Origin of the sequence: Bradyrhizobium sp. JYMT SZCCT0428 (genome assembly GCF_018131075.1) — a bacterium.
In the GTDB taxonomy this organism is placed as follows: Bacteria; Pseudomonadota; Alphaproteobacteria; order Rhizobiales; family Xanthobacteraceae; genus Bradyrhizobium.
This window is the reverse complement of the sequence record NZ_JAFCLS010000003.1, coordinates 1-57,671: the sequence shown is the minus strand read 5'-3', so window position 1 is coordinate 57,671 and position 57,671 is coordinate 1. Positions and strand designations below refer to the sequence as shown.

The window sequence follows — 57,671 nt, the reverse complement described above, 5'->3', positions numbered from 1 at the left end:
CTATTCTGATGATCGGGATCGTTATTCTGGTCGTGGTCAAGCCGTTCTAGACGGCCTTTTCGGCGCGAGGAGTACTTCAGGCCTGCTTGCGAAGCGCCGGGCGATTTTCTATATTAGCCAAATCCCACCCCACGCAGGCGGATGTGGTTGTGTTCCGGTCTCCTCGTTGAGCCGGCCACCGCATCAGGTTTGAAGCCTTACCGGCACTTTCCTCGCTTAGACCTGCGGACCTTCCGTTTTTCGTGTCCGCTTTTCGTTCAAAGCCCCTCGCACCCCTCCTCCAGTTATTCTCCACAGGACCACCCCAATGCGGGAAATGAAACTCCAAGACCTCAAAGCAAAAACGCCGGCCGAGCTCGTCTCGTTCGCGGAAGAGAACGGGGTCGAAAATGCCAGCACCATGCGCAAGCAGGAGCTGATGTTCGCCATCCTCAAGCAGCTCGCGATCCAGGAAACCGACATTATCGGCGAGGGTGTCGTTGAGGTTCTCTCCGACGGCTTCGGCTTCCTGCGCTCGCCGGATGCCAATTACTTGCCTGGCCCGGACGATATCTACGTTTCGCCGTCGCAGATCCGGCGCTTCGGGCTGCGCACCGGCGACACCATCGAAGGCCACATCCGCAGCCCGAAAGAAGGCGAACGCTATTTCGCGCTGCTCAAGGTCAACACGCTCAATTTCGAAGACCCGGAAAAGTCCAAGCACAAGGTCAATTTCGACAATCTGACGCCGCTGTTTCCGGATCAACGCTTCCGCCTCGAACTCGAAGACCCGACGCGAAAAGACCTTTCTGCAAGGGTTATCGACATCGTGGCCCCGATCGGCAAAGGCCAGCGCGCCCTGATCGTGGCGCCGCCCCGCACCGGCAAGACGGTGCTGATGCAGAACATCGCGCATTCGATCACCGCCAATCATCCCGAATGCTATCTGATCGTGCTTCTGATCGACGAACGTCCGGAAGAAGTCACGGACATGCAGCGTTCAGTGAAGGGCGAGGTCGTCTCGTCGACCTTCGACGAACCCGCGGTGCGTCACGTCCAGGTCGCCGAGATGGTGATCGAGAAAGCAAAACGGCTGGTCGAACACGGCCGCGACGTCGTGATCCTGCTCGACTCGATCACGCGTCTGGGCCGCGCCTACAACACCGTGGTGCCGTCATCCGGCAAGGTGCTGACCGGCGGTGTCGACGCCAACGCGCTTCAGCGGCCGAAGCGCTTCTTCGGTGCCGCCCGTAACATCGAGGAGGGCGGTTCGCTGACGATCATCGCGACCGCGCTGGTCGATACCGGCAGCCGAATGGACGAAGTCATCTTCGAAGAGTTCAAGGGCACCGGTAACTCCGAACTGATCCTCGACCGCAAGGTCTCGGACAAGCGGACCTTCCCGGCGATCGACATCTCGCGCTCCGGCACCCGCAAGGAGGAGCTCATCACCGATCCGCAGCTGCTCAAGAAAATGTACGTGCTGCGCCGGATCCTCAATCCGATGGGCACCATGGACGCGATCGACTTCCTGCTCGACAAGCTCCGGAACACCAAGAACAACTCGGAATTCTTCGATTCCATGAACACCTGATCCATCAGGCCAGGTTTTGGGGAAGGGCGCGCCTTGTGCAGACGGGGCGCTTTTCGTTGGCCGTCATGTTGCAGTAATTGCTGCAGCAAAGGTGCAGCATGCGGATCGGAGCCGGCTCTCAATTAAGTATTTGATATTGTTTAGTTTAAATTCGGGCAGTCTACGAAACCTAGCCAAGCTCTCGTTTTTCGCAGCAAAATTGCTGCACAAATGCTGCAGCAAATTGGCTCTCGGGGGCGCCGTTTCCCCTCTGATTATGACGGCGATCCGCAGCTCAAATTGCGTTGCCTTTTCAAGTACTCCTGCACAAATAGGCGATGCATCCGCGGGATCAGACCATTTTTGCGCTGTCGTCGGGCCGCGCGCCCAGTGCAATCGCGATTGTGCGGGTGTCGGGGCCGGCGGCCGGTCCGGCCTTAACGGCGCTGGGGGGAGGAAAAATCCCGCCGGCCCGGGCGGCGACCCGGGTGCTGCTCCGCGACGACAGCGGTCAGCCATTGGACGATGCGGTCGTGCTCTGGTTCCCGGGGCCGGCCAGCGCCACCGGCGAGGACGTCGCCGAATTTCATGTCCATGGCGGACGGGCCGTGCTGGCCTCGATCTTTACGGCGCTGGCTGCCCAAGAAAATATGCGGGCTGCGGAGCCTGGGGAATTCACCCGCCGGGCATTCGAGAACGGCAAGCTCGATCTGACCGAGGCCGAGGGCCTCGACGACCTGATTCACGCTGACACCGACCGGCAACGCCGCCAGGCGCTGCGCCAGCTGAAGGGTCTGCTCGGCGACAGAGCGCGCGACTGGCGCACGCGGATCATCGAAGCATCAGCGCTGATCGAAGCCGGCATCGATTTTTCGGACGAGGGCGATGTGCCCGCGGAATTGATCGCGCCGGCGCTGGTGAAAATCAAAACGCTTCTGGGTGAGATCGAAGAAGTCCTTGCGGCACAGGGTCAAAGTGAACGCCTGCGCGATGGCCTCGTGGTTGCGATCGCCGGACCGCCGAATGTCGGCAAGTCGACCTTGATGAATCAGCTGGCGCGGCGCGAGGTGGCGATCGTATCGCCGCACGCCGGCACCACGCGCGACGTCATCGAGGTGCAGCTCGATCTCGATGGTTATCCGGTGACGGTCATCGACACCGCCGGCATTCGCGAAACCGACGATCCGGTGGAGCAGGAGGGTGTGCGTCGCGCGCGGGCTCGTGCCGCGGAAGCCGATCTGGTGCTGTGGCTTGCCGACCGGACGGACGTGAAAATCGATCACGCTGGCACCGCGCCGGTCTGGCTCGTCCGCAACAAGATCGACCTGGATTCGGCCGGTCGGCCGTTGGCCGAGGTGCCGGGCCGGTCGGCTTTTGCGATTTCGGCCAGGAGCGGGGACGGGCTCCCGGCACTGATCGCGGCCCTGGTCCTGTTCGCGCAGGATTATTTTGGCACCAGCGAGGGCGGGTTGATCAGCCGGACCCGGCAGCGTCAGTTGCTGCAGCAGACGGCGGTTTCGTTGCGACGCAGCATTGAGGTGGTCGGGGAGGGCGAGGAACTGGCGGCCGAGGAACTTCGCGTCGCCGCGCATTCGCTTGGGCGGCTGCTGGGACGGGTTGATGTCGAGGACATACTCGACGTGATCTTTCGAGAGTTCTGTGTAGGAAAGTAATATTTCTTTATATTAGTATTTGGTTCATTTCATGGCTAATGTGTTTCACGTGAAACGCTTCCCGACGGGCTGATGGAACCCGCTGTTTCACGTGAAACAAATCCTTCCTTCAATTTCCCGTAACTTCCCGCTTCCGCGATTTCTGACTCCGCGATAGAAGTCCGCCATGATTTCGCGCTCAGATTCCTTCGACGTTATTGTCATCGGCGGCGGCCATGCCGGCTGCGAGGCTGCGAGCGCGGCCGCCCGGATGGGCGCCAAGACAGCGCTCGTCACCCACAGCTTTGCGACCGTAGGCGCGATGTCCTGCAATCCTGCGATTGGTGGTTTGGGCAAGGGACATTTGGTCCGTGAGGTCGATGCCCTCGATGGTTTGATGGGCAGGGTCGCCGATACCGGTGGGATCCAGTTTCGGATGCTGAACCGTCGCAAGGGTCCCGCCGTTCGCGGGCCGCGAGTCCAGGCGGACCGCAAACTCTATGCGGCGGCGATGCAGGCGGCGATTATCGAGACGGCCAATCTGAGCGTGATCGAAGGCGAGGCGGATGAGCTGGTTGTTTCGAATGGCCGTGTCACCGGCATTCGTCTCGGCGATGGCCGCGAACTTAGCTGTGGTGCCGTCGTCATCACCACCGGGACCTTCCTCCGTGGTCTGATCCATCTCGGCGAAAAGAACTGGCCTGCGGGGCGGGTCGGCGAGGCTCCGGCGATGGGTCTTTCGGCTTCCTTCGAGCGTGCCGGCTTTAAGCTCGGCCGTCTCAAGACCGGTACGCCGCCGCGGCTGGACGGCACGACCATCGACTGGTCCGCGGTCGAAATGCAGCCCGGCGACGATCCGCCGGAGCCGTTCTCGGTCATGACCGACCGCATTACGACCCCACAGATCCAGTGTGGGATCACCCGCACCACGCCGGCGACCCATGAGGTGATCCGGGCCAACGTTCATCGCTCTCCGATGTACTCCGGCCAGATCAAGAGCAGCGGCCCGCGCTATTGCCCTTCGATCGAAGACAAGATCGTCCGCTTTGGCGACCGCGACGGCCATCAGATCTTCCTGGAGCCGGAAGGCCTGGACGACTCCACCGTCTATCCCAACGGCATCTCGACCTCGCTTCCGGAAGAGGTGCAGCTTGCGATCCTCGCGACCATTCCCGGTCTCGAGCAGGTCAAGATGGTCCGCCCGGGCTATGCGATCGAGTATGACCATGTCGATCCGCGGGAGCTGGATCCGACATTGCAGGCCAAGCGGCTGCCGGGACTTTTCCTGGCCGGGCAGATCAACGGCACCACTGGCTATGAAGAGGCCGCTGCACAGGGAATTGTTGCGGGGCTGAATGCGGCACTGTCCGCCAGCGGCGGCGAGGCGATCGTTTTCGACCGGGCCGACGGCTATCTCGGCGTGATGATCGATGATCTCGTGACCCGCGGGATATCAGAACCGTATCGCATGTTCACTTCGCGGGCGGAGTATCGCCTGACGCTGCGGGCGGACAATGCCGACCAGCGGCTGACCGACAAGGGGATCGCACTGGGCTGTGTGGGGCAGGCGCGTTCGCAGCGCCACGGCGCCAAGATGACGGCACTCGAGGCCGCGAAGTCGCTGGCGAAGTCGCTGACGATCACCCCCAACGAAGCCGGCAAGCACGGCCTGGCGCTGAACCGCGACGGCCATCGGCGTTCGGCGTTTGAACTCCTCGCCTATCCGGAGATCGAATGGTCCGCGCTGCAGGGTATCTGGCCGGAGCTATCGGTCATTGACCCAGCGATCGCCGTCCACCTCGAGATCGATGCCAAATACGACGTCTATCTGAAGCGCCAGACCGCCGATGTCGACGCCTTCCGGCGCGATGAGGGCCTGGTTCTGACCGACATCGATTATTCCGACGTGCCGGGCCTTTCCAATGAGGCGCGCTCAAAGCTTGAGGCGGCGCGGCCGCGGACCGTAGGGCAGGCGGGGCGGCTGGATGGTTTGACGCCAGCCGCGCTCGGTATCCTGGCGGCATATCTGCGACGTGAAGCCCGGCGGAAGACTTCGAGGGCGACGGCGTAAAACGTTTCACGTGAAACGCGACCTCGCGGGTCGTCATTGCGAGGAGCGTAGCGACGAAGCAATCCACCCATCCGTTTTGCTGCGCGATGGATTGCTTCGCTTCGCTCGCAATGACAGCCTCTGCACGATCGGCACTACGAATCGTAAAGCGACCCAACAAGCACCATTCATGAGCTCCACCTCCGACAAAACCGCCGCCCTCGCCCTCACCCCTGTTTCACGTGAAACAGAGGCGCGGCTGGATCGCTATGTCGATCTGCTCCGGGAGTGGCAGGCCAAAACAAACCTGGTGGCGCCGTCGACTCTTCCACATCTCTGGACCCGCCATATCGCCGACTCGTTGCAGCTGCTGAGCTTGGCCCCCACTGCAACGAGGTGGGTCGATCTCGGCAGCGGCGGCGGCTTTCCCGGCGTGGTGCTCGCCTGCGCTTTGGCGGAGACGCCGGGCGCCAATATTCAACTGGTCGAACGCAACGCCAAGAAAGCCGCGTTCCTGCGCGAAGCAATTCGTGTGACTTCGGCGGCAGGGACCGTGCATCTCGCTGACATCGGGGATATCGTGGATAGAATCGCCGGTCCTGTCGATTGCGTCACTGCGCGGGCGCTGGCTCCGTTACATCAGCTCATCGGTTTCGCGGAACCGCTGATAGGAAAGGGCGCGAAAGCGTTATTTCTCAAGGGCCAAGATGTAGAGGCTGAATTGACCGAAGCCACTAAATATTGGAATATTAAGCCGCAACTTCACTCCAGCCGCACGGGCGGACAAGGCTGGATCGTCGAACTCGACCGCATCGAGCGACGTAAAATTTCCGCGATGGGCACCGGGTATGACCGTGATTGATCAAATATATCAAGAAGATAAAGCGCCTACTCCGGCGGGCCATCCGCGCATCTTGTCGCTTGCCAACCAGAAGGGCGGCGTCGGAAAAACTACCACCGCGATCAATCTTGGCACCGCACTCGCTGCGATTGGCGAGCGCGTGCTGATCGTCGATCTCGATCCCCAGGGCAACGCCTCCACCGGCCTCGGCATCGACCGCCGCAACCGCAACTGCTCGACCTACGACGTGCTGATCGGCGAAGCCCCGCTGCGCGAAGCTGTCGTTGTGACCGCGGTGCCGCGCCTGCATATCGCGGCTTCCACCATGGACTTGTCGGGTCTCGAATTGGAGCTGGGCACGACGCCCGGTCGGGCCTTCCGCCTGCGCGATGCCATCGCCGCGCTGAACAACGATGCAGCGCCCGGCGCCGATTACACCTATGTGCTGATCGACTGCCCGCCGTCGCTCAACCTTCTCACCGTCAATGCGATGGCGGCTTCCGACGCGATCCTGGTGCCGCTGCAGTGCGAGTTCTTCGCGCTCGAAGGTCTGTCGCAATTGCTGCAGACCGTGGAGCAGGTGCGCTCGACGTTGAATCCGAACCTGTCGATCCACGGCATCGTGCTGACCATGTTCGACTCGCGCAACAATTTGTCGAACCAGGTCGTCGCCGACGTCCGGCAGTTCATGGGCGCCAAGGTCTACAACACCATGATCCCGCGCAACGTGCGCATTTCAGAGGCGCCGTCCTACGGCAAACCGGTCTTGGTTTACGATCTCAAATGCGTCGGCAGCGATGCGTATCTGAAACTCGCAACCGAAGTGATCCAGCGCGAGCGCGAGCTGCGAACGCATTAGCGCCGAATCGTAGGATGGGTAGAGCGCAGCGAAACCCATCGCACCACGACGAGCTTGATGGGTTTCGCTACGCTCTACCCATCCTACAAGAAAAACAGTTTCTAATTCCGGAGTAAGTTGCGTGAATCCAAGGGAGCTGGCGATGGCCGACGAAGCGCGTTCGCGATTGGGCCGCGGTCTTGCAAGTCTGATCGGCGATGTCGGCGGCGAGGCCGCGCACGTCGAACGCCCGCGCAATCAGCGCAAGGTGCCGATCGAATTTCTAAAGGCAAATCCGCGCAACCCGCGCCGGACGTTTGCCGATGCCGAACTCGGTGAACTCGCTGCGTCCGTCAAGCAGCATGGCGTGATCCAGCCGATCGTGGTGCGACCGGTGAAGGGCGTTGCCGATCGCTACGAGATCATCGCCGGCGAACGCCGCTGGCGCGCCTCGCAGCTGGCCGGGCTGCATGAAGTGCCGATCGTGCCGATCGAGGTCAGCGACAGCGACGCGCTCGAGATCATGATCATCGAGAACGTGCAGCGCGAAGACCTCAACGCGATGGAAGAGGCGCAGGGTTATCACGCGCTCGCGGAAGAATTCAAACGCAGCCAGGAAGAGATCGCCAAGGAAGTCGGCAAGAGCCGCAGCCATGTCGCCAACATGATGCGGCTGACGAAGCTGCCGGCGGAAGTGCAGGCCCTCATCTCCACGGGCGAGTTGTCGGCCGGGCACGCGCGTGCGCTGATCGGTGTGCCCGATCCGCTTGCCTCCGCAAAGCGTATCGTTGCCGAAGGTCTCAACGTCCGTCAGGCCGAAGCGCTGGCGCATGAAGAAGGCGTGCCGGAACGCAAGCCGCAGAAAGCCCGCAGCAGCGGCGGCAAGACCAAGGACCCCGATACGATAGCGTTGGAGAAACGCGTCAGCGACGCGCTCGGGCTGGCCGTCACCGTGAACCACCGCGATCCCGGCGGCAGCGTGCAGATCAGCTACCGCAACCTCGAACAGCTCGACGAAGTGATGCGGCGGCTGGCGAATGGCGGTTGATGTTTCTTAACCTCGCCCCGCTTGCGGGGAGAGGTCGGCGCGTAGCGCCGGGTGAGGGGGTACCGGTCTTTCAGCGATCATCAGCGTTCGCGGATAGAAGTGCCCCTCACCCCAACCCTCTAAGAGCGAGCATAGCTCGTCTCGACCCCGCAAGAGCGGGGCGAGGGAGCGAGAGACCACCTGCGATTATCCCCGCCGCTTCGCATTCACCGCGATCGACAGCAGCGTGCGTTGCGCGATCGCTGCCGCCAGCGTGGCCTGTTTGCGCATGTCGAATGCGGCGGTCGCGAGCTGGTCGATAATCGCGACCAGACGCGCGGCGCTGAAATTCCGCAATGCTACTTCAACCGCGCCCTTGCGCGAAAAATGCAGCCGCGGATACCCGCTCTCCAGCAATGTCGAGACCGGCGTGCCCTCGGCCACCGCAAGCGCCGATTTGTGCAGCCATGCGGCCTGGCGCTGTGCGGCCGAAATGATCACGCCGGGATAGGTGCCGGCGATCATGGCTTTGGCGAATTCGCTTTCGACCAGATCAGGCTTCCCCGCAAACGCGCCGTCGACGATCGGATCGAGCTTCAGCTCGGATGCGTCGGCGACAACAGCCATCACGTCGTCGATCGACACCTCGCCCTGGCCGTGGGCATAGAGCGCCAGCTTGCGCAATTCGTTGCGCGAGGCCTGCCGGTCGCCGCCGAGCAGTGCGGTCAGCACCGCGCGGGCATCGGGCGCGATGCGCAGGTTGGACGGCCGCAATTCGTCATCGATCAGCTTGGCGAGGTCGCGTTCGGTATCGGGATAGCAGGCGATCGCGACCGCGGTCTTGGCGCGCTCGCAGGCCTTGCGCAGCGGCGATTCCGGCCGGAGCTCGCCAGCCTCGATCACGATGCGGCAATCCTTGAGCGGCATCTCCGCCAGCGTGTCGATACCGGCAGCAAAACTGCGTGAGCCGGCACGCACGCGGATGGCGCGGCGGCCGCCGAACAGCGGCACCGTCATCGCTTCATCGACCAGCCGCGACGGCTCGGCCGACAGCTCGTCGCCGTCCAGCCGCACCATTGAGAACGGATCGTTGGGATCGTCGACGGCGGACGCCAGCAATGCGTCGGCGCGTTCACGCACCATGCCGGCGTCAGGGCCGTACAGCAGAATGATGGGACGGCCGGAATCAGGCCGGGCGAGAAAAGCGTCGATTTCTTTTCCGCGAAGCGCGACCAATTTCGGGATCAGCTTCCAGCGACGAAGAACGACGCCAGCCGTGTCTGGATGTTCTCGGCGATCTCGTTGGCGGAGCGATCCTCGGCGTCGCGGAAGGCGCGGGCGCGGGCGAAACGCTGCAGCTGGCCCGGGATGTCGTAGGACACGCGGGAGAAGGTCGTGCCGGTCATGACAGATTTGTTCGTCGCCAGATCGATCAGATTGTACTGCGCATCGATGCCGTAATTCTCGCTCGACGGCAGCGCGGTGGTCGGATCGAGCATCAGCGACGAGCGGCTGGTGGAGAACCGCAGCACCAGCCGGTGGGTCGGCGGCATGCCGGTCGCATTGCCATAAAGCTTGAACGCCAGCTGGTTGCGGATTTCGACCTGAATGCGGGCCTCACGGGAGGCGTTGTTCTTGTCGACGGGCGGGATTTCAACGCCCATCAGCTTTTCGCGCAGGCCGGGCAAGCCGTCGGCGCGTTCGGCATACATCGGCTGAAAACAGCCGGCCGTCAGCGCCGCCAGAGCGACAACGGCCAGCAGCCGAGCGGCGATCCGGGTCCTAGCCAACGACATTCACGATCCTCATGGGAACAACAATCACCTTGCGGACGGCCTTGCCGTCCAAGGCCAGTTTTACCGCATCAAGGGCCAGAACGGCAGCCTCAATTTCCGGATTTTGGGCGCCCCGTGGCACGGTTACATCACCCCGTTTTTTGCCATTGACCTGAACCACCAGCGTCACCGTGTCTTCAACCAGCAAATCGCGTTCGATTTGGGGCCAATTGGCCTCCGAAATCAGCCCGGATTGCCCCAATACCGTCCAGCACTCCTCGGCCAGATGGGGCATCATGGGCGCGAACAGTTGAACAAGGATGACCGCGGCCTCCCGGACTGACCAGGCCAGGTCCGGCGCCGGCTGCCCCTCGCGCGCCAGCACCTCGGCCAGCGCATTGGTGAATTCGCGGATATGGGCGAGGCAGACGTTGAAATGCAGCCGCTCGATGCCGTTCGAGACCTTGTCAAGCGCGCCATGGGCCGCCTTGCGCAAGCCCAGCGCGTCGTCGCCGAACGAGGCCGGCCGGGCGGCCGGGGCCGCCTTGGCGATCTCGGCTGATTCGTTGACCAACCGCCACAGCCGCTGAACGAAGCGCGAGGCGCCCTGCACGCGCTCGTCGCTCCAGATCACGTCGCGATCGGGCGGTGAGTCCGACAGCATGAACCAGCGCGCGACGTCGGCGCCATAGGTCGCGATGATGTCGTCGGGGTCGACGGTGTTCTTCTTCGACTTCGACATCTTCTCGATCGCGCCGATGGCGACCTCTTCACCCGTCGTCAGCAGCAGGGCGCGCTTGCCATTGCCGCCGGTCTCAACTTTCACTTCGGCGGGCGTGACGTAGGAGCCATCGGCCTTCTGGTAAGTCTCGTGCACCACCATGCCCTGCGTGAACATGCCGGCGAACGGCTCGTCCATGGCGATGTGGCCGGTCGCCTTCATCGCGCGGGTGAAGAAGCGGCTATACAGCAGATGCAGGATCGCGTGCTCGACACCGCCGATATACTGGTCGATCGGCAACATCCGGTTCACGACATCAGGCGTGGTCGGCGCGTTCTCGTTCCAGGGATCGGTGAAGCGCGCGAAATACCAGGACGAATCCACGAAGGTGTCCATGGTGTCGGTTTCGCGCTGGGCCTTGCCACCGCATTTCGGGCAGGCGACGTGCTTCCAGGTCGGATGATGGTCGAGCGCGTTGCCGGGCTTGTCGAAGGTGACATCTTCCGGCAGCACCACCGGCAGGTCCGCGTCCGGCACCGGCACCACGTCGCATTTCGGGCAGTGGATCACCGGGATCGGACAACCCCAATAGCGCTGGCGCGAAATGCCCCAGTCGCGCAGGCGGAAATTGACCTGCCGCTCACCGACCGGCATGTTGCCGCGCAGTTCGCTTTCCAGCCGCTTTGCGACCTCTTCCTTGGCCTGCTCGATGGTCATGCCGTCGAGGAAGCGCGAATTGATCATGCGGCCGTCACCGTCATAGGCGGTGTCGGTGATCACGAACGTCTTCGGGTCCTGGCCTTCCGGACACACGACGGGCGTGACGCCGAGCGCATATTTATTGACGAAATCGAGGTCGCGCTGGTCGTGCCCGGGGCAGCCGAAGATCGCGCCGGTGCCGTATTCCATCAGCACGAAGTTGGCGACATAGACCGGCAGCTTCCAGTTCGGGTCGAACGGATGCGCCGCGCGGATGCCGGTGTCGAAACCCTGCTTCTCCGCGGTGTCGATGATTTCCTGGGCGGTGCCGATGCGTTTGACCTCGGCGATGAATTCCGCGAGCTTCGGATTCTTCGCTGCCGCCGCGATCGCCAGCGGATGGTCGGCCGCGATCGCCATGAATTTGGCGCCGAACAGCGTGTCGGGCCGCGTCGTGAAAATCTTCAGCTCGCTCTCGCCGGCCGGCGTCGTTGCCGGATCCAGCGCGAAACGCACCAGGAGGCCCTCGGAGCGGCCGATCCAGTTGCGCTGCATCAGCCGCACCTTGTCGGGCCAGCGGTCCAGCCCGTCCAGGGCGTCCAGCAGTTCCTGCGAGTATTTCGTGATCTTGAAGACCCACTGGCTCATCTCGCGCTGTTCGACCACGGCGCCGGAACGCCAGCCGCGGCCGTCGATCACCTGCTCGTTGGCAAGCACGGTCATGTCGACCGGGTCCCAGTTGAGCTTGCGCTTCTCGCGCTCGGCGAGACCGGCGCGCAGCATGTCGAGAAACATCTTCTGCTGATGCTTGTAATAGCTGGGGTCGCAGGTCGCGAACTCCCGGCTCCAGTCGAGCGACAGTCCGATCGACTGGAGCTGCTTCTTCATCGCGGCGATGTTGTCGTAGGTCCAGGCCTTGGGCGCGACCTTGCGCTCGATCGCGGCGTTTTCGGCCGGCAGCCCGAACGCGTCCCAGCCCATCGGGTGCAGCACGTTGAACCCCTTGGCGCGCATGAACCGCGCCAGCACGTCGCCCAGCGTGTAGTTGCGGACATGCCCGATATGGATGCGCCCGGACGGGTAGGGGAACATCTCGAGGACGTAATATTTCGGCCGGGAATCATCGTTTTTGGAGGCGAAGATCGCCTTCTGGTCCCACTGGCGTTGCCAGCGCGGCTCGGAGTCACGGGCGTTATAGCGTTCGGAGGTCATGGAATCGCTGGACTTTTATGGATTCGGGGCCGTCTAAAAGACGGCGGACTAGGCCACAAAAGCGGTTGCGGGGTCAACGGGTTGGCGCAGATCGGCAGGCCCCCTTGGGGCTTCTGGAGCCGCATTCCGGCGGGCCGGTTGAGGGGCATTTAACGAATTCATGGGAACCTGCCTATGAAAAGAGCACCAATTCACCGGTAGGAAGCCATCAAAGCCGTGACCGCGGGATTCGACGAGCTCGATTTCGAGTACGCGACGTCGGTCGCTGAAACGGCCATGCGCTCGATGGCCGAGCATCGCGTGCCGCCGACGCCGAACAATTTCCATGTCTGGTTCAATTATACGCTCGGCACGCCGCCGGTGCTGAAGCGGGCGATCGATATCCTGATCGGCAACAAGCGCAAGTTCGACGCCCAGACCAATCGCGAGATCCATGAGAGCTATATCGGGTCGAAAGCCACCGACGAGGCAGTGGCCTATGAAGTTTCCCAGCAATTGCATTCGGTGATGGCGTCGGCCAAGCAGTTCCTGACCACGGCGATTGCCGACAACCGCACGCAAATGGCTGCCATCAACGATGTCACCGAGCGCACCGAGGCCGGCGTCGATCCCAAGCTGCTGATCGAGAGCCTGATGAGCGAACTCGCCAAGGCGACGACGCGCGCCACCAAGCTCGAAGTCAGCTTCGTCGAGAAATCACGCGAACTGGCCACGATCCGCGATTCCCTGATCAAGTCCGAGGAGCGGGCCAAGACCGACACGCTGACCGGCCTGCCGAACCGCCGGGCGCTGGAGGAGTTCTTCCGCAAGGCTCAGCTCGCGGCGATGGAACAGGACGATCCGGTGAGTGCGCTTCTGATCGATATCGATCACTTCAAGCGCTTCAACGACGAGTTCGGCCATGGGGTCGGCGACCAGGTGCTGCGCCTGATGGCGAAGGTGTTGCGCGAGGCCGTGCGGGACATCGATTTGCCGGCGCGCTACGGCGGCGAGGAGCTGATCGTCATCCTGCCGAACGCCGGCCTGACGACGGCTGCCACGATCGCGGAACGCATCCGGCGCCTGGTTGCCGAATGCCACATCTCCCGCCGTTCGACCGGCGAAGCGCTGCCCGGTATCACCATCTCGATCGGCGTGGCGCAGTTTCAGGCCGGCGAATCGATGTCCGACCTGATCGAGCGCTGCGACCGCGCGCTCTATCAGGCCAAGAAGACCGGCCGCAACCGGGTCGTCACCGAGGCCGAACTCGTGCCTGAGCAGCGGGCAACGGCCTAACCCGCCAGTGCCATCCCGGCCTGATCTACCATCCGCGCAAAGCCATGCTCGACCACGGTGTTGCGGCCGCGGTGTTTGGCGGCGTAGAGGGCGGCATCGGCGGCCTCGATCAGGTCGCCCGGGCGCTGCGCGTCGTTCGGCAGCGTGCTGGCTACACCGATGCTCACGGTGACGGTGTGATGGCTGCTGGTGTGGTGCGGTATTTTCAGGCCCAGCACCGCGGTGCGCACCCTCTCGCCGATCGCCAGTGCTTTGAGCGAATCGGTGTTCGGCAGCAGCAGGCAGAATTCCTCGCCGCCATAGCGGCCGGCGAAGCCCATGGTGTCGGCGGCGATACCGGCCAGCGTTTCGCCGAGCCTGGTCAGGCAGGCGTCGCCCTCGGGGTGGCCATAGGTGTCGTTGTAGAGCTTGAAGTGATCGACATCGATCATCAGCAGCGACAATTGGCTATTGTATTGCTGCGCCTTCATCCACTCGAAATCCAGACGGCTCTGAAAGCCGCGGCGGTTGGCAAGGCCCGACAGCATGTCGATCGATGCGATCACGGTGAGGCGGTCGTTGTTGGCGAGGAGTTCGCGCTCGCGCTGGCTGAGCTGGGCGGCCATCGCGTTGAAGGCCCGCGCCAGCGGCATGAATTCAGCAGGCAGTCTGTTGCGCGCGACGCGCGCCGACCGGTCGCCTTCGCCGAATCGCTTGGCCATGCCGGTCATCACCTCGATCGGGTTGATGATCAGCTTTTCCGCGCCGATCAGCGCGCCCAGCAGCACGAACAGGCAGACAAACCCCAATTGAAGATAGGCGTTGCGGATCTCGCGATTGATCGCTTCGGTCACCCTGGTTTCGTCGATGCTGACGATCAGGCGGGATTGCGTTCCGGAAATGCGGGAGAAACTGATCGTGCGATTTGAGCCGTCGGATGCAGTGAACGAAAGCGAGCCGGTCGGTGCGTCCGAGCTCAAGGCCTTCTCCGCCGCGGCGGACATCAGCGGCACCGAATCCAGCGGCCGGCCGATCATGCTGGTCTGATCGGTGGGCGCGGCGAGGACGACGCCGGCGCTGTCGACCAGCAACGACGAAATTCCGGGCCGTCCGCCGAGATTGGTCATGATCTTCGACAGCCAGTCGATATTGATGCCGGCAACGACGACGGCATCTTCCTCCGGATTGATGGCAGACACCGGATAGGCCGCCATCATCATCGGCCGGCCATTTGTTTTGCCGAACAGGTAGTCGCTGAAAACGAAGTCGCGGCTTGCCTGCGCCTTCCTGAAATATTCGCGGTCGCCGATTTGCAGTCCCACCTGAATGTTCAAGGTCGAGCACTGCACGAGGCCGTCCTTGGACGCGATCATGATGCTGCGGATCCAGGGCAGGTTGCTCGGCAGGCTGGCGCGCAGGATTTCGCAACTGCGACCGATGCCGCTGGAGGCGCGGATATAGGCCGCCGATTTCAGCATCGTCTCGACGGAGGAGACGACTTCGCGCTGGGTATCGGCGCTGTGCTGGGCGATGTTGAGGAATTCTTCGGTGGCAAGGGCGATTTGCTTGGAACGGGCATGCTCGAGCGAACGGACGCGTTCCAGCATCAAGGGCGCCACCAGGATCAACGCCAGCAGCACCAGCCGCGTCCGGATCCCCAGAAGCTTCTTGAGTTTCACTCGGTTGCGGTTGAAAATAACGCTAGACATATTGGCCCCTACCCCGCGTGGCAGGGTAAAGCGAAGGATTCAAAAAGCCCTTCCCGAACTTGGTAAAATCCAAGGAAATCCCGTAAATGTACGAGCCACAATTCAGATGACGCCTCCGACGACCAGCTCGCTAACAGAACCTTTACCTAGCGGTCTTGCTACCGTGGAGCGGGACATCGCGCGCGCTTGCAAGGAAGCGCGCCGCGATCGGGCGACGGTACAATTGATCGCGGTGTCCAAGACGTTCGACGCGTCGGCGATTTCGCCCATTATCGACGCCGGACAGCGCGTATTCGGCGAGAATCGCGTGCAGGAAGCCAAAGCGAAATGGCCTGGGTTAATGTCCGCTTACCAGGGGCTGGCGCTGCATCTGATCGGGCCGCTGCAATCCAACAAGGCGAAAGAGGCCGTGGCGTTGTTCGACGCCATTCATTCTGTCGACCGCCCGAGCATTTGCGAAGCGTTAGCCAAGGAAATCAATTCCCAGAAAAAGCAGCCGGAATTGTTCGTCCAGCTCAACACCGGCGAGGAGCCGCAAAAGGCCGGCGTCGCGCCTGGCGAGGCCGATGCGTTCATTGCGAGCTGCCGGGAGAAATATGGCCTGCCGATTTCCGGATTGATGTGCATTCCACCGGTCGACCAGGCGCCGGCACCGCATTTCGCACTGACCGCAAAGATCGCCGCGCGCAACGGCTTGAAGAGTCTGTCGATGGGCATGAGCGCCGACTTTGCGATCGCGATCCAGTTCGGCGCCACGCATATCCGCGTCGGCTCGGCGATTTTCGGGCATCGCTGAGGCCGGGTGCACCGCTTGCGTCATTGCGAGCGAAGCGAAGCAATCCATAGCGCGGCATAGCGGATAGATGGATTGCTTCGTCGCTTACGCTCCTCGCAATGACGTGGAGAGCCTACTCGAACCCTACCGACACTTTTCCCAGCACACCGAAATCGACCGCGCAGAAATCGCCCGCCTGGATCGGCAGCGGTGGATGGCAGGTGCCTGTGGTGACGACCCGGCCCGCCTTCAGCGTCACGCCGAGCTGGCGCAATTCGTTGGCGAGCCAGGTCAGCGCCAGCCGGGGATCGCCGAGTACATTCTTGCCATGACCGATGAATTGCTGGCCGCGCAGCGTGGTGACAGGTCGTTCCTCGACCAGATCGCGCGTACGCCAGTCCGCCGTTGTGGCCGGGCCGAGCACGAACAGATGCGCGCAGGCGTTGTCGGCGATGATCTGGGCGTCGCCGGCGCTGACGAAATCCGAAAAGCGCGAATCCGGAATCTCGATCGCCGGATGCAGCGTGTCCACGGCATCGAGCACCTGGCTCACCGTGTAGGGCGTCGATCGCGACGGCAGGTCCGCGCGCATGCGAAACGCGAATTCCGGCTCGGCAACGCGCATTTCGTTGCCGGCCATCGACGCCGTGCCGCCGTCAGGGATCACGGTCTCAGCGAGAATACGTCCGGCCATCGGACCGTCGACATTGATGTGTTTCTGCCCGGCCTCGCTGGTGGCCGCGATCTTCCAGCCGAACAGATGGGCCGTCGAAAATCTCTCGATCGCGGCCTGGATCGCATACGCCTCGAAGCGGTCCTGGGGACGCAGCCAGGCCTCGAGTGCGTCAAGCTTGGTGCCGGCGCGCCAATGGTCGCGCAACGTCTGCGATGCCGACGCAATCTGATGTCTGTCCTGCATAATCCCCGCATCCTGAAATGAAGTTCATCCAATAACAATTTTGGTTTGCGGCCCCATCCGCCGCAGCAACCGCAGCATCGCAGATTTTGTCATCGAAACGCAGCCTGCGGTCGCCGAAAAATTCGTGCGCGCCAGATGCAGGAACACCGCGCTGCCGCGGCCGGCAATACGCGGCGCGCTGTTGTGATCGATCTCGACGATGAAGTCGTAGAGGTGATCGTCGCGTGTGAGACGGTCGCCGGCCTGGTCGCGCATGAGCCGTATCGGCTGGTTGTAGTGGCGGTCCTTCGGGTCTTCGCACCAGCCGTCCTCGGGCCGGATTGGCCGGACCGGCAGAAAGGTTGGGGGGCGCGAGTGGCGGTCGGCGCGCCACCATAATTGCAGTGGCCGGTAGGTGCCCCGCGGGGTGCCGCCATCGCCTTCGCGCTTGTTGGCGAGGATGCCGCCGCGGCCAAGTGCCACCGGGACGGTCCACCCGTCCGCCGTCAGCCAGCCCCGGCGCGGGTCCCCGGCGGCGCGGTGAACCCTGATCGCCGAGAGCGGCCGATCACGCGCTTCTGTCTCATAAGTGATTGAAAAATTGGTGTTTCCCATGCCAAACGTCCAAATCCTGGGGTTGCGTCCCCGGCCGCAATTGCTCTATTTGACGCCCATTACAGGACATTCATCCAACAGCCCCTCGAATCTGGGATACACTGCGGTTCGCCTTGTGAAATTGTAACAATCTCCTACCTGATTCCGTACCCGATGACCGAGGTTCGCCCGCGAACCAGTTTCGTCATCGACCAACCGACCAAGACCGGCTTGAGACGCTCCCACTTGTGTCCGCCGCCTGCCTCTAGAGGATCGTACCTATGGCCAATGCCCGCAAGATCCTGATCGTGGATGACGATACCGATCTGCGCGACACGCTGGTCGAGCAATTATCACTGCATGAGGAGTTCGAAGCCTCCGCGGTCGATACCGGCGCCAAGGGCGCCAGCGCCGCCAAGGCCAATTCGCCCGATCTGGTGCTGATGGATGTCGGCCTGCCCGATACCGACGGCCGCGAAGTGGTCCGCTCCCTGCGCAAGGGGGGCTTCAAGGCGCCGATCATCATGCTGACCGGCCACGACACCGATTCGGATACCATTCTGGGCCTCGAATCCGGCGCCAATGACTACGTGGCAAAACCGTTCCGGTTCGCCGTGCTGCTGGCCCGGATCCGGGCGCAGCTGCGCCAGCACGAGGCCAGCGAGGACGCGGTGTTCTCCGTCGGCCCCTACAGCTTCCGCCCCGGCTCCAAGATGCTGACCGGCGCCAACGCCCGGAAGGTGCGGCTGACCGAGAAGGAAACCGCGATCCTGCGCTTCCTGTACCGGGCCGGCCAGATGCCGGTGTCGCGCGAGACGCTGCTGCAGGAAGTCTGGGGCTATAATTCGGGTGTCACCACCCACACCCTGGAAACCCACATCTACCGGCTGCGGCAGAAGATCGAGAAGGATGCCGCCAATCCGGAGATCCTGGTCACGGAAGCCGGTGGCTACAAGCTGGTGCCGTGATACGATTCGCCCCACGAATCGTACCTCCCTGGGCATCACCGGTTCCGTATGTCGATCGAAGATGATGTAGCTCTGCTCGAGCGCGTCCCGACACTGCGCCTGTTGGGAACGACGGCGCTGCGCATGCTGGCGATCGGCTCCGAGCAGCGCGAATTCGGCCGCGGCGACCAGTTGTTCAACACCGGCGACCAGGCGGACGCGGGCTATATCGTGCAGCGCGGCGCGTTCCGGGTCGAGGACGGCGGCGCTGAAGTCCTCGCAGGCCCCGGTGCCCTGATCGGTGAGCTGGCGCTGATCGTGGCGATGAAGCGGCCGTCGAGCGCGATCGCGATCGAAAACTCCACCGTGATCCGGGTGTCGCGCAGTCTGTTTCAGCGCGTGCTCGAGAGCGACCCTGCCGCGGCGCGGGCGCTGCGCGACGAACTCGCCACCCGCACCAGCCAGCTTGCCAGCGATATTCTGATGGCCGGCGCCAAGCTCAGCACCTAGTCGCAATCACACCTCCAGTGTCACCGTAACCGGCACGTGATCCGACGGCCGCTCCCAGCCGCGGGCATCGCGGGTGATGCGGAAATCGCTGATGCCATCCTTCAGCGCGCGCGAAACCCAGATGTGGTCGAGCCTGCGGCCGCGGTCGCCGACGGTCCAGTCGGCGGCGCGGTAGCTCCACCACGTGTAGACCTTCTCCGACATCGGGATGCGCTCGCGCGCGACGTCGAACCATTCGCCATGGGCCTGCGCCGCCAGCAGCTTTTCGCATTCGATCGGGGTGTGCGAGACGACCTTTAGCAGCTGCTTGTGCGACCACACGTCGTTCTCATGCGGCGCCACGTTGAGGTCGCCGACCAGGATATGCCGGTCGTCGCCGCGCGGATGCAGCGGTTCGCAGGCTTTCATCTCGTCGAGAAATTTCAGCTTGTGATCGAATTTCGGATTGAGCGCGGGGTCGGGGATGTCGCCGCCGGCGGGGACGTAGAAATTATGCAGCACCAGCGGCTTTGCGAGCTGGGCCTTTTCGCCGAACGCCACCGAGATGTGCCGCGAATCGATGTTGTCGCAGAAGGTGCGGATATCCTTGGTCTCGAACGGCAGTTTCGAGACGATGGCGACGCCGTGATAGCCCTTCTGCCCGTTCAGCGCGACGTGCTCATAGCCGAGGCGCTTGAAGCGCTTCAGCGGGAAGGCATCGTCGATGCATTTGGTCTCCTGCAGGCAGAGCACATCAGGCCGTACCGATTTGAGGAATTTGGCGACGATGTCGATGCGCAGGCGAACCGAGTTGATATTCCACGTTGTCAGGGAAAAACGCATGCGGGCCCGAAATGAAAAAGACGTGCGGTTGATGACGCATGTCCTTCGCGCCTAATCAAGAATGTTTAGCCTGGCGGCACCGAATAGTTGGTGAAATCGATCTTGAACAGGCCGGGATCGACCTTCTTCGACGTATCCAGATTATAGACCGCGACCGTGGTGTCGTAGCCCTGCGGGTCGGTTACGGTCCATTGCTTGAGCTGGCCGTCCTTGGTGCCGACCATCAGCATCAGCCGGCTGGTGCCGATCAGCGCCTGCTTCTCCTCGATGGTGACGCTGATGAAGACGTCATCGGCGGTGACGCTGACGACGTTGGTATCCTTGAGCAGATCGATACGGTCCGACAGCAGGAACCGGAGCGGCGTCTGCGACAACGGATAGATGTCCTGGGTCGCGAGCTTCTTGTCGCGCACGGCGAGCGAGGATCCGTCGGCAACGATCGCGATCTGGCTCGGCGCGTCATACTCGAAGCGCACCTTGCCCGGCTTCTGGATCACGAAGTCGCCCTTGGTCTTGCTGCCGTCCGGCCCGACCTGGACGAAATTTCCGACCAGCGTCTGCAGCGACGACAGATACGAACTCACCTTGGCGGCCTGCGCCTTCTGGTTGGCATCGAAGGTCGCGAAAATATTGGCGGGCACATTGCGATTTGGATCGGGGATGACCGGGTTCGGCGGCGCTTGCATCGCCCCCGCCTTCGGCGGCGCCTGGGTCGCACCTGTCGTCGCCGGACCCTTTTGCGAATCCTGCGCGCTCAGCTGCACGCCGCCGTCGCGGGCCTTGGGTGCGGGCTTTGGGACCGGAACGTTCTGCGAAAAGCCTGATGTCGCTGCGCCGGCAACGGACATGGCGATCACAAGCGCCAGTCCGTAACGGACGCCGCGATGGGTAGAGTAGTGTGTCATCAGATATTTCGAATCTCTATTCAACGGATCGTCCCACTGCCGGTGGTTTTATCGCGCTTTCGACCAAAGGAGATATCGTTTTTCCGTGAGAATTATTACGCCAAATTCAATTCGTTAGTGGGCCTACTCGATTGAAATCGCTCTAGAAACCGCTCTCTTCTTCCTCGACCAGAATTTCGCGTTTGCCGGCGTGGTTGGCCTGGCCGACGATGCCTTCGAGTTCCATCCGCTCCATCAATGACGCCGCGCGGTTGTAGCCTATTTGCAGCCGGCGTTGAATGTAGGATGTCGAGGCCTTGCGGTCGCGCTTGACGATCGCCACGGCCTGCTGGAACAGGTCGCCGCCGCCGTCACCGCCCATGCCGGTGGAATCGAACACAGCGCCGTCTTCACCCTCGGCAGGTTCTTCCGCCGTAACGGCTTCGAGATATTCCGGCTGGCCCTGCGTCTTGAGATGGCGCACTACCTTTTCGACTTCCTCGTCGGAGGCGAACGGGCCGTGCACGCGGCTGATGCGGCCGCCGCCGGCCATATAGAGCATATCGCCCTGGCCGAGCAGTTGCTCGGCGCCCATCTCGCCGAGAATGGTGCGGCTGTCGATTTTCGACGTGACCTGAAACGCGATGCGGGTCGGGAAGTTCGCCTTGATGGTACCGGTGATGACGTCGACCGAGGGACGCTGCGTGGCGAGGATCACGTGGAGGCCCGCGGCGCGCGCCATCTGCGCCAGCCGCTGCACCGCGCCTTCGATGTCCTTGCCGGCGACCATCATCAGGTCGGCCATTTCGTCGACGATGATGACGATGTAGGGCAGCGGTTCGAGATCGAGCTTTTCGTCCTCGTAGATCGCCTTGCCGGTTTCCTTGTCGAAGCCGGTGTGCACCGTGCGCGTCAGCTCCTCGCCCTTGCCCTTGGCTTCGACGAGACGCTGGTTGTAGCCATCGATGTTGCGGACGCCGAGCTTGGACATCTTCTTGTAGCGCTCTTCCATCTCGCGCACCGCCCATTTCAGCGCGACCACGGCCTTCTTCGGGTCGGTCACGACGGGCGTCAGCAGATGCGGGATGCCGTCATAGACGGAGAGTTCGAGCATTTTGGGATCGACCATGATCAGCCGGCACTGATCCGGCCGCAGCCGGTAGACCAGGCTGAGGATCATGGTGTTGATGGCGACCGATTTGCCGGAGCCGGTGGTGCCGGCGATCAGCATATGCGGCGTGCGCGCCAGGTCGATGATGATGGATTCGCCGCCGATATTCTTGCCGAGGCAGAGCGGCAGCTTGGCGTGCGACTCGTCCTTCAGCGACAGCAGCTCGCGCAGATAGACCTTTTCGCGGTGCGCGTTCGGCAATTCGATGCCGATGGCGTTGCGGCCGGCCACCACGGCGACGCGTGCCGACAGCGCGCTCATCGAGCGGGCGATGTCGTCGGCGAGGCCGATGACGCGCGAGGATTTGATGCCGGGCGCGGGCTCGAGTTCGTACAGCGTCACGACAGGGCCGGGATTGGCCTTGACGATCTCGCCGCGGACGCCGAAGTCGCCGAGCACGCCTTCCAGCGCGCGCGAATTGGCTTCCAGTTCGCTCTTGCTGAGCGGCTGGCGATCGGATGCCTTTGGTGCCGTGAGCATCGAGACCGCGGGCAGTTCGAACTTGTCTTTGCGTGTCGATGCTTTTGGCGCTGCTGCCTTCTTGCGCGGGGCGCGGGCGACCGGGGCTTCCTCTTCCTCGTCTTCTTCCTCTTCCTCGTGCTCGTCTTCTTCCTCTGCTTGCGGGGCAATCGACGGCGCCGTCCGGCCTCCGAGACTGGGCTCCTGCCGTTCGAACGAGGCGGTACGGGGCTGCGGCGCGCTTGCGACCAGTGAACGGTAGGCCGTCGACATCAGCCAGCCGAGCCGGGCCTTGGCGCTCATCAGGGCATGATAGACCCAGCCGAGCGAGACCGAGCTGCGATCGCGCTCTTCCTCGAACGGCGCGTCATCGTCCTCGATCGGTGTCAGCTCTTCGTCGTCGCGCGGACGCGAACCCCAGCCGCTTGCAAACAGGAAGGTGGCGCACATCGCCGCGAACAGGATGATGCCGAGCACCAGCCGGTAGATGAAGCCGGCGGGCCCGAAGATTATGGCCGGCGCGCGCACCAGCGCGTCGCCGACGACGCCGCCAAGCCCGGTCGGCAGCGGCCATGCGCCGCCATGCGGCCAGCAGCTGGCAACGCCTGCCGCAATGATGGTGCAGAGGATCCAGCAGGCGAGCCGCAACGCCTCGCGGTCGAAGGTGCGATGGGTCAGCATTCGCCAGCCCCACACCGCGACGGGCAGGATCAGCATGATCGCGCCAAGGCCGAGAATCTGCATCAACAGATCGGCGCCGATCGCGCCGGGATATCCGAGGACGTTGCGGATCGCCCGCGAGGTCGCGTGGCTCAAACTTGGATCCTGCACCGACCACGTCATCAGCGCGGCGGCGGCGACGCCGGAGATCGCGATCAGGCACAGGCCTGCGACCTCCCGCAGGCGCCGCGCCAGCGCGTCGCGGATCGAGGCCGGCAGATGGCCGACCAGGGGAATGACACGTTCGATCGCTGGCATGCTCATGGGGCCCTGCGATTAAGCCAAAGTTTCGACCAGGCGGTGCAACGCCTCGGCCGTTGATTCACTGTCCGATACCAGCGCCAGGCGGATATAGCCGGCGCCGGGATTGCTGCCGTCGTTTTGCGGGCGTGACAAATAGGTTCCGGGGATCACGCGCACGCCGGCATCGCGATAGAGCTGCACCGTTGCAGCCTCGTCGCCGCCACGGTCCGACACATCGAGCCAGACGCAGAAGCCGCCGGCAGGCCTGGCATAGCCGTAGCGATTGCCGAGGATCTGATCCGCGAGATCGAACTTGATGCGATAGAGCCGGCGGTTTTCCTCGACATGCGCCTCGTCGCTATAGGCGGCGACCGCGACGTGCTGCAGCGGCACCGGCACCTGCGGGGCGGCGACGTTGCGCAGCTCGTGAAACACGCTGAGAAATTTCTTGTCGCCGGCCGCGAAGCCGACGCGCATGCCCGGCAGGTTCGAGCGCTTCGACAGCGATTGAAACGCCACGACGTTGCTGAAATCGGATCCTGCGCATTCGAGCACGCTGCCCGGCGCCTGTTTGGTGTAGATTTCCGAATAGCACTCGTCGCTCAGGATCATGAAGCCGTAGCGATCGGCGAGTTGCACCAGACGGGTGAAGTAGTCGCGCGAGGCGACGGACCCTTGCGGATTGGCCGGCGAGGCGATGAACATCGCAACCGTGCGCGCCAGCGTTGCCTCATCGAGCGCATCGAGATCCGGCAGGAAGCCGTTGGCGAGTGTGGTCGGCAGATAGATCGGTTCGCAATTGGCGGCACGCGCGCCGGCGCCATAGGCCGGATAGAACGGGTTCGGCATCAGGATCGCCGGCCGGCCCTTGCGGGGGCCGACATAGCGCGCGGCCGTGATCGCGGCGAAGAACAGCCCTTCGCGGCTGCCGTTCAGCACCAGAATTTCGCTCTCGGGATCCATCGCCCGGGGCAGTTGGAACCGGGCCGAGAGCCAGTTCGCGACCGCCCGGCGGAACGGCTCGATCCCCTTGGCGATGGGGTAGCGGCCGAAATCGGCGATGTGCTTGGCCAGCACCGGCCCGACGAAGTTCGGGACAGGATGCTGCGGCTCGCCTAATGACAACGCGATCAATGGCTTACCGGGTTGGTAGGGCGCCAGAAGCTCAGCGGTCCGCAGAAACGGCGAACGTTCGGCCTGACCGGCAGCGGGGACACTGCCGGCGCCCTGCGCCACGCCGGAAGAGGCGGTCATTGCCATGTCTAAAACGCCAGCACTTTCAATAGCGGTCGGGGGACGGGTGGAGCGACCGGTAACGGATCAGACCACCATAGATACGGCGAGGTTAAGACGCGATTAACCATCGGCGCCAGCGTCGATTTTGGTTGGGTTTTGGATATACATACGGCTCCCGCTCATCCCAAATCCGTCATCCTGAGGTGCGAGCCCTTGCTCGCGCCTCAGGATGACGGGTAGACACATATGTCCGCGTTCTCGCGACGCATTGCGCCCGAGGTTTGCCAGAAACTTCCCGCCCTCTCGTAAGAGGGCGCAGGGAAGACCGGGTGCGCGCTGCACCCGCGGTCCCGTGTGCGATTTGCACTAAAAAGCTGCACACGAGCATACAGGGCAGCGGAGAACACCCGGCCTTCCCTGCGCAATGGCTTTACGGCTTATGCCGTGATCTCCCCGGAGACGAGTTCTTGGTTGACTCCGTCGCTGCCGTTCAGCTCTCGCCTACCCGACAGCTTGACACCTGCAACGGGTGCCAGGACCACACGGTTTTGCCGTACGCTTATCCACGCCGTCGTCTCAGCGTAAACCAGCGTCCACCGCAACCCGTCCAACGTCCGTGACGACGGCCGACGCCCTTCTGAGGAGGACGGGATGGGCGAATATATGCCCCTGATTTGTGTTCTGGTAAACAGAAATATTTTTTATTTTGTGGCTTGACACGAATTGCGAAAAACAGAACTGATTTGCCCGTCGTGTTGTTTTTGTCACAGCTAAGCGTCATTGCGAGGAGCGAAGCGACGAAGCAATCCACAATCGCTATGACGCGCTATGGATTGCTTCGCTTCGCTCGCAATGACGATGCTGGAACACCTACCGCTGCGGCAACCGCTCGAAACTCGGCATGCCCTCGGGAATGTGGTGGAAGGGCTGCTTGTCGACTGTGTAGATGGCGATCTGCGGCGTGATCAAAGCGGGGTTATCGAGGGTTCCGACCTTCACCACCACGACCGGCCGCTGCGGCCGCGTCACCATATGCGTGCCGCATTCGGCGCAGAATTCGCGTGTCACCGGCTTCTCAAGGTCCTTGCGTGAAAATTGCTTCGGCCCACCTTTAGTGTACTTGAAGCCGTCGGGCGGCATCACAACGAACATATTGGGCGAGCCGCCGGTAACGTACTGGCATTCGCGGCAATGACATTGCGCCTGCATCATCGGCTCGCCTTCGGCCACATAGCGCACAGCGCCGCAATAGCATCCGCCTTCGAGTTTCATGACGTCCTCCCGGTTATCGTTGCGGTCAATTCTGCGCTGCGTGCCGAATTTGGCAATGCTTTTTTAGCTCTGGTTTCTGTTCCATCGTGATTTCTGCCATTCCCGGATTAGTTTGTGCACGACGACGAAGGCGAGTCTGCTGGCAGGAGCATGGGATGGACGAGAACGGTTTCTGGAAAATCGTGCAGCGTGCGCACGATAGTTCAGGTGGCGACATGGATCAGAAATGCGACGCGCTGCGTCAGCAAATCGCCGCTCTTCCACGGGACGAAGCGCTCGAGTTTGCGCGGTTGTTCAATGAAAAGATGGACCAGGCTTATGACTGGCCGCTGTGGGGCGCGGCTTACGTCATCAATGGCGGCTGCAGCGACGATACCTTCTCCGATTTTCGCGCCGCATTGATTTCCCGGGGACGTCAGGCGTTCAAGCGCGCGCTGTCGGATCCGGACTCACTGGCGGACGACGGCTTTGATGAATTGGACTGGTTCTACGAAGGCTATCAATACGCCGTCACCGATGGCGTCGAAGCGGTTGCCGGCAATCTACCGCAGCGGAGTGCGCCGGCTCAGCCTTCCGGAACCGAGTGGCAGGAGGACAAGGTATACGACCTGTTTCCGAAACTCAGCGCGAAGTTTGGATGAAGCGCGTTTGTACGAATCGTGCGCGATTGCCCCCCGCCGCACTCTGGCGGCCGCGACAAACGCCTATCGCGTCCGCGCCAACCTCACTTGGCCGAGGTGCATTTCATCGCGGCTGCGCTTCTCAAGAATTTCGAGCTGACCGCGCTCCACGAGCAGCATCAGGCGTTGTTTCATCCACTCAAAATCAATGCTGACGATTTCGTCGTTAAGTTCGGAAGCCATGGCCATCCCGATGATCCTCGATACGCGCTGCCAATCGTCGGTTGCCAACTCCATCAGCTGGGAATCAAAATAAGAAGCTTCCGCCGATACTAGCATGCCATTTTCGATCACGCGGAGCGGCGCATTCTCAGAGATCAGTTGCCGCCACACGTCGAGGTATTGCTCGCGCCTGTTGGTGGGCAATGGCGCGGCGAGCTCCCAAAGTTTGTTAAGGCGAATGTTGTCGTCGCGCAGGTGGGCCAAGCAGGGGGCCAAGACGGGCAGTCGCGGTGGGCCACGCTCCGGGGAGGTAGAGATCAATACTTCGCTTAAATCAATGATGTCGAATGGGGCATCACCCGACTGCCATAGCCAATTCAGAAAGCCGCAATACTCATGTGCAGACCGTCGGCTCAACCACACGATCTTTCGATGGTCAGGAAACAGAGCATCGTCCCAATCTCGTTCAGAAGAGACCCGACTTTCGGGTTCGGTCCGACCGAGTTCTTTTTCGAGCCATATCGCGCGCGCTGAGGGATCAAACGGATCGATCGGACCAAGGTTCAGATCATGCCACGTCGTAACGACCTGATCTTTCCGGCCCGATTCCCTCAGTGCCCGGACGAGGTTGCTCTTGCCTGAGAGCGTGAAAACGAAATGAACGATGGTTTGCGTCATCATCGATCCTCAACGGAGGGACCGTGATGGCATCTTCAAAATCCCGCGTCCAGCCCGGCACGCATCGCGACGAAACAAAAAGAAAGGGGCTCCAACTTGCGCTGGAGCCCCTCAACGGTCAGGGCATTGCCGGGTATGTGCCCGAACCGGAGTTGTGGGTGCGACCCCTTGGGGATCGCACCCCGGGAGAACTCACATATTGTAAGCGCGCTCGGTGTGCTCGGTGACATCGAGGCCTTCACGTTCGGTCTCGACGTTAACGCGCAGGCCGACGATGACATCGACGACCTTGAAGAGGATGGCAGAACCGATGCCCGACCACACCAGCGTGGTGCAGACGCCCCAGAGCTGCGAGACCATCTGGGCTGCGAAGTCGTATTCCGCGATCTTGCCGATGGTGTAGTCCATGACGCCGGTACCGCCGAGCGCCGGGTTCACCAGGATGCCGGTGCCGAGCGCGCCGACGATGCCGCCGACGCAGTGGACGCCGAACACGTCGAGCGAGTCGTCATAGCCGAGCGCATTCTTCACCACGGTGCAGAAGAACAGGCAGACTACGCCGACCACGAGGCCGAGCACGATCGCGCCCATCGGACCGGCGTAACCGGCCGCGGGCGTGACTGCCACCAGGCCCGCCACCGCACCCGACAACGCGCCGAGCACCGAGGGGTGACCCTTGACGATCCACTCCGCGAACATCCAGGCCATCGCCGCCGCTGCGGTTGCAACGAAGGAGTTGGTCATGGCGAGCGCGGCGCCGCCGGAGGCTTCGAGGTTCGATCCGGCGTTGAAGCCGAACCAGCCGACCCAGAGCAGCGAAGCGCCGATCATGGTCATGGTCAGCGAGTGCGGGGCCATCAGCTCCTTGCCGTAACCGACGCGCTTGCCGATCAGGAGCGCACCAACGAGACCGGCGATGCCGGCGTTGATGTGCACCACGGTGCCGCCCGCGAAGTCGATCGCGCCCTTCTTGAAGATCCAGCCCTGGTCATCCCCGAACGCGGTCTTCGCCGCATCGAAGGCGGCCTGCGCAGCGGCCTTGTCGGTCGCGGCTTCGAAGGTCTTGAGCGCGGCAGAGATCGCGTCCGGTCCAGCCCAGTACCAGACCATGTGCGCGATCGGCAGATAGATCAGGGTTACCCAGAGCGGGACGAACAGCGCGACAGCCGAGAACTTCATGCGTTCGGCGAAGGCGCCGACGATGAGTGCGGGGGTGATGCACGCGAAGGTCATCTGGAAGCAGATGTAAATCAGCTCCGTGATGTTGACGTCGGCCGAGAAGGTCGCTGCCTGAGCGTCGAGTATAGTCTTGCCTTCCGGCGCGATCTTCAGGAACGCCTTGGAGAAGCCGCCGATGAAGTCCGATCCGCCGGTGAAGGCGAGGCTGTAGCCGTAGACCGCCCAGATCAGGGTGACGATGCAGACCGTGTAGAAAACCTGCATCAGGACCGAGAGCATGTTCTTGGAGCGGACCAGGCCACCATAGAACAGTGCAAGGCCGGGGATCGTCATCAACAGCACCAGCACCGTCGATGTGAGCATCCAGGCGTTGTCGCCCTTGTTGACTGTGGCTTCCGCGTAAGCGGAGGTTGCGGCGAACATGCCGACGGCCAGGGCCGTCAGTCCCGCGCTATAGGGACGTTTGAACGTCATTTGTTGTACTCCTGAGTGTCTGGGTTGAGCGCGAGATCAGAGTGCCGCGGCATCCGCCTCACCGGTGCGGATGCGAACCGCATGGTCGAGGTTGATGACGAAGATCTTGCCGTCGCCGATTTGTCCGGTTTTTGCTGCCGAGGTGATGGCGTCGATGGTCTTGTCGACCTGGTCCGAGGCCACAGCGACCTCGATCTTGATCTTGGGCAGGAAGCTCACCGCGTATTCAGCGCCGCGATAGATTTCCGTGTGGCCTTTCTGCCGACCATAGCCTTTGACTTCCGTCACCGTGAGACCGTGAACGCCAATGGCGGTCAGGGCGTCCCGGACTTCTTCGAGTTTGAATGGCTTGATGATCGCCATAACAATTTTCATGGGTCCTATCCCCGCTTGGCCCGGTTCAGACAGACCGGGCGTTCTCGACTGAGGTTCACCACGCGGAGAAGTTCACTTCGCGGGCACAGCCATGACCCTTAGAATCAAATGCCGTGCCAGAACGGCGGATTTCCCTAACGGTTTATGAATCCGGGGCTTTTCGGGGTTTCGGGGAGGGGAACCAAACTGCGCTATTCCGTCGCGCCTAAAAAATAGGCGCGTCTGGTCAAGGCGCGGGCACGCCAGACTCCGGACATAATCCTGCCCAGTGCGAGGGCAAGGAAGGCGGTATCTAGATGGGTAGTTCTACTGAAGCGCCTCGCCATGCTGCGAAATATCTAGGCCTTCCAGCTCCTGCTGCAGTGACACCCGCAGCGGCACGAACGCGCTCACCAGTTTGAGCAGCACAAAGGTGACGCCGCCCGACCACACCAGAGTGACGCCGATGCCGTAGAGCTGGATCAGCACCTGCTGCGGGTGGCCTTCGATCAGGCCGCCGGTGCCGCCGATGGCGGCGGTGGCAAACACGCCGGCGAGCAGGGTGCCGGTCATGCCGCCGATGCCGTGGACGCCGAACACGTCGAGCGAATCGTCATACTTGAAGCGGTGCTTGAGCCAGGTGCAGGCCCAGAAGCACACCAGACCCGCCACCAGACCGATGATTATTCCGTGCCACGGTGCGACGTAACCGGAGGCCGGCGTAATCGTGCCGAGGCCGGCGATCGCGCCGGAGATCATGCCGAGCACGGAGGGTTTGCGCCGCGTCGCCCATTCGATCGCGCCCCAGGTCAGCGTGCCGGCGCAGGCTGCCAGATGCGTTGCGGTGATGGCCATGACGGCGCGCGAATTCGCCGCCAGCGCCGAGCCGCCGTTGAATCCGAACCAGCCGACCCACAGCAATCCGGTGCCGATGACGGCGAGCGACAGGTCGAACGGGGAAAGATTGTCGCTGCCATAGCCGTGACGCTGTCCCATCACCTTGGCGGCAACCAGACCGCCGATGCCGGCGGACAGATGCACGACGAGACCGCCGGCAAAATCCAGCACGCCCATGCTGGCGAGGAAGCCGCCGCCCCACACCCAATGCGCCAGCGGCACATAGACGAACATGAACCAGCCGATCGAGAACAATAGATAGGCCGAGAACCGCATCCGGTCGGCCACCGCGCCCGCCACCAGCGCTACCGTGATGATCGCAAACGTCATCTGGTACAGCATGAACAGTATTTCCGGAATCGTCTTCGCCGCCGGGTTGACGCTGTCCATGGTGATGCCGATCAGGAACCAGCGGTCCAGCGTGCCGATCCAGGGACCTTCGCCGACGAACGCCAGCGAATAGCCGAAACACACCCAGAGGATAGAGATGATCGAGACCGCAGCGAGGCTCTGCGCCATCGTCGCCAGCACGTTCTTCTTGCGCACCATGCCGGAATAGAACAGCGCCAGGCCCGGTATCGTCATCATCAGGACGAGCGCGGTGGCGACGATCATCCACGCGGTGTCGGCGGCGTTGATGGTCGATGTCTGCGCAAAGGCCGGCGTCGCCGGCCAGACGTTGATCGCAGGAATGCTGAGCGCAGCGAGCTTCGCTGCACGAATCGAGAGTGCCCCCATGGAATTTCCCCGGCCTGTTGTCGTTCTGTTGTCGTTTTTTGCTCGCGCGTCAGGCTGATTTGCCCGCGCGCGTTGAACTGAAATGAAAACGTTAGAGCGCGTCGCTGTCGGTCTCCCCGGTGCGAATGCGAAGTGCATGATCGATCGGCGTCACGAAGATCTTGCCGTCGCCGATCTGGCCGGTGCGCGCATGCGCGGTGATGACCTCGACCGCCTTGTCCGCGACGTCGGAGGCGACCGCGATTTCGATGCGCAGCTTGGGCAGGAAGTTCACGACATATTCGGCGCCGCGATAGATTTCGGTGTGGCCCTTCTGGCGGCCGTACCCCTTGACCTCGGTGACGGTCATGCCGTGCACGCCGATGGCCGTCAGCGCCTGGCGCACCTCGTCAAGCTTGAATGGTTTGATGATCGCGACGACGAGTTTCATGGTCAGGCCTTCATGTCTCTTGGGATGCACTCTTGGGAATTTCGCTTGGGAATTTCGCTTGAAAGGTCTCTTGAAAGTTCCTTGGACGGTCTTTTTAGGCGTTGTTTTTGACGGTCTTTTTGACGTTCTTTCGGCGTGTTCGGCAGGATGGCCGCCGCGGGGGTTCGCTACCGAAATCCAAATCTGGCATTTTTCTATGCAAATGGCACAAAAAACTTGCAGGTTTAAGGGGAAAACATTTGCAGCCGGTGACCTCAGTCCCTGTACAGGGAATATGATCCTCCGACAGAATGGGCTTTTCGCCAGCCGCCCCGCCGGGTTCCCCCGTTTCCACGACCAAAGGGATTAAAAATGTCGAACCGATCGTGGTTTTATGCAGCGAATGGCCAGCAACAGGGGCCCTTTCCGGAAGCCCAGCTGCGCGATCTCATCACAAGGGGGACGGTCAGGGCCGACACGCTGGTCTGGTCCGAGGGAATGTCCGGCTGGCAGCGCGCGGGCGAAATTCCCGGCCTGATGCCGGCAGGCGGCGCCCCGCCGCCGGTTGCGCAACCGGGCGGCCCGCCGCCGATGAGCGCGGGCGGTGGCTATGGGGGCGGTGGCGGTTACGCCGGCGGCCCGCTCTCGATCGATTTCGGCATCCTGGAGTTTGTCTGGCGCAGCCTCGTGCTCATAATCGGTTGCGTGTTCATCATTCCGACCCCATGGGTCATGGTCTGGTATCTCAACTGGCTCGTGCCGTGCGTGCAGGTGCCGGGACGGCCGAATCTCAGCTTTACCGGCAACGCGATGACGATCGCGCTGTGGTTTTTTGGAGCGATCGCAGCGCTTATCGTGCTCTCAGTTGTCGCCAGTCTCATCGGCCTTGATTGGCTCAACGGTCTGATCAACATCGCTCAGTTTGTTCTCTATTGGCTTTTCCTGAAATGGTTCGTCGCGAACCTTGCGTCCAACGGGCAGCCGCTCGGGCTCAGCTTCTCCGGTTCGATCTGGGCCTTTCTCGGATATTCCATTCTCGCCGTGCTCGCCGTCTTCACGATCATCGGCTGGGCGTGGGTGTATACCGCGATGATGCGGTGGTTCTGCCGCAACATTCAGGGCACGCGGCGCGAAGTGCTGTTCATCGGCACCGGCCTCGAGTTCCTGTGGCGTGCGATCGTGGCGGCCGTTGCGTCGATCTTCATCATCCCGATTCCATGGGTGTATCGATGGATCTGGCAGTGGCTGGCGTCGCAGACGGTGTTGGCTGAGCGAGGCGCGCAGCCGCCGAACGGGTAAGGCGTAATCGCTTGAAAACGCTATGCCCGGCGCTGGCGGATCGAGCCTTCCTGGGCCACCGACGCCACCAGCGTGCCGTCGGGCTTGAAGATCAGGCCGCGGGCCAACCCGCGGCCGCCCTGTGCGCTCGGTGAATCCTGCGAATAAAGCAGCCATTCGTCGGCGCGGAACGGGCGGTGAAACCACATCGCGTGATCGAGGCTGGCCGGCATCACGTTGCTGTCGAACAGCGTGCGGCCGTAGCGCGCCATCACGGCATCGAGCAGCGAGAAATCCGACGCATAGGCCAGCGCACACATATGCAGCGCCGGATCATCAGGGAGTTTTGCCGCGGTGCGGATCCAGACATTGATGCGGCCGTCGTCGATCTTCTCGCCGAAATAGCGGCCGAGTTCGACCGGTCGCAACTCGATCGGCCGGTCCATTTCGTAATAGCGCCGGATGAACTCCGGCATCTCCTTGAACACCGGCTGTTTTGCCACCTCTTCGGCGGAGAGTTTTTCCGGCGGCGGCACGTCCGGCATCTTGTCCTGGTGGTTGAAGGCGCCTTCCTCCTCGGCGTGGAACGAGACCATGATCGAGAAGATCGCGTTGCCATGTTGAATGGCGGTGACGCGGCGGGTCGAATAGCTCTTGCCGTCGCGCAGTCGTTCGACCTGGTAGATGATCGGAACCTGCGGGTCGCCCGGCAGGATGAAATAGCAATGCAGCGAATGCGGCAGCCGGCCTTCGACGGTGCGGCACGCCGCCACCATCGCCTGTCCGATCACCTGGCCGCCGAACACCCGCTGCCACGCGGTTTTCGGGCTGTTGCCGCGAAACAAATTCACCTCGATCGGTTCGATGTCGAGGATCGAAATCAGGTCGGTCACGCTTGCGGACATGGCGGCACTTTCGGTTTTTCGGGTCATTCCGGGGCGATACGCAGTATCGAACCCGGAATCTCGAGATTCCCCGATGTGCGATAGCACATCTGAGGTTCACGCGAAGGCGCGTGCCCCGCAATGACGGTTTGGCCTTGTTTCAGGCCTCTGTTTCACCCAGCTATAGTCATGTAGCAAGTACAGTCCATGACCAGGACGAGTAAGGATTGCATGCCGGCACAGCGAAGTATTGTCATCTGCGGCGGCGCCTTTGCGGGGCTGGCGCTGGCGCTGGCGCTGCGTCAGGGCCTGGGCCGCGATATTCCCGTCATCGTGGCCGATCCGGCGCTGGCTTCAAAGCCGAGCCGCGATCCGCGCGCCACCGCGATCGTCGCCGCCTGCCGGCGGCTGTTCGAGGCGCTCGGCGTCTGGGGCCAGATCGCGCCCACCGCGCAGCCGATAACAGACATGGTCGTCACCGATTCCAAGCTTGATGACGCCACCCGCCCGGTGTTCCTCACCTTCGCCGGCAATGTCGAGCCCGGCGAGCCGTTCGCGCATATGGTCGAGAACCGCTATCTGATCGATGCGCTGGTGGCGCGCGCCGAGGCCGAGGGCATCGAGCTGCGCGCGACCGCAGTTGCCTCGTTCGATTCACGCGCTGACGGCGTCGACGTGACACTCGCCGACGGCACGATCATCGAAGCGAGCCTTTTGGTCGCCGCCGACGGCGCGCGCTCAAAGCTGCGCGAACGCGCCGGGATTGCCACCCATGGCTGGGACTATGATCAATCCGGCATCGTCGTCACCGTCGGCCATGAGCGCGATCACAACGGCCGCGCCGAAGAACATTTCTTGCCCGCGGGCCCGTTCGCAATCCTGCCGCTGACCGGAAAGCGCTCGTCGCTGGTGTGGACCGAGAACCGCACGGAAGCCGCGCGCATCACCGCGCTCGGCGACGACGAATTTCACGGCGAGCTCGAGCAGCGTTTTGGTTTGCATCTCGGCGAGGTCAAGGCGCTCGACAAGCCGCGCGCGTTTCCGCTCGGCTATTTCGTCGCGCGCTCCTTCATCGCCGAACGACTGGCGCTGATCGGCGACGCCGCGCATGTGATCCACCCCATCGCCGGGCAGGGGCTCAATATGGGGCTGAAGGATGTCGCAGCGCTCGCCGAAGTCGTGGTCGACGCCGCGCGGCTCGGCATGGATCTCGGCCAGGCCGACGTGCTCGAACGGTACCAGCGCTGGCGCCGGTTCGACACCATGGCGATGGGCGTTGCGACCAACTCGCTGAACTTCCTGTTCTCGAACGAATCGACGCTGCTGCGCACCGTGCGCGACATCGGATTGGGCCTGGTCGACCGCACGCCGCCGCTGAAAAGCCTGTTCATCCGCCAGGCCGCGGGATTGTCAGGCGAAGTGCCGCGGCTGCTGAAGGGCGAGGCGTTGTAGTTAACCTCAGCCGTCATTGCGAGCGAAGCGAAGCAATCCATAGCACGGCATAACGGATAGATGGATTGCTTCGTCGCTGCGCTCCTCGCAATGACGCGGAGGAGCCGGTGTTCTCTTCAGTCGATCTTCCTGGCCTCTTCCGGCAGCATGATCGGGATGCCGTCGCGGATCGGGTAGGCGAGTTTGGCGGAACGCGAGATCAGTTCCTGCGTGGAGGCGTCGAACTCCAGCGGGCCCTTGGTGATCGGGCACACCAGGATTTCCAGCAATTTCGGATCGACGGTGCTGTCGAGGCGTTCGGTCGAATTCATGTGTGATCTCCAGATTGGCCGGTCCCTTAGCACACCAAACTTGTCATCGCGAGGTGGCTATCCGCAGCATTTCGTCGAGCATGGCCCGTTGCTGCGCTTTTGGCAGTGGCTGGTCCGACAGGGCAAAACCGAGAAACGCCCAATAGAGGATTTGCGCGCGGGCGCGGGCCACCTCCGCGGACAATCCGGACTGCGTCAACAGGCTCTCGACATAGCCGAGCCTGCGGCGGTCGATCGCCTGCACCGCCGCCCGCGCCGCGGGGTCGACGCTGGCCCAGGTGCGGACCGCGTTTTCCAGCGCCAGTCTTGCGCCGAACACCCGGCGCAGCAGCACCTCGAGCGGATTCTCGTCCTTCGATGCGGCCTCGACCCCGGCGATGATCTGTTCGGCGGCGATTTCGCGCCATTGCTTGAGGATCGCGGCATGGAACGCGGAAATGTCCGCGAAATGCCAATAGAAGCTGCCGCGCGACACTCCCATCGCCTTGGCCAGTGGTTCCGCCTTCAGCGCCGTGAAGCCGCTTTTCGCCAGCGTCTTCAGGCCCTGGTCGACCCAATCCTGGCCCGAGAGTTGATCACCCATGTTCCCGTCCTGCGACATCTTTCCATACATTACTGTATTGACAGTTGCCAAGCGGCAAGTCATAACCATACATAACTGTATGGAGGCTTGTCCGATGCGCGATACTATTCTGCAATGCGCCGGCATCGCCGGAATAGCGGTGTCCCTGATTCACGGCGTGCTCGGGGAAACCAAGGTGTTCGCCAAAGCGACCATTCAGCCCGAGAGCCTGCGGACCCTGATCCGGCTGGTGTGGCAGGCCGGCACCGTGGCGTGGATCGGCGGCGCCGTGCTGCTGATCGCAGCTCCTTCCTTCGGCTCCGAGAGCGCGCGGCACTGGATCGTCATTACCGTGATCGCGATCTACACCTTTGCCGCCGCGGCGAACGCGTGGTGGTCGCGCGGACGTGGTTTTGGATGGAAGGCGCTCACCGCCGTCGTCGCACTGGCGGTCGCGGGATACTAGGCACCTTCCTGCGCCGCCGTGGAAACGGAGATACCCATGTTCTGGGTGGCAGCAAGGAGAAGGGCCATGGAGGACCGGGTCGAGGTCACCATCGAAAATAGTGTTGCCGATGTCAGGCTGAACCGCGCCGATAAGTGAATTCGCTTGATGCTGACATATTCAATGCGATTGCCAAAGCCGGCGCGCGCCTCAAGCAAGACAAATGACTGCGCGCCGTCGTGCTGTCCGGCGAGTGCAGCTGTGCCGAGCGCGACGTCGAAAGAACTGTCGCCAATTTTGTGCAACACATTGCTGGCTATGGCGCGAGCTGCCTGTCCCCGCGATCGCCGCCGTTCACTGCATTGCGCTGGGCGGTGGCTTCCAGCTCGCCCTTGGTGCCGATATGCGATACGTCGCGCGGGCACGCGCCTCGGCAGCATCGAGGCGAGGTGGGGATCACGGTGCCGGATATGTCCGGTACCCAACTTAGGCGTCATCTTGCGCGCGAAGATGTGGTGCGCGCGTTGACCTGCACAGCGCGAATTGCTCGTCAGCGCCGAGCAAGTGGAAGCGGTTCGTGCAAATGTTAATCAGCGCAGCGAACGCATCCACGGCCCGCTACCGCAGTCCCGTATCACTACGGGAGCAGTTCCGTACTACTACGGCGGCGTTTCCTCGCGCGTTCCATTTCGCTGCGCGACAAGCAGTTCCGCGCGCGGTTCCGGATCGCGCGATTCAATCAACCAAATGCACATTACCGGGCAGATAAATCGAGGTTTTCCGAGAATCCCTGATGTATTCAACCATTATACATTCGTTCTTTACGCGCGGATAACTACGCCCTCCGAAGCTGCAAAGAAATTAGGAAGTAAAGAACCAGCGCGGGTAACCATGGTGACGAACAACCATGGCCCGAATGACATGTTCCGCGTTCTTAGCTGCCTTACAGTCGAACACGACTGGCGATTTGTTCTCCTCGCCGGCCTCGTCTGCTTCGTCGCAAGCGTCGTAGCCATCCATATCTTTCATCGCGCGATCTCGTCGCACGCGAGGACGCGGCTGATCTGGATTGCCATTGCGGGCGCCGCGATCGGGTACGGGATCTGGGCGACGCACTTCATCGCGATGCTCGCCTACGAGCCTGGTGTCACGACCGGATACGGCGTGGCCTTGACGGGGCTGTCGCTCGCCGCGGCAATGATATTGACTTCCGGCGGGTTCGGCTTCTCCGCCAATGCGCCCGGCCGGTGGCGAGCGCCCATCGGCGGCGGAATCATCGGCGCGGGCATTGCCAGCATGCACTATCTCGGCATGTGGGCGCTCGAAGTCCCGGGCCGGGTCACCTGGTCGCTCGATCTCGTGTTCGCCTCCATCGTTGTCGGCATGGCGTTCGGTTATGCGGCGCTCGCGTTCGCGGTCCGCTACAAGGATTTGTGGGGAACATTTGTCGCGGCGGTTTTCCTGACGCTCGCAATTGTCTCGCATCATTTCACGGCAATGGGCGCGGTGGAAATTGTCCCCGATCCGACGCGGGCACCCGACGAGATGTCACTTTCCCCCGCCTTTCTCGCCGTGGCGATTGCGGGCGTGGCTCTGTCGGTGCTCGGGATGAGCCTGGTCGGCGTGCTGGCGGATCGCCGCCTCGCCAACCGGACGCGCAAATTCGAGGAAATCATCGATCAGCTCTCGCTCGCGCGGCAACAGGTCGAAGGCTCGCAAAGGGAATTGCAGGAGCAGAAGCTCAGGCTGGATTCGGCGATCAACAACATGGGCGAGGGTCTCTGCATGTTCGATGCGGAGAAGCGGCTTGTCGTCTGCAACGATCGTTACGCCAAAATGTATCAGCTGCCGCCGGAACTGTTGCGGGCGGGAACATCTCACCGGGAAATCATCGAGCATCGCATCAGCAACGGCATCCTCAAGGCCGGCACCAATGACAGCGCCGCAAAGGTGATGTCGGCCCTGAATGCGCTGCCATCCAACGTTCCGGCTAGCCGCGTCGACGAGCTTGCCGATGGCCGATTGATCTGCGTTACGAGGCAACCGATGCCCGGCGGCGGCTGGGTGGCGACGCACCAGGACGTCACCGAGCAGCGCAGGTCCGAGGCCAAGATCACGCATATGGCCCATCATGACGCGCTGACCGACCTGCCCAATCGCGTCCTCTTGAGGAAGCGATTGGAGCTCGCCCTCTCCATCACGCGCAGGGGTGGCGCCGATCTCGCGGTGCTGATGCTTGATCTTGACCGCTTCAAGGAGGTCAACGACACGCTGGGGCACCCCACGGGAGACGCGCTGTTGCAAGCCGTTGCCGCGCGGCTGCTGGCATGCGTCAGGGAAACGGCGATGGTCGCGCGGCTGGGCGGCGACGAGTTCGCCGTCATTGAGTGCGTGGACAATCCGCTGGTGGAAGCCGTGGCGCTCGCCGAACGTATCAAGGCCGCGCTTTGCGAACCCTTCGATCTTGGCGATCACCGGGTCACCGTCGGAACGAGCATCGGCATCGCCGTCGCGCCACGCGACGGAACCGATTCCGATGAAATTCTCAAGAAAGCGGACCTTGCTTTGTACTCGGCCAAGAATGGCGGGCGTGGTTCGTTCCGTTTCTTCGAGCCGGAACTCGACGAACTCATGCATGCCCGCCGCAACCTCGAACGGGATATGCGCAGCGCGCTTGCCAATGATGAGTTCGAACTGCGCTACCAGCCGATCGTCAATTTCAAGAACGGCAAGATCAGCGGCTTTGAGGCGTTGCTGCGCTGGCATCATCCCCAGCGCGGCTGGGTCATGCCCGGCGACTTTATCCCGCTTGCGGAAGAAACCGGCGTGATCGTGCCGATCGGAGAGTGGGTCCTGCGGACGGCGTGCGCGGAGGCGGCAAAATGGCCGGCCCATCTCAAGATCGCGATAAATCTGTCTCCGGCTCAGTTCAGAAGCAAGGACCTGGTTCGGGTCATTGTCAGCTCTCTGGCGAGTTCGGGAATTGCGCCAACAAGACTTGAGCTCGAGGTGACCGAAACGGCCATTATGCACGACAGCGAAGCTGTGTTCGCCGCGCTCGGCCAGCTGCACGAACTGGGCGTGCGAGTTGCCCTCGATGATTTCGGCACGGGTTACTCATCACTGAGCTTCTTGCAAAAGTTCTCGTTCGACAAGATCAAGATCGACCGCAGCTTCGTCAGCGAGCTGACCAGCCCACAGGAAGAGTCCCGCGTCATCGCGCGCGCGGTGGTTCGATTTGCCGTAAGCCTCGGCAAGACCACCACGGCCGAAGGCGTGGAAACCCAGGAACAATGGGACATCCTCCGCGGAGAGGCCTGCGTCGAATCGCAAGGCTATTATTTCAGTCCGCCGGTAACGAACGCCGAAGTTGCGAAAATGGTGCGCTCGCGGGTCAAGGCAGCGGCGAACGCGGCGTAGCCGGCGCGGCTTACTGCAGTCCCGTATCGCCGCCGCTGGTGCGTTTCTTGGCGAGGTCCATCTCGGTCACCGCGATCAGGATTTCCGCGCGCGTCTTCAAATCGGGCGCTTCCAGCATCGCCTGCTTTTCGGCGGGGCCATAGGGCGACATCATCGCCAGCGCATTGACCAGCGCCTCGTTGGGCGCGCTCTCGATGCCTTCCCAATCCACTTTCAAATTGTTGGCGTTGAGAAAATCGGTCAGCACCTCGAGCAGCGCCTCGCGGTCGACGGCCTCTTCGCCCTTGCGCGCGGTGAAGTCGTCAACGAAGGGGAAGAAATCCACCTTGCATTGCCGGTACGCGGTCAGCACCGTCAGCTCTTCGACCACCCGAAAGCGCGAGACGCCGGTGAGTTCGAGGATGTAGCGGCCGTCGCCGGATTCAGCGAGTTGGGTGATGCGGCCGACGCAGCCGACCTTGAACAGTATCGGCCGGGTCTCGTCCTTGCTGTGGGAAATATCGGGCTGGATCATCCCGATCAGGCGGTGGCCGTCGCGCAACGCGTCGTCGACCATCGAAAGGTAGCGCGGCTCGAAGATGTTGAGCGGCATCTGGCCGCGCGGCAGCAGCAGCGCACCCGGCAGCGGAAACACCGGAATGATTTCGGGAAGCTCGCCGGGTCCGCGGTATTCGGCATTGATCGGCATCTGCGGCCCCGGCTCTACTGCATGAGATGTCTATGTCTTGCGCGTACTCTTAATCCAAAACCGGTGTCCACGGTTGCGGAATACGCAACTCACGAGAACAGGATCGTCGACAGCCGCCTGCGTCCATCCACGGTTGCTTCGTCGGCGCCGCCCCACGCTTCGAAGAACTGCACCAGTTGCTTGCGCGCGCCATCCTCATTCCACTTGCGGTCCCGCTTGACGATTTCGAGCAGCTGGTTGGTCGCTTCGGCACGGTTGCCCTGGGCGTTGAGCGCGGTTGCCAGATCGAATCGGGCCTGATGATCGAGCGGGTTTGCGGCGACTTTCTGTTCCAGCTCGGTGACCGGGCCGACCGATTGCGCCTGTTCGGCAAGATCGATCGAGACCTGCACGGCCTTCACGGCGGCGTCATTGCGTTTGGATTCCGGCACCATCGCGATGGTCTGCTTGGCCTGCTCGATGGCGCCTGTCGTCACGTAGCATTTCGCGAGACCCGCCAACGCGGCGATATTGGTGGAATCGATCGACAGCACCTCGGCATAGATCTGCGCCGCGGCCGCCGCATCGCCTTCCGCCAGCACGGCTTCGGCCTCCTGCAGAATTTCGGCAATGTTCGGCTCGCCCGGTGCGGCCATGCCCTTGGTGAGCTTGTCGATGAAGGCGGTGACCTGGCTCTCCGGCACCGCGCCCATGAAGCCATCGGCGGGCTGGCCGTTGACGAAGGCGATCACGGCCGGGATCGACTGGATTCCCATCTGGCCGGGGATCTGCGGATGCTGGTCGATGTTCATCTTGACCAGCTTGACCTTGCCCTTGGCGGCGCGGACAGCCTTTTCGATGATCGGCGTCAACTGACGGCACGGACCGCACCACTCCGCCCAGAAGTCGATCAGCACCGGCTGGCGCTTCGATTCCTCGATGACGTCCTTCACGAAGGTCTGGGTGGTGGTATCCTTGATCAGATCGGGTACGGCCTGCGGCGCGGGGCCGCCGCCCTGCTCAATTATCGTCACGATGTATCCTCGCCTGATGTCTTGAAAATTCGTCTCGAAAGCTGTCCCAGAGATTGGCGTCCTTCTAGCACGGAAGGGCGCGAAGTTCTCATCCGCTAGATGGCGGCTTGGTCACAAAATTCAATCGGCCCCGGCCGCGGCGTGCCGCCCCGAACGATGGGCGGCCCGCCATCACGTGTCTAGCCGGCGCGACGAATTGACCGGGAGGGCGGATCGGGGGCATCCGGGCGGAAGTCCGAATCGCCGGGATTCCCGACAATTTGACCAGGGAATTCGCGCTGGGGAGACCGGGGAACCGATTACCGCGGTTTGGGCGCCGTTTCGGACCGATTCTCGCCAATAAATTAAGAAAATCGGGCTATCCCGGTGGCTTCGGCCGCGTTCGCACTGTTGCATTCACGGCCTGCATTTGGCATAGCTCTGCCGTTGCCGGCGAGCGATCGTCGACATCTCGGATGCGGGTGTAGCTCAGTGGTAGAGCACGACCTTGCCAAGGTCGGGGTCGAGGGTTCGAGCCCCTTCGCCCGCTCCAGATTTTCTTGTTATCTGAACAGCTTCTGACAGGCCGCCGAAAGGCGGCTTTGTCGTTTCCATCTCGGGGAAGCGCGGGGGAAGCAGTGGGAGTGGAATTGCGCTCTCTTCCTGGTCAAACGACTTTTCTGCGCCTTGCCCGGCCAAAGCCGCCAGAATACTGCCAAGGCCGGCCGTGAGGGTCTGCGGTGCCATCACGCCGTCCTTTCCGTGCGCTCAGCAAGGGCCACCCCGCGTAAATAGTCCGCAGCCTTGGATGCCTGACTACAGGCTGTAAAGAATGCCCGCTTGTCGGCCTTCAGAAGGTCAACCCAAGAGGCGATGTAGCCCGCGTTCCGGACGTCTCCGTCAAAGCCAAACTCAGCACACAGGAAGGCGGCACCCAGTTCCGCAATCAGTTCCTCCGCTGCGTAGTCGCGTGAGCCGAACCGGCCTTTCAAATCCCGATTAAGGCGCGACTTGTGCCCCGTCCAGTGCGTCAATTCGTGGAACGCAACGTTGTAGAAATGGTCTGCGCCCTTGAACCCTGCGAAGCCCGGCATCGAGATAAAATCCCTGCTCGGAACGTAGAACGCCTCGCCATGGCCTTCGCGGATGTCTGCGCCGGTTGAGCGCAAGAAGTCATCGGCGAGCCCATCGCGCGTGTCGGGATTGCGAACGCGTATCGGCTTTCCCGTGTTGATGCTATCGGGAAGGCGTTCGCACTGGTCGACATTGAAAACCGTGTATTCCCGCATCATCGGGACTATGCGCGTTGAGGCGCTATCATCATCTGCGCCTTGTCCGCGGACCTGCAATTGCTTGACAAAATATAACTTGGTGCCGTGCTCGCCCTTGCGGACGTTGCCGCCCAACTCCAAAGCCTGCTTGAACGTCACAAAGCGCGGCGTGCGATAGCTGGCCGCTTGTGCCATCCACAACAGAACAACGTTGCATCCTGAATAGGGGCGGTTGGATACGGCGTTGCATGGCGTATTCGCCCCCGGGGTTGCCGACCAGGGTTTAACCCAAGGGGCGGCGCCGGCTTCTAGCTCTGCAACAATGCGCGCGGATACTTCGCCGTAGAGATCGCGTTTCATCTCTCGCCTCGCATCTATGGTTGACGCGACCACGGTCGGTCGCATGCCATCGGCGAGTAGGGCGACGCTACCCCCGGGGTACCATGGACAGGCCCCCCGGCCTCGCGCGCTTCAATACGGGGTTGAGAAATATCCCGGGGTCAAAAAGGGGCCGTTAAGAAAGGGTTAAGGCTTGACGGTCGAGCAGTGGACGATGAGCCCCCGATCTTGGACACAGTCAAGTCGGAGGTTTGATCTGCCTCGGCCGACAGCCGGTGCCGAGAAGCGCAACTGAGAAGCTGCCTAGAGGAGCGTTTTCATCGACCTACCACCTCATTGATCCTAAACACCATCGACGACCGCAAATCTTGACCTTTCCAGCGCACCATCGCGACAGCTGGGCGAAACCAAGCTGGTTTGTCTTCGAAGACCGAAACGATGGACTGTCGAACTTGCCGTTATCAAGTGTCAATCAATCGCTACAAGATGAGCTGAAGCGCGAGCTTCAGGAGGATTCGAATGCGCGCAAGTTTGAGCATCTTGCAGCGGCATTAATTGGCCGGCTGTTGGATGTTCCAATTGCCGTCGCCAAATCGGGCTTCCAACACGGAGGCGACGCCGGTCCAGCTGGTCAACATGGGCGCCGCTTTAGGCTCGAGTGCAAAAAGTATAGCGACACCACAAGTCTGGGCGAGCGCGAGCTGCTAGGTGAGCTTGATCAAGCGCTTGGTCGCGATTACGCTCTGGAAGGCTGGTTTCTGGCGGCGACAAGAAGCGTGCCCGAGCAACTCTCGCAAAGCCTTATGCAGAAGGGAGAGCAGCTCGGCATTCCTGTGATCGTTATTGACTGGAACGACCGCGACGTGGCGCCGCTGGCCGCATTATGCGCATTAGCGCCAGACGTGGTGGAGGCAGAATTTTCTAAGGATGCCGCGATGCTCGCACGCGCCCTCCAACCAGCGGCGACGGATGCGATTGATGCTTTACGCCGTAACTTGCAGTCGTGGAGCCTCGGATTTCAAGGACTTCGAGCGCAGTCGCACGACAAGCTGAAAAAGATTTGGACGTTGCCAAAAACGTCAAACGCCGAATTGGGGCAAGATGCGGCCGGGGGAGCCCAGTCAAAAAAAGTGAAGCGGAAGTCAGTCTCTGACGCATTATCAGCCTGGTGGCAGGGACCCGCGCAACGAGACGCTCCCGCTGCCATTGTTGGTTCGGATGGTGTGGGCAAAACGTGGGCGGCGCTTGATTGGCTGGTGGATCATAGATCCGAGCATCCGATCATCTTGGTGGTGTCGTCCTCTGCCGCGGCGAACATCACGGCGGCATCCGAGATGGAGATCAAGAGCTTTCTCGCCGAGCGTCTCTATGAGCTCACCGGGGTCCGAGATACTCATCACTGGATGCGGCGTCTAGGGTTTCTTCTCAAACGCCCAACCACTGAGGGCGCAGTTTTGACCGTACTGTTCGACGGCCTGAATCAGGAACCATCCGTTCAATGGCTGTCGATACTTAAGGTTCTGCAAAGCGAGGTATTTGCAGGCCGAGTTCGAGTCATGGTTAGTACCCGGCCCCATCATTTTCAAGACAAGCTAGCGAACCTTCGTGGGTTGATTGTTCCGGCGGTTCGAATTGGCGTCGATGTATACGATGCCACGCCAGGCGCTGAGCTCGATCAAATGCTCGCCTTCGAGGGTCTGTCGCGAGCAGATTTGCACCCCGATTTGATCGAACTTGCCCGCACGCCGCGCTTTTTCAAACTGGTAGTCCGGTTCCGCGATCGGCTCGTCGACGCAGGACAGGTAACCATACATCGGCTGTTATGGGAATACGGGCGAGATAGCTTTGGACACCGCGCCGGAAAGTCTTTCAGCGAGGAAGAATGGCACGCTTGGTTGCAGGAAATCGCTCGGCGCTACCGCGACGGTATGACGGCCTTCTCGGTGAAAACGCTTAGCGAAACGACAAGCCGACCTGACCTATCGGCCCGAGAAGTCTATTTGCGCCTCAGCGACATTATTGACGGGCAATTTGCCAAACCGGGCCCAGCCGGAGGTATGCAGCTTACTCCTACCGTCGTTGCACACGCGCTCGGCGCCGGCTTGCTGGCACAAATCGACGGCATCGGTGTACAGAACTTTGAGAGCGTCGACGCCGTGATCACGAGTTGGCTTGATCCGATTGCGGGGCTGGATCAACGAGCGGAAATTCTCCGGGCGGCTGTGTCTATTCTAGTTGAACGGGAGGGGCCGACCTCAACGCCAGCCAGTGGCGTACTGGTGACGGCCTGGCTCCAAAGCCAAAACGTGACTGATAGTCACCGACGCGAGTTGGCTGGTCTATCAATTTATCTTGCCGAGGCCCTGCTTGACGCCGTGCAAAGATCAAATGCGCGGTCACAAGCGTCCGCCAGACTTTGGGCAGTAAACGCGCTGCGCGCAATTCCGCGCACGGACAGAACAAACCTCACCATCATTGTCGCTCGCACGTCCACGTGGCTATCGATCGTATCCCGCGAGCTTGATCCGCGTCTCGACGCCAACCCCGATTCAGAGAAAAGCCGTTCGAACCGATACAAAACCAAGATTGGTGTAGATGCGTCGGGCGAACTGACGGTTCTCGGCGTCCCGTTGACGCTTGTTGACCGTGACGACGGCTCGCTTGCGTCCACCATTCCGTCGATCCTTGAGGGATTTCCGCTGGCGGGTGCCTCTTCATGTTTCGAAGCTGCTGCGATTTCACGCGCGGTGAATCCAAACGACGAAGTCTGGCGGGGGTTGAAATGGCTTTGCTATCTCAATGAGCTCGATCCGCGAGCGACGGCGGTGGAGTTGCGTACGCTCTCTGGCCTGGTTCGAACTCGTGTTCCGGAGCCTGGTATTCATGCTGACCTTTCTGCGCGTGCAGGCTCGCTTTTGCTCCGGCTGACCGGTGAGGAAGTTGATGAGGACTCCGCCACGTCAATCGATACCGACTTCGACCACCAACTAACCTATCAAAAGGATTATCTCGCTAGTCCCTCCCGAAGTTTCTTTGCGCTTGAGCGCCGACATGCCGACCTTGCGTTGAGCGATACCGGCGTTGGTATCGCAACGCGTGTTCAGCGGGCTTCGGCCTTCTGGTCCGATCCGAGTTTCAAGCCGCAGCAGGCGTTTGTAAATGAGCTCCGCGCGGCTGCATTGATGTTTGATGTAGGAACCTTGGATAGCGGTGGGAGCTTTACGCGCGAGGATCATGTTTTTGAAAGTCTAGAGCCAGCGCTTGCCGCATGTGCGCCTGACATTCTCGCCGAATTGACGCAACGTAAGCTGCTTAGCTTCAAGACTAGGCCGCCGGAATCACGCTATTGGAGCGCCGTCCACGCGGTGGAGCATTATTTGCTGGCCGGCCAGACAGAAGCGGAGGCAGCACAAATATTGCGGCTCAGTGCAGTCGCAGGCGACAGTGGAGAGGAAGCCGTTGCCGCAGGCCGTCTCCTGATGCTCGAGCTGCGATCTCTCGACACGGTCGAACAGTTTAACAGGATGATTGCTGCCGCATTAAAATTTGTCTCGACTGAGTTTGAATACGTCCTCAACGCTCCCACGCCGGACCAAGCCGACGCGCTGATCTCGCAACACCGGCATGGCACCAAGCAGGAGCAACATGATCTTTTATTATTGCTCTCTGTCCATTCCGTCGCGTTTAGCGATAAGGCATGGACGTGGTTTGAAGAACTCGCACGGGACACAAATCATGAGCTTCGGGGAATCGTATTTCGGATGCTGGAAGAATGCGATGCGCCCCGATTTGGTCGTATACTCGTGGGAGAAGGATGGACGTGGGCTGCCGATGCCGATTTTTGGGTCAATCACTACGGCTCTGGCGCGCTGATCGCCTCAGAGACGGCCCTGCCGTTCGACCAATTGGCGCCCCGCCTTGCGCCTTGGCGGTTGCTGGAAGCAGCGCGAGCCCGCGGCGCCGATGTCGCCGAAGTCCGGCTCGCGGCCGAGATCTTTGGGCAAATTCTGGCCGCACCCCAGCTTGAAGAGCCCGATCCTGGATCCGACCTCTCAGTCGAGCGATCTGACAAAAGAGCGCGTCCTTTTGTATTGTCGGCCGAGCCACGAGCGAATCTTGAAGTAAACACAGACCCGTTCGGGTGGTTGAAAGTCAATGCAGATGCAGTTGTTGAAGCCCATCGTCGGGCGATTGACACTGCGGTCGAGCGGATTGAGGTGGCGCGTAAGGCTGGCGCAAGTCTTTACTTGACGGATGTCAGTGCGGAAGACATGGACGTTGTCTCGCGTCATGCCGGGGATATGTTAGATCGTTGGCTAGAGGGAGGCCGCGAGCGCACGAATGATTTTCGTAGGCGAGTACGGCTTGCTGAAGCAGCATATCTCGCGCTTTGCGAGTCACTTTTGAGACATGATCCTGGACGAGGAGCCGATTTGTGGCATGCGCTACGTGCAACGCTCGCCACACGGTATGTTGGCGCCGCCGGAATCGACGAACTCCTGCATATAGTATTTCGTGTTCCCGATTCTCCACCCGCGATTTTGCTACGCGACGGACTGTTGGATCTTGAGAACTGCTATTCCGATCTGACGTTGTTCGAGTTAGCGCTAGCTGCGTCCTACAACGGAAAGACTCACTGGGTCACAGATGCCCTCGAACGTGACCGGGCTTCGTCCCTCATTTGGCGGCGCATGCGGGCGGTTATCTTGGAAGGCTTCGTGATAGGGAATGCGCTTCCCGCTGAAAGCGCGTGGCCGTCGGGCCCGATAACAAACTGGGCTAATATTCGACGCAAATCGGCACTGCGTCGCGGATCGGACGCCTGTGCGCGCCACTGGTGGCGAGCCTATCTGATTGCCCGCAATCCCGTTGAAGCGTATGCCGCCTGGATCCTATTTCGCGACACCGCCGATCGCCGCGCGTGGGTGTGGATGCAAGAAGAAGTACAAGCACTGGATGATGGAAGCCAGTTCTTTGATCTCAAACTCAAGCACGCCAAACTTAACTACGCGGAGGTGAAACGAGCGATGGAAAAGAGGCTCAAAAAGCTGGATGGGAAGTTTCTCGATCAAGACGTCGTCCAAGGTGTCGGCCCGTGGGGTAAAAGAAGAGTTTAATGCCCGTCGACCTTCTGCAACAGCCGTTGAACTTTGCGATTTGACGTCCTTCGTCGTACATCGGCTGCGGGGGCGATCCGTACCGCCTCGAACCACGCACAGCTTCTTCCAATTCCGGGATGATGGCTCGCCCAGTCTAAGGGTCGCCGCCACTGCCAATGAGACGTCCAGCCATAACCCCGCCATACCAACGTAAAAGATGGCGGGCGGCGATGTGGACCTTAGCCATCCGGGACCGGTATGCTAGTCTAGCGATGTCGGCGTGGTATGGACCAAGGCCTCCATGACTAAGAAAGTTTGACTTCAGGCCCACTTCCAATATCCAGGTGGGACCGCCGCTGGTCATACCTTGCCAAGTTGGCAATTGTCAGGGCGCGCTGGGGCGGCCTGTCATCACTCCTGGTTGTCAACGATGCGGCGCACGGTTTCCGGCCAATTGCTCTGGTAAAAATTCGACCGCAAACCCAGGCGGGAGCTGGCCTGAACAGCTCGTTTCCCTCGGCGAGGTTTTGTGCGTCGCATTTCAGCACCAACGACATCTGTGCCCCGCAATCCCGTACACGCAGCCTTCTGGGCAGGATAAACGCTCCGCCGGACTTCCGTAAAGCAGGCGGTTCGCCTAAAACGTCTGTCCGGGCCCGATCGCTAACCGGCCTGCTTGTGGCCGGCGGCTTCGGCGGCGAAGATGCCGTCTTTCGTGCTGGCTCGCGGCCAGCTAATACTGGCTAAGAACACGCAACGGGGGTGGCATGCTGACGGGGGAACTACGCTCCAAGATCGATGGGGTCTGGAATGCCTTTTGGGCGGGTGGCATCGCCAATCCTCTCGAGGTGATCGAGCAGATCACCTACCTTTTGTTCATGCGCGGGCTGGACGAGGCGCATACCCGCGAGGAGAACAAAGCCAACCGGCTTAAACAGCCGATCGAACGGCGCATATTTCCAGCCGGCAAGGACAAAATCGGCAAGGGCGGCGGCATTGCGTACGAGGACATGCGCTGGTCGCGGCTGAAGAACCGAGATCCCGCCAACATGTTCGAGATCGTCTCGGAACACGTCTTTCCGTTCCTGCGCAACATGGCCGAGGCCGATACCGCGCACGCCACCCACATGAAGGGTGCGCGCTTTACGATTCCGACACCGGCGCTGCTGGCCAAGGTGGTCGATCTTCTTGCCGAAATTCCAATGGAGGATCGCGATACCAAGGGCGACCTCTACGAATACATGCTGTCGAAGATCGCCAGCGCCGGGCAGAACGGTCAGTTCCGAACGCCGCGACACATCATTGCATTGATGGTCGAGATGATGGCGCCGGGTCCGAAGGACGTGATCGTCGACCCCGCCTGTGGTACCTGCGGATTCCTGGTCGCCGCTGGTGAGTATCTGCGCGACAACCACCCCAAACTGTTTCAGGAAAAAGCCACCCGCGATCATTTCCATGAGGAGATGTTCCACGGCTTCGACTTCGACGGCACCATGCTCCGCATCGGCTCGATGAACATGACGCTGCATGGGGTCGACAATCCGGACATCCGCTACAAGGACTCGCTGGCGCAAGAGCATGCAGGCGACGAAGACCGCTATTCACTGGTGCTTGCCAACCCGCCTTTTGCGGGTGCTTTGGATTACGAAACGATCGCCAAGGACTTGCAGGCCATCGTCAAGACCAAGAAAACTGAGCTTCTGTTCATGGCGTTGTTCCTGAAACTGCTGAAGCCCGGCGGTCGCGCGGCGGTGATCGTGCCGGATGGCGTGCTGTTCGGCTCCTCTACGGCGCACAAGGAAATCCGCCGCATGCTGGTGGAGGACCACCGGCTCGATGGCATCGTCAAGCTGCCATCTGGCGTGTTTCGGCCCTATGCGGGTGTCTCCACCGCTATCGTGCTGTTCACTAAGACCAACTCCGGCGGCACTGATCAGGTGTGGTTCTATGATTGCCAAGCCGACGGCTTCTCGTTGGACGACAAACGCACTGCGCTGTTGCCAGCTGAGAAGATCGGGCCAAGAGCGAAGCTTGGTGACGAAGATCACGCGAAGAACAATCTACCAGATATCGCGGTGCGGTGGACACAGCGCCAAAGCGCTGAGCGAAAGCGACCCCGCACTGCGCAGAGCTTTTGCGTCCCGAAGGCCGAGATCGCGGCCGCGGGCTATGACTTCTCGTTTAATCGTTACAAGGAAGTGACGCGCCAGGTTGCCGTGCACCGGCCGCCGAAACAGATAATTGCCAAAATCAAGGAAATAGAGCAGGAGATTATCGAGGGTCTCAGTGAATTGGAAGAAATGCTGTGAATGCCCATTGGACAGTCAAACGTCTCGCCGACATTTTTGAGATTGCCCGCGGCGGATCACCGCGCCCTATCGAGAGCTTTCTTACTGACGACCCGAAGGGGCTTAATTTGCGGGGCTTCGAGACCAAGCGTTTCGATCAGCTCACGCGGCGCCGCGCGCAGCGAGAGCGCGCCCTTCCATCGCACAAACGACAGTGGTCGAGCGTTGCGCAGCACGAACGCAAAGTGGCTGCGGACGTCGCCGGAGCCTTTGTCGACGTATGGTGCGGCGTACCACTTGCTTTCATGCGCTCTCACGCAGTCGACGAGATAGCAATGTCGACGACGCCTCCCCGCGGCTGCGCCGCCGGAACGCTGACGCCGAAGCGCCGCTCGATCTCTTCGCGCGAGATATCGTCTGGCTGTTGAGATGCATGAATAAGGACCGGCCCGAATTCTCGACGTCTTTGATGCCGCTGACGATCAGCGAGGCTTAGGGCTGGCGGATGCTTATGATCTTCATCCCTGCCATGATAGCGGAACGCGCGGGACACTCCAATCCATCTGAAACCCGAGAAATTCGGATATCAGGAGACTAATTCTAAGCTTGCTCAAGCGCTCTTGCATCGCCCTCGTTCAGATCGTCGCTTGCTGCGATCTGGTTGAAATCCGCGTCGAGCGGAATGAAGCCATCGCGGAAGAGGCGCACGACGCTGCCAGCCTCAAGGTCCCGCATCGTCATTCCGACTGGCGTGCCCTGTTCCCCCGGGTCATCGTGTAACATCCCGTCGCTGTGCCAAAACAATAGCGATCCGGCCTTCACTTGATCGGCGAGCTTGAACGTCTGCACTTCGTCCGCCGCGGAAAGGCCCGCAAGGGTCAGCTCATCGAGCGTAACCAACGCGACCGCCTGGCTATTGACGACGACATGGTAGCCGAGAACCTTAGGCGGTCGGTAGAAAATTCAGCGGCAAGCTCTGCGGTCGGAACTTTCGGATAAGCCACCTCGCGCCTTCCTTTGCCGCTCAATTCCTTTTGGAGAGAAGCGCCCTCAGCGAGGTTGGTTCCCCAGGGGTGCCAGCCGGCACCATCGGCGGGGCGACAGCGCGGATCGCCGGCAATACTGTTCAAAACTATACACAGAAACAAAACGCAGCCTCGCCGCCTTAGTATGCCGGAGAAATTGATGCCGGTTGCGATAGCGCTCATTGTTGGCGTAGTGGTGCTTGCGACAGCTCTCATCGGCCTGCTTTGGGCGATGATCTTCTTGCTGCCGTTTTATGCCTACGTCGCCTTGGCTTGCTATTTGGTGTGGCGGAGCAACCGTAAACACGCCCAGTTGTCAGCGTCGGTAGAGCGGGAAGCTGAGAGGCAGCGACTGTTCAACGAACAAGAAATGCGCGCTTGGCGCAGCTCTTTTGAGGAGGAAAGCCGAGCAGCGTCTCGACGAGAAAAGGTGTTACGACGGTTCAATAGCGCACGTGATCCAAAAAAAATGAAGTAAGACCCGAAGCGGGCGTGTTTTACGGTTTGATCCGCGTTACCGGCTCCGCGGACTTCGACCTTTCCTTGCCACCGACAGCTCGATCCATGCCGGCGCGTGATCGCTGGCATTGTCTCGGTCTCTGGCTTCACGATCGACGCCGGCGGCTTTCAGCCGCGGCGCGATCTTGGGGCTTAGGAGAAGATGATCGAGGCGCAGACCCGCGTCACGCGGCCAGCGATTGCGCAGGTAGCTCCAGAACGTGAACATCGGCTCATCCGGATGCAAATGACGCAAAGCATCGGTCCAACCCATCTCGACGAGTTGCGCATAGGCCGCGCGCGGCGCCGGCTGTAGCAGCGCGTTCTTGACGAACGATCTCACCGAATAGATGTCGAAGTCGGTCGGCACAACGTTGTAATCGCCGGCGAGCACCACCGGGACGTCCGCGTCTAGAAGCCCCGCAGCGCGTTCGATCAGCCGATCGAACCACGCGAGCTTGTAGTCGAATTTCGGACCCGGCTGCGGGTTGCCGTTTGGCAGATAAAGCGAGGCGACGACGACACCGCCGACGGCCGCCTCGATATAACGGCTCTGACGATCTTTCGGATCGCCGGGCAGTTCGTCACGGATCAGCACAGGCTCAGCGCCGCGCGCCAGGATAGCGACGCCGTTCCATGAGCGCTCGCCGCGCCAGACGGCGCCATAACCGGCTTCGCGTAATGCCTCCGCTGGAAAGTCCCTATCTGTCGACTTGAGCTCTTGCAGGCAGACAACGTCAGGACTGGACGACTTTAGCCAATCCAAGAGGTTGGGCAGCCGCTTATTGATGTTGTTGATGTTGAACGTCGCGATCTTCACGGCGACAGCCTACGCGACCTTGGGGTCAAGCAGCGGCGCGCCGGCGGCGCTTGTCTTGATGATCGACGAGGCGGACGATATTTGACGGAAGATCTGGCACAGCCGGTTCGATTGGCTGCGTGGGCACAGGAGGTTCGAGCGCCGGCTCAGATGCCGGCGCTTCGATCGACGCCAGAAATGCACGGCCGGCATCAGTAATCTGCCACCCGGCGTCATCGCGAAGTACATACCCGCGGGAGAAAATGCTTAGGCTTGGCGCACGGGCTGCGAGGCGCTTCATGCGCTCCGACCAATCAGCACCGCTCGACATCAAAATCGCGACGGATTTGGTGACGTCAGGATGCGAAGCGCGCCCTTCCGGCTGTCCCGCGAGCACCTTCAAAATGGTGATCTGAAAACTCACGACGCCCCGCCCCGCTACCGCGACCAACAGAAGCGAAGGCTGGTTCATGCGGAAGGCTAAGTCCATCCGCAACATATGCGAGGGTCGCCGACGTACGCCGGTTTTTCCCAGATGCGATAAATCGGCAACATATCGACAAACGATCCACTATTGAGGAGCGCCAGAAACTCTGTGTTTCCATCCCGCCTTGCGCGTTTGTCTTCTGACCGGGTCAGTCCACTACCGACGCGCGCCGGCGAGTTGTTACGCGGCGTACCGCGCGGTCTCTATTCGATTACCTCGTCGGCGCGGAGCAACAAGGCCTCAGAAATGGTCATGCCAAGCGCCTACGCGGTCTTGAGATTAACAAGGAATTGAAACTTGGTGGGCTGTTCAACAGGCAAATCTGCGGGCTTCTCACCTTTGAGGATCCTGTCAACATAGACGGGCGTGCGGCGGAAAATGGCTTGGAAGTCGGCGCCATATGACATTAGCGCTCCACCTTCTAAAGTCTCTCGCGAGACAACTATGGACGGAATACGGTGCGCAGCAGCCAGTTGACCAACCAATACACGGCCTTGGTAGAACAGGCCGTTAGGGGCGGTTATCATGCCTTCTGTGCCGTCAACAGCCAGATCGTTGAGCGCCCTCTTTAATTCTTCGACCGAGCGCACTCCAATTATTCGTACCTCCAAACCAAGAGATATGGCGGAAGTTTTGGCTTCGTCAATAAAAATGCCCATTGCTTGGTCGCTCGGATTTACGAGCAAGATGATGCTCTTCATCCTTGGAAAAGCTTCCTTTAGTAGTTGAACGCGCTTCGCTGCAATCTCGGCTGCAATGTTTGTTAAACCTGTGACGTTTCCACCCGGACGGGCTAGGCTGTTCACCAGCTTTGTTCGGACCGGGTCCGGCACGTGATTAAAGACAATCGGTATTTTGGTCGTTGCTGTCGCCGCAGCCAGCGCCGCCGGTTGGGTCACCGCCACCAAGACGTCCACTGGAAGGGCAGCAAGCTCTTTAGCCATACTGACAAAGCGCTCTGGTCGCTCATCCGGAATTCGGTGTTCTAGGACAATCGACTTACCCTCGACGTAGCCGAGGTTGCTAAAACCCTGGTTCAGCGCACGTAGATATATTGCCTCCTCTTCGGCACTGCCGGCGTGCCAAAGAACTCCAACCTTGGGTATCTTCTTGGCTGACTGCCCACGCGCTGTGAGCGGCCAGGTGGCGGCCGCACTGGCGATGAGCGTGATGAATTCACGGCGTCGCACCGCATCCTCCCAGATTTGGGCGTCGAACGGCTCACACTAGCACACTTGGGAAGCGGATGTGAGGGCAGCAGGCGGGGGCTAGGGCCAATGTCCGCTGTGGGCAATCGCGTCACTTTGATCGTCGGGAGACTATTTCCGGTTTTACTCCGGAAGCGGACATCGTCAGGGCCGGTCGGCATGTCTCATGAGTGCCAGGAACCGACATCGTCGATGATGTCTGGCCTTACTGCACTCCCTTTTTCATCGGATACTCAACTGTTAAGGATTGGAAATCCAGCGAACACGAGACGAAATGTATTTGCCAGATTGTGGAAAGGTCGCATGAAACGGCGCGTTGTCATCACCCTGATCGGTTGCGGGTTTTTGTCCGCGCTGTGGCCGCAGCGGGCGCGATCGGCCGATAAGGTTCATCGTATTGCGTTCGTCGTTCCGACCGGCCAGTTCGTCGACGCCAAAGAGGGCGATGCGTGGAAAGGCCTCGTGATTGCCTTCCTCCAGGGCATGCAGGAGCTTGGCTACGTCGACGGCAGGAACATGAAGTTTGAGTTTTATTCCGCCGAGGGAAAATTCGGACAACTCGATGAAATCGCGGCACGGGTGCTCGGGACTTCACCCGATGTGATCCTGGCGGGAGGTGGCGGCGCCAACGAAGTCGCACACGCCTTCCAGCGCGCAACGCGAGCCGTGCCGGTTGTCATGGCCAACAGCTCCGACCCTGCCGCGCAGGGGCTAGTAGCCAGTCTCGCCCGTCCCGGTGGCAACATCACCGGCTTTTCAGGCAATACGGGACCTGACTTCGAGGCCAAGAGACTGCAGATGTTGACGGAAGTCGCACCGAATACGACCCGAGTGGCCTATCTGGGGCTAAAGCTCGATTGGGAAAGTCCGGCCGCGATCGGCGTGCGTAGCGCTGCGGAGAGGTTGGGCATTACTTTGCTCCACGCCGAGCACACGCCGACGAGTTACGATGAAGCATTCGGGTTGATAGTCCGGGAGCAGGTGCACGGGCTGTTCGTCGCGCGCAACCCCTGGAATTTCTCCAACCGCCGCGCCATTACCGGATTTGCAATGGATCGGCGGATGCCGGCCGTCTACCCAACACGGGAGTTTGCCGAAGTCGCCGGACTAATCTGTTACGGGCCAAGTCTTTCCGACCTCTATCGCCGTGCCGCGGGTCATGTCGACAAGATCCTGAAAGGCGCTAAACCCGCCGAACTGCCGGTCGAACAACCAACCAAGTTCGACCTGGTAATCAATTCAAAGACAGCGAAGGTCCTTGGACTGAACGTTCCGCCGACGCTGCTCGCACTTGCCAACGATGTGATCGAATAATTGCTGCGGCCTTATGTCCGCTCTGGGTCATCCGCGTCGGTTTGGCCGGACCACGCGACTTCCGGTCCGCCCAGTGAACGGACATTCTGGGATGGGTGGGCATGTCTCAAAGGTGCCACGAGCAGAAGACGTTCCTATGTGCTTGCTGCATAAAGGTCCCAACGGCCCGGGAGACCTTTCAAGTCGTGCGAGCCCCGTTCTGAGAATTTCAAACCCGCACCGGCAACAAGGTCCGTGACGACCCTTGAGACCAACACTTCGTTCGGCTCGCAGCGAGCCATCACGCGAGCGGCAGCATGTACGGCAATTCCACCAATATCCCGACCACGCAACTCTATCTCGCCGGTGTGCAAACCTGCTCGCAAGGGCAGCCCTATTTGCTTTGAAACCGCTCCGAAGGACAATGCGCAACGCACCGCGCGAGCTGGCCCATCGAACGTAGCCAATATGCCATCGCCGGTCGTCTTAACGAGAATGCCGCGATGTCTCTCAACCATTTGTTTTGCTATCTGGTCATGGTTTTCCAGGAGTTGTCGCCAAGTTTGATCCCCCATTTCAACGGCGCTCTGTGTCGATCCAACAATATCAGTAAAGAGAACAGTGGCTAGCACTCGTTCGGTATCAACTGACGCATCATCTCGATGGCCTGTTACAAATTCCTCTATGTCACCTATTACGGACACGACATCGCCAGTCCAATATCCGTGATCACCGTCAGGATATTCGATGTATTTTGCGCCAGGGATTTTCGTCGCCAATTCGCGGCCCCGCTCGGCTGGGATCATTCGATCGGTTCTTCGATGCAGTACAAGAGTCGGGACCCGCACATTCGGTAGGATGGACCTGACGTCGATCAAAAGGTTAAGATACATCATTGTTCTGTGAGCACCGGGCGTGGCCGAAAGTCGTTCCAGCTTTGCTAGTTGCTGCACCATCTCGGGATCAGTGGCGAGACTAGGTAACACGTTGCTCATCATCACCCCGGTTCCCCAATTCTTGTATCGCAGCTCGATACGTTCTTTTGGATTTTCAAACATCTCGGAGAAGCAAGCGAAACAGCCAAACAAGATTAGATGGGAGACGCGTTCTGGATAGGTTGCCGCGAAGATGATGCTCAATGCACCGCCCTCAGAGAAGGCGATGAGTGCGGCGTTTCTGGAACCAATTTCATCCATGATGGCGCGGACGTCATCCATCCGATCTTCCAGTGATGGTGCGCCTGAAATTCTGTCGGAAAGACCTTGTCCTCGTTTGTCGAACATGATGACGCGGGCAAATTTCGAGAGCCGACGCATAAAGGCGGTGTATCCCTTAATTTCATGCAGGAATTCCACGTGAGAGACCGAGCCTGTAACAATGAAGATATCGATGGGCCCATTTCCCATGACCTGGTAAGCAATATTCACGTCTCCGCTCAAAGCGTAACGCGTAGTTGGCAAAGCAGTGTCAATCATCCTTGATCTGCCTTATCTGCGATGCAAAGGCACAGAAGCCCTTGCGAGTTCACAGTCGAGAGCATATCAGCCCAAAAACGATTGAGCCAAGGTCCGCTTCGGGTCATTCGCGTCGGTTTGGCCGGACCACAGCGACTTCCGGTCTACCTTCGCAGGATAAGCGCATGTCTCACAGGTGCCCAGAAGTGATCGTGGCTCGGCTACTTGTGCGCCGCATCCGATACATTGATCGCTGCGGGAATGAGCCCGAGATCTTTGAAGGTGTCGGCGATCCTCTGCTGTTCGGCGATAACCGAACTGCTGATCGGCAGGATGTCGAAGGTCCGGCGGGACAGCGCAACCTCCATTACCGGCTCGGGGAACCCGGCGGCCGCGCTGAACGTCTTTGCGGTGCCCCGAATATCCTTTGCCGCTTCGGCGTAGAC

48 protein-coding genes, 1 tRNA gene and 1 pseudogene (1 of these 50 running past the window's edge) are annotated in these 57,671 nt (G+C 61.1%); 21 read left to right on the top strand and 29 right to left on the bottom strand.

Annotation, left to right across the window (positions count from 1 at the left end; genetic code table 11):
• The 7 genes from hemJ to JQ575_RS03615 form a co-directional block, all read left to right on the top strand.
• On the top strand, positions 1-50 hold the 3' portion of the coding sequence (gene hemJ / locus JQ575_RS03645) for a protoporphyrinogen oxidase HemJ (RefSeq protein ID WP_212031924.1). Its footprint begins 373 nt before the window's first position; 50 of the gene's 423 nt are visible here — the last part of the coding sequence; its start codon lies beyond the left edge, outside the window; the stop codon is at positions 48-50.
• Positions 51-307: 257 nt separating this feature from the next.
• The gene (rho, locus tag JQ575_RS03640) at positions 308-1,573 is read left to right on the top strand and encodes a transcription termination factor Rho (RefSeq protein WP_074821153.1); all 1,266 of its coding nucleotides are present in this window, start codon (positions 308-310) and stop codon (positions 1,571-1,573) included.
• Between the two features lie 317 nt (positions 1,574-1,890).
• Entirely contained in the window at positions 1,891-3,225 is a 1,335-nt protein-coding gene (mnmE, locus tag JQ575_RS03635; protein ID WP_212031923.1) for a tRNA uridine-5-carboxymethylaminomethyl(34) synthesis GTPase MnmE, read from the top strand.
• A 166-nt stretch (positions 3,226-3,391) separates the two neighbouring features.
• A complete protein-coding gene (gene mnmG / locus JQ575_RS03630) occupies positions 3,392-5,275 on the top strand; it encodes a tRNA uridine-5-carboxymethylaminomethyl(34) synthesis enzyme MnmG (protein WP_212031922.1) in 1,884 nt (627 codons plus the stop codon).
• A gap of 169 nt (positions 5,276-5,444) precedes the next feature.
• Positions 5,445-6,116 carry a 16S rRNA (guanine(527)-N(7))-methyltransferase RsmG gene (gene rsmG, locus JQ575_RS03625; RefSeq protein ID WP_212032112.1) on the top strand — a complete coding sequence of 224 codons (672 nt, stop codon included), beginning with the start codon at positions 5,445-5,447 and terminating at the stop codon, positions 6,114-6,116.
• The gene (locus tag JQ575_RS03620; protein WP_212031921.1) at positions 6,103-6,954 is read left to right on the top strand and encodes a ParA family protein; all 852 of its coding nucleotides are present in this window, start codon (positions 6,103-6,105) and stop codon (positions 6,952-6,954) included. Before rsmG ends, JQ575_RS03620 begins: the two co-directional genes overlap by 14 nt.
• 142 nt (positions 6,955-7,096) lie before the next feature.
• A complete protein-coding gene (locus JQ575_RS03615; RefSeq protein WP_212031920.1) occupies positions 7,097-7,981 on the top strand; it encodes a ParB/RepB/Spo0J family partition protein in 885 nt (294 codons plus the stop codon).
• A gap of 186 nt (positions 7,982-8,167) precedes the next feature.
• On the opposite strand, the gene holA is transcribed toward JQ575_RS03615, so the two are convergent.
• The 3 genes from holA to leuS are packed head-to-tail and all read right to left on the bottom strand — an operon-like array spanning position 8,168 to position 12,367.
• The gene (holA, locus tag JQ575_RS03610) at positions 8,168-9,196 is read right to left on the bottom strand and encodes a DNA polymerase III subunit delta (RefSeq protein WP_212031919.1); all 1,029 of its coding nucleotides are present in this window, start codon (positions 9,194-9,196) and stop codon (positions 8,168-8,170) included.
• An 8-nt stretch (positions 9,197-9,204) separates the two neighbouring features.
• The gene (gene lptE, locus JQ575_RS03605; RefSeq protein WP_212031918.1) at positions 9,205-9,756 is read right to left on the bottom strand and encodes an LPS assembly lipoprotein LptE; all 552 of its coding nucleotides are present in this window, start codon (positions 9,754-9,756) and stop codon (positions 9,205-9,207) included.
• On the bottom strand, positions 9,743-12,367 hold the full coding sequence (gene leuS, locus JQ575_RS03600) for a leucine--tRNA ligase (protein ID WP_212031917.1): 2,625 nt from the start codon (positions 12,365-12,367) through the stop codon (positions 9,743-9,745). Before leuS ends, lptE begins: the two co-directional genes overlap by 14 nt.
• A gap of 285 nt (positions 12,368-12,652) precedes the next feature.
• Here leuS and JQ575_RS03595 point away from each other — a divergent pair, with 285 nt between their 5' ends.
• On the top strand, positions 12,653-13,642 hold the full coding sequence (locus JQ575_RS03595; protein ID WP_212032111.1) for a GGDEF domain-containing protein: 990 nt from the start codon (positions 12,653-12,655) through the stop codon (positions 13,640-13,642).
• Here the strand turns inward: JQ575_RS03595 and JQ575_RS03590 are convergent.
• On the bottom strand, positions 13,639-15,330 hold the full coding sequence (locus tag JQ575_RS03590) for a diguanylate cyclase domain-containing protein (RefSeq protein WP_212031916.1): 1,692 nt from the start codon (positions 15,328-15,330) through the stop codon (positions 13,639-13,641). The two genes, JQ575_RS03595 and JQ575_RS03590, sit on opposite strands and share 4 nt — an antisense overlap.
• 106 nt (positions 15,331-15,436) lie before the next feature.
• Between JQ575_RS03590 and JQ575_RS03585 the strand changes: the two genes are divergently transcribed.
• Positions 15,437-16,126: a YggS family pyridoxal phosphate-dependent enzyme gene (locus JQ575_RS03585; RefSeq protein ID WP_212031915.1), complete on the top strand. Its 690-nt coding sequence runs from the start codon at positions 15,437-15,439 to the stop codon at positions 16,124-16,126.
• Positions 16,127-16,238: 112 nt separating this feature from the next.
• Here JQ575_RS03585 and JQ575_RS03580 read toward each other — a convergent pair whose 3' ends face one another.
• A complete protein-coding gene (locus JQ575_RS03580; RefSeq protein ID WP_212031914.1) occupies positions 16,239-17,024 on the bottom strand; it encodes a 2-keto-4-pentenoate hydratase in 786 nt (261 codons plus the stop codon).
• A 24-nt stretch (positions 17,025-17,048) separates the two neighbouring features.
• Positions 17,049-17,618 carry a L,D-transpeptidase gene (locus JQ575_RS03575; RefSeq protein WP_212031913.1) on the bottom strand — a complete coding sequence of 190 codons (570 nt, stop codon included), beginning with the start codon at positions 17,616-17,618 and terminating at the stop codon, positions 17,049-17,051.
• 260 nt (positions 17,619-17,878) lie between these two features.
• Here JQ575_RS03575 and JQ575_RS03570 point away from each other — a divergent pair, with 260 nt between their 5' ends.
• Both JQ575_RS03570 and JQ575_RS03565 read left to right on the top strand, forming a co-directional pair.
• Complete coding sequence (locus JQ575_RS03570; RefSeq protein ID WP_044539278.1) at positions 17,879-18,565, top strand: response regulator transcription factor; 687 nt, start codon at positions 17,879-17,881, stop codon at positions 18,563-18,565.
• Between the two features lie 48 nt (positions 18,566-18,613).
• The gene (locus JQ575_RS03565; protein WP_212031912.1) at positions 18,614-19,054 is read left to right on the top strand and encodes a Crp/Fnr family transcriptional regulator; all 441 of its coding nucleotides are present in this window, start codon (positions 18,614-18,616) and stop codon (positions 19,052-19,054) included.
• Between the two features lie 6 nt (positions 19,055-19,060).
• On the opposite strand, the gene JQ575_RS03560 is transcribed toward JQ575_RS03565, so the two are convergent.
• The 5 genes from JQ575_RS03560 to JQ575_RS03540 form a co-directional block, all read right to left on the bottom strand.
• Positions 19,061-19,876, bottom strand: a complete 816-nt coding sequence (locus JQ575_RS03560) for an exodeoxyribonuclease III (RefSeq protein WP_212031911.1) — start codon at positions 19,874-19,876, stop codon at positions 19,061-19,063.
• Between the two features lie 65 nt (positions 19,877-19,941).
• Positions 19,942-20,724: an outer membrane lipoprotein carrier protein LolA gene (locus tag JQ575_RS03555; RefSeq protein ID WP_249166434.1), complete on the bottom strand. Its 783-nt coding sequence runs from the start codon at positions 20,722-20,724 to the stop codon at positions 19,942-19,944.
• 199 nt (positions 20,725-20,923) lie between these two features.
• Complete coding sequence (locus JQ575_RS03550) at positions 20,924-23,374, bottom strand: DNA translocase FtsK (protein ID WP_212031909.1); 2,451 nt, start codon at positions 23,372-23,374, stop codon at positions 20,924-20,926.
• A 12-nt stretch (positions 23,375-23,386) separates the two neighbouring features.
• Positions 23,387-24,613, bottom strand: a complete 1,227-nt coding sequence (locus JQ575_RS03545) for an aminotransferase class I/II-fold pyridoxal phosphate-dependent enzyme (protein ID WP_212031908.1) — start codon at positions 24,611-24,613, stop codon at positions 23,387-23,389.
• Between the two features lie 846 nt (positions 24,614-25,459).
• Entirely contained in the window at positions 25,460-25,861 is a 402-nt protein-coding gene (locus JQ575_RS03540) for a GFA family protein (RefSeq protein ID WP_212031907.1), read from the bottom strand.
• A 155-nt stretch (positions 25,862-26,016) separates the two neighbouring features.
• Here JQ575_RS03540 and JQ575_RS03535 point away from each other — a divergent pair, with 155 nt between their 5' ends.
• A complete protein-coding gene (locus JQ575_RS03535) occupies positions 26,017-26,502 on the top strand; it encodes a DUF4240 domain-containing protein (RefSeq protein ID WP_212031906.1) in 486 nt (161 codons plus the stop codon).
• Between the two features lie 63 nt (positions 26,503-26,565).
• On the opposite strand, the gene JQ575_RS03530 is transcribed toward JQ575_RS03535, so the two are convergent.
• The 5 genes from JQ575_RS03530 to JQ575_RS03510 all read right to left on the bottom strand — a co-directional run bounded on the left by JQ575_RS03530 (position 26,566) and on the right by JQ575_RS03510 (position 31,453).
• Entirely contained in the window at positions 26,566-27,381 is an 816-nt protein-coding gene (locus JQ575_RS03530; RefSeq protein ID WP_212031905.1) for a DUF3658 domain-containing protein, read from the bottom strand.
• Between the two features lie 192 nt (positions 27,382-27,573).
• On the bottom strand, positions 27,574-29,034 hold the full coding sequence (locus JQ575_RS03525; protein WP_212031904.1) for an ammonium transporter: 1,461 nt from the start codon (positions 29,032-29,034) through the stop codon (positions 27,574-27,576).
• A gap of 36 nt (positions 29,035-29,070) precedes the next feature.
• A complete protein-coding gene (locus JQ575_RS03520; protein WP_008142813.1) occupies positions 29,071-29,409 on the bottom strand; it encodes a P-II family nitrogen regulator in 339 nt (112 codons plus the stop codon).
• 306 nt (positions 29,410-29,715) lie between these two features.
• Positions 29,716-31,023: an ammonium transporter gene (locus JQ575_RS03515; protein WP_212031903.1), complete on the bottom strand. Its 1,308-nt coding sequence runs from the start codon at positions 31,021-31,023 to the stop codon at positions 29,716-29,718.
• A gap of 91 nt (positions 31,024-31,114) precedes the next feature.
• Complete coding sequence (locus JQ575_RS03510) at positions 31,115-31,453, bottom strand: P-II family nitrogen regulator (RefSeq protein ID WP_192740630.1); 339 nt, start codon at positions 31,451-31,453, stop codon at positions 31,115-31,117.
• A 351-nt stretch (positions 31,454-31,804) separates the two neighbouring features.
• On the opposite strand from JQ575_RS03510, the gene JQ575_RS03505 reads away from it, so the two are divergent.
• Positions 31,805-32,731: a DUF4339 domain-containing protein gene (locus JQ575_RS03505; RefSeq protein ID WP_212031902.1), complete on the top strand. Its 927-nt coding sequence runs from the start codon at positions 31,805-31,807 to the stop codon at positions 32,729-32,731.
• Between the two features lie 20 nt (positions 32,732-32,751).
• Here the strand turns inward: JQ575_RS03505 and tesB are convergent, their stop codons facing one another.
• Positions 32,752-33,615, bottom strand: coding sequence for an acyl-CoA thioesterase II (gene tesB, locus JQ575_RS03500; RefSeq protein ID WP_212031901.1), 864 nt, complete (start codon positions 33,613-33,615; stop codon positions 32,752-32,754).
• Between the two features lie 186 nt (positions 33,616-33,801).
• Between tesB and JQ575_RS03495 the strand changes: the two genes are divergently transcribed.
• Positions 33,802-35,046: a ubiquinone biosynthesis hydroxylase gene (locus JQ575_RS03495; protein WP_283842580.1), complete on the top strand. Its 1,245-nt coding sequence runs from the start codon at positions 33,802-33,804 to the stop codon at positions 35,044-35,046.
• Positions 35,047-35,162: 116 nt separating this feature from the next.
• Here JQ575_RS03495 and JQ575_RS03490 read toward each other — a convergent pair whose 3' ends face one another.
• Both JQ575_RS03490 and JQ575_RS03485 read right to left on the bottom strand, forming a co-directional pair.
• A complete protein-coding gene (locus tag JQ575_RS03490; RefSeq protein ID WP_211994414.1) occupies positions 35,163-35,357 on the bottom strand; it encodes a Trm112 family protein in 195 nt (64 codons plus the stop codon).
• A 43-nt stretch (positions 35,358-35,400) separates the two neighbouring features.
• A complete protein-coding gene (locus JQ575_RS03485) occupies positions 35,401-35,940 on the bottom strand; it encodes a TetR/AcrR family transcriptional regulator (RefSeq protein WP_212031900.1) in 540 nt (179 codons plus the stop codon).
• Positions 35,941-36,034: 94 nt separating this feature from the next.
• Between JQ575_RS03485 and JQ575_RS03480 the strand changes: the two genes are divergently transcribed.
• On the top strand, positions 36,035-36,385 hold the full coding sequence (locus JQ575_RS03480) for a hypothetical protein (RefSeq protein WP_212031899.1): 351 nt from the start codon (positions 36,035-36,037) through the stop codon (positions 36,383-36,385).
• Here JQ575_RS03480 and JQ575_RS03475 read toward each other — a convergent pair.
• Positions 36,382-36,669 carry a hypothetical protein gene (locus tag JQ575_RS03475; RefSeq protein ID WP_212031898.1) on the bottom strand — a complete coding sequence of 96 codons (288 nt, stop codon included), beginning with the start codon at positions 36,667-36,669 and terminating at the stop codon, positions 36,382-36,384. The genes JQ575_RS03480 and JQ575_RS03475 overlap by 4 nt on opposite strands.
• A 586-nt stretch (positions 36,670-37,255) precedes the next feature.
• Between JQ575_RS03475 and JQ575_RS03470 the strand changes: the two genes are divergently transcribed.
• Entirely contained in the window at positions 37,256-39,784 is a 2,529-nt protein-coding gene (locus tag JQ575_RS03470) for an EAL domain-containing protein (protein ID WP_312015876.1), read from the top strand.
• A gap of 10 nt (positions 39,785-39,794) precedes the next feature.
• Here the strand turns inward: JQ575_RS03470 and JQ575_RS03465 are convergent, their stop codons facing one another.
• Both JQ575_RS03465 and trxA read right to left on the bottom strand, forming a co-directional pair.
• Complete coding sequence (locus JQ575_RS03465) at positions 39,795-40,472, bottom strand: LON peptidase substrate-binding domain-containing protein (protein WP_212031897.1); 678 nt, start codon at positions 40,470-40,472, stop codon at positions 39,795-39,797.
• Between the two features lie 89 nt (positions 40,473-40,561).
• Positions 40,562-41,485 carry a thioredoxin gene (gene trxA, locus JQ575_RS03460; RefSeq protein ID WP_192739452.1) on the bottom strand — a complete coding sequence of 308 codons (924 nt, stop codon included), beginning with the start codon at positions 41,483-41,485 and terminating at the stop codon, positions 40,562-40,564.
• A gap of 457 nt (positions 41,486-41,942) precedes the next feature.
• Between trxA and JQ575_RS03455 the strand changes: the two genes are divergently transcribed.
• Positions 41,943-42,017: transfer RNA gene (locus tag JQ575_RS03455), tRNA-Gly, on the top strand.
• 193 nt (positions 42,018-42,210) lie between these two features.
• On the opposite strand, the gene JQ575_RS03450 is transcribed toward JQ575_RS03455, so the two are convergent.
• Positions 42,211-43,095 carry an ArdC family protein gene (locus tag JQ575_RS03450; protein ID WP_212031896.1) on the bottom strand — a complete coding sequence of 295 codons (885 nt, stop codon included), beginning with the start codon at positions 43,093-43,095 and terminating at the stop codon, positions 42,211-42,213.
• Positions 43,096-43,442: 347 nt separating this feature from the next.
• On the opposite strand from JQ575_RS03450, the gene JQ575_RS03445 reads away from it, so the two are divergent.
• Positions 43,443-48,191: a hypothetical protein gene (locus JQ575_RS03445; RefSeq protein ID WP_212031895.1), complete on the top strand. Its 4,749-nt coding sequence runs from the start codon at positions 43,443-43,445 to the stop codon at positions 48,189-48,191.
• Positions 48,192-48,940: 749 nt separating this feature from the next.
• Positions 48,941-50,482, top strand: a complete 1,542-nt coding sequence (locus tag JQ575_RS03440) for a class I SAM-dependent DNA methyltransferase (protein WP_212031894.1) — start codon at positions 48,941-48,943, stop codon at positions 50,480-50,482.
• Positions 50,483-51,061: 579 nt separating this feature from the next.
• On the opposite strand, the gene JQ575_RS03435 is transcribed toward JQ575_RS03440, so the two are convergent.
• Positions 51,062-51,361 (bottom strand): hypothetical protein, encoded by a 300-nt coding sequence (locus tag JQ575_RS03435; RefSeq protein ID WP_212031893.1) that lies wholly within the window; start codon positions 51,359-51,361, stop codon positions 51,062-51,064.
• Between the two features lie 285 nt (positions 51,362-51,646).
• On the opposite strand from JQ575_RS03435, the gene JQ575_RS03430 reads away from it, so the two are divergent.
• Positions 51,647-51,964: a hypothetical protein gene (locus tag JQ575_RS03430; protein ID WP_212031892.1), complete on the top strand. Its 318-nt coding sequence runs from the start codon at positions 51,647-51,649 to the stop codon at positions 51,962-51,964.
• Between the two features lie 36 nt (positions 51,965-52,000).
• Here JQ575_RS03430 and JQ575_RS03425 read toward each other — a convergent pair whose 3' ends face one another.
• The 3 genes from JQ575_RS03425 to JQ575_RS03415 form a co-directional block, all read right to left on the bottom strand.
• Entirely contained in the window at positions 52,001-52,804 is an 804-nt protein-coding gene (locus tag JQ575_RS03425; protein ID WP_212031891.1) for an exodeoxyribonuclease III, read from the bottom strand.
• A 25-nt stretch (positions 52,805-52,829) separates the two neighbouring features.
• A complete protein-coding gene (locus tag JQ575_RS03420; RefSeq protein ID WP_212031890.1) occupies positions 52,830-53,255 on the bottom strand; it encodes a hypothetical protein in 426 nt (141 codons plus the stop codon).
• A gap of 278 nt (positions 53,256-53,533) precedes the next feature.
• Positions 53,534-54,460 (bottom strand): ABC transporter substrate-binding protein, encoded by a 927-nt coding sequence (locus tag JQ575_RS03415; protein ID WP_212031889.1) that lies wholly within the window; start codon positions 54,458-54,460, stop codon positions 53,534-53,536.
• Positions 54,461-54,673: 213 nt separating this feature from the next.
• Between JQ575_RS03415 and JQ575_RS03410 the strand changes: the two genes are divergently transcribed.
• A complete protein-coding gene (locus tag JQ575_RS03410; protein ID WP_212031888.1) occupies positions 54,674-55,792 on the top strand; it encodes an ABC transporter substrate-binding protein in 1,119 nt (372 codons plus the stop codon).
• A gap of 134 nt (positions 55,793-55,926) precedes the next feature.
• On the opposite strand, the gene JQ575_RS03405 is transcribed toward JQ575_RS03410, so the two are convergent.
• Both JQ575_RS03405 and JQ575_RS03400 read right to left on the bottom strand, forming a co-directional pair.
• Positions 55,927-57,198 (bottom strand): adenylate/guanylate cyclase domain-containing protein, encoded by a 1,272-nt coding sequence (locus tag JQ575_RS03405; RefSeq protein ID WP_312015875.1) that lies wholly within the window; start codon positions 57,196-57,198, stop codon positions 55,927-55,929.
• A gap of 248 nt (positions 57,199-57,446) precedes the next feature.
• Positions 57,447-57,671: pseudogene (locus JQ575_RS03400) on the bottom strand (sulfonate ABC transporter substrate-binding protein); the annotation flags it as partial.

Coding starts and splice junctions, on each gene's coding strand:
- rho (WP_074821153.1), top strand. CDS start 308: ATGCGGGAAATGAAACTCCAAGACCTCAAAGCAAAAACGCCGGCCGAG.
- mnmE (WP_212031923.1), top strand. CDS start 1,891: ATGCATCCGCGGGATCAGACCATTTTTGCGCTGTCGTCGGGCCGCGCG.
- mnmG (WP_212031922.1), top strand. CDS start 3,392: ATGATTTCGCGCTCAGATTCCTTCGACGTTATTGTCATCGGCGGCGGC.
- rsmG (WP_212032112.1), top strand. CDS start 5,445: ATGAGCTCCACCTCCGACAAAACCGCCGCCCTCGCCCTCACCCCTGTT.
- JQ575_RS03620 (WP_212031921.1), top strand. CDS start 6,103: ATGACCGTGATTGATCAAATATATCAAGAAGATAAAGCGCCTACTCCG.
- JQ575_RS03615 (WP_212031920.1), top strand. CDS start 7,097: ATGGCCGACGAAGCGCGTTCGCGATTGGGCCGCGGTCTTGCAAGTCTG.
- lptE (WP_212031918.1), bottom strand. CDS start 9,756: ATGTCGTTGGCTAGGACCCGGATCGCCGCTCGGCTGCTGGCCGTTGTC.
- leuS (WP_212031917.1), bottom strand. CDS start 12,367: ATGACCTCCGAACGCTATAACGCCCGTGACTCCGAGCCGCGCTGGCAA.
- JQ575_RS03595 (WP_212032111.1), top strand. CDS start 12,653: ATGGCCGAGCATCGCGTGCCGCCGACGCCGAACAATTTCCATGTCTGG.
- JQ575_RS03590 (WP_212031916.1), bottom strand. CDS start 15,330: ATGTCTAGCGTTATTTTCAACCGCAACCGAGTGAAACTCAAGAAGCTT.
- JQ575_RS03585 (WP_212031915.1), top strand. CDS start 15,437: ATGACGCCTCCGACGACCAGCTCGCTAACAGAACCTTTACCTAGCGGT.
- JQ575_RS03580 (WP_212031914.1), bottom strand. CDS start 17,024: ATGCAGGACAGACATCAGATTGCGTCGGCATCGCAGACGTTGCGCGAC.
- JQ575_RS03575 (WP_212031913.1), bottom strand. CDS start 17,618: ATGGGAAACACCAATTTTTCAATCACTTATGAGACAGAAGCGCGTGAT.
- JQ575_RS03570 (WP_044539278.1), top strand. CDS start 17,879: ATGGCCAATGCCCGCAAGATCCTGATCGTGGATGACGATACCGATCTG.
- JQ575_RS03565 (WP_212031912.1), top strand. CDS start 18,614: ATGTCGATCGAAGATGATGTAGCTCTGCTCGAGCGCGTCCCGACACTG.
- JQ575_RS03560 (WP_212031911.1), bottom strand. CDS start 19,876: ATGCGTTTTTCCCTGACAACGTGGAATATCAACTCGGTTCGCCTGCGC.
- JQ575_RS03555 (WP_249166434.1), bottom strand. CDS start 20,724: ATGTCCGTTGCCGGCGCAGCGACATCAGGCTTTTCGCAGAACGTTCCG.
- JQ575_RS03550 (WP_212031909.1), bottom strand. CDS start 23,374: ATGAGCATGCCAGCGATCGAACGTGTCATTCCCCTGGTCGGCCATCTG.
- JQ575_RS03545 (WP_212031908.1), bottom strand. CDS start 24,613: ATGGCAATGACCGCCTCTTCCGGCGTGGCGCAGGGCGCCGGCAGTGTC.
- JQ575_RS03540 (WP_212031907.1), bottom strand. CDS start 25,861: ATGAAACTCGAAGGCGGATGCTATTGCGGCGCTGTGCGCTATGTGGCC.
- JQ575_RS03535 (WP_212031906.1), top strand. CDS start 26,017: ATGGACGAGAACGGTTTCTGGAAAATCGTGCAGCGTGCGCACGATAGT.
- JQ575_RS03530 (WP_212031905.1), bottom strand. CDS start 27,381: ATGACGCAAACCATCGTTCATTTCGTTTTCACGCTCTCAGGCAAGAGC.
- JQ575_RS03525 (WP_212031904.1), bottom strand. CDS start 29,034: ATGACGTTCAAACGTCCCTATAGCGCGGGACTGACGGCCCTGGCCGTC.
- JQ575_RS03520 (WP_008142813.1), bottom strand. CDS start 29,409: ATGAAAATTGTTATGGCGATCATCAAGCCATTCAAACTCGAAGAAGTC.
- JQ575_RS03515 (WP_212031903.1), bottom strand. CDS start 31,023: ATGGGGGCACTCTCGATTCGTGCAGCGAAGCTCGCTGCGCTCAGCATT.
- JQ575_RS03510 (WP_192740630.1), bottom strand. CDS start 31,453: ATGAAACTCGTCGTCGCGATCATCAAACCATTCAAGCTTGACGAGGTG.
- JQ575_RS03505 (WP_212031902.1), top strand. CDS start 31,805: ATGTCGAACCGATCGTGGTTTTATGCAGCGAATGGCCAGCAACAGGGG.
- tesB (WP_212031901.1), bottom strand. CDS start 33,615: ATGTCCGCAAGCGTGACCGACCTGATTTCGATCCTCGACATCGAACCG.
- JQ575_RS03495 (WP_283842580.1), top strand. CDS start 33,802: ATGACCAGGACGAGTAAGGATTGCATGCCGGCACAGCGAAGTATTGTC.
- JQ575_RS03490 (WP_211994414.1), bottom strand. CDS start 35,357: ATGAATTCGACCGAACGCCTCGACAGCACCGTCGATCCGAAATTGCTG.
- JQ575_RS03485 (WP_212031900.1), bottom strand. CDS start 35,940: ATGGGTGATCAACTCTCGGGCCAGGATTGGGTCGACCAGGGCCTGAAG.
- JQ575_RS03480 (WP_212031899.1), top strand. CDS start 36,035: ATGCGCGATACTATTCTGCAATGCGCCGGCATCGCCGGAATAGCGGTG.
- JQ575_RS03470 (WP_312015876.1), top strand. CDS start 37,256: ATGGTGACGAACAACCATGGCCCGAATGACATGTTCCGCGTTCTTAGC.
- JQ575_RS03465 (WP_212031897.1), bottom strand. CDS start 40,472: ATGCCGATCAATGCCGAATACCGCGGACCCGGCGAGCTTCCCGAAATC.
- JQ575_RS03450 (WP_212031896.1), bottom strand. CDS start 43,095: ATGAAACGCGATCTCTACGGCGAAGTATCCGCGCGCATTGTTGCAGAG.
- JQ575_RS03440 (WP_212031894.1), top strand. CDS start 48,941: ATGCTGACGGGGGAACTACGCTCCAAGATCGATGGGGTCTGGAATGCC.
- JQ575_RS03430 (WP_212031892.1), top strand. CDS start 51,647: ATGCCGGTTGCGATAGCGCTCATTGTTGGCGTAGTGGTGCTTGCGACA.
- JQ575_RS03420 (WP_212031890.1), bottom strand. CDS start 53,255: ATGAACCAGCCTTCGCTTCTGTTGGTCGCGGTAGCGGGGCGGGGCGTC.
- JQ575_RS03410 (WP_212031888.1), top strand. CDS start 54,674: ATGTCTGGCCTTACTGCACTCCCTTTTTCATCGGATACTCAACTGTTA.